The organism is Streptomyces sp. TG1A-60 (assembly GCF_037201975.1).
In the GTDB taxonomy this organism is placed as follows: domain Bacteria; phylum Actinomycetota; class Actinomycetes; order Streptomycetales; family Streptomycetaceae; genus Streptomyces.
Genome location: NZ_CP147520.1, coordinates 4,883,438 through 4,941,108 on the forward strand (window position 1 = coordinate 4,883,438; position 57,671 = coordinate 4,941,108).

Genomic DNA, 57,671 nt, shown 5'->3' on the forward strand with positions numbered 1-57,671 from the left:
CATGGACGGACCGAACATCATCGCCTTCAAGGACGGCCCGTACGACAAGGGCGCCCAGGTCGTCTCCGTCGACGGCAAGACGCTGAAGCAGACCACGCTGCTGGAGACCCCGTCCTCCGAATCGGTCCTCCGCGCGATCAGCGCCATGACGCCGACCATGAGCGAGATGCTCTACACCGACGGACGGTGGTTCATCGGCTCGGAACTCGTCAGCAAGCCGTACTCGGACGACGAGAAGGAGTACACGGCGCTCGGTTTCGGGACGAAGTAACCCCACGCGCCCCCTCGGCCTCCCGCGACGGCCCCGCCCCTGCTCAGGGGCGGGGCCGTGCACGTATCCCTCATCCCGCTCGAATGGGAGGGAATTTCGGTAATCCGGGGCACTTCTCACCGAGAGGGGGAGCGCAACGTCGAACAAGCGTGTAGCTTCCGGGGGCATGAGAGCGGTGGAGCAGACGGGGAAGTCGGGGGGCTTCTGTCCGTGAGGACCAGTGGGCGGCCATAGTTGGCAACCACTGGGGGACTGGGGGGTGGGGTGGCTCGATGGGAGTGCGGCTCATGGTGGTCGACGACCACCGACTGCTCGCCGAGGCGTTGGCCTCGGCGTTGAAGCTGCGGGGGCACCGGGTGCTCGCCGCGGCGGCGCCCGCGGCGGGCGCGGCGGAGCTGGTGATCACAAGGGCACCCGAGGTGTGCCTGCTCGGCACGGCGGCACCCGCCGAGCCGGGGATCTTCGACCCGGTGGTCAGGATCAAGCGGGAGCGTCCGCAGGTGGCGGTGGTGGTCCTCGGGCCGGTGCCCAGTCCGCGCGGCATCGCCGCCGCGTTCGCCGCGGGCGCCTCGGGCTATGTACGGCACGACGAGCGCATCGAGGGGGTCGAGCGGGCCATCATGAAGGCCCGCGCGGGGGAGGCGGCGGTGGCGCCCCAGCTGTTGCAGAGCGCCTTCGGCGAGTTGCTGAACCCCGCTGCCCAGCCGGACGACGAGGGTCAGCGGCTGCTCCAGATGCTGACCCCGCGAGAGGTCGAGGTGCTGGTGCGGGTCGCGGACGGCGAGGACACGAGACTGATCGCGGCCGGCATGGGCATCGCCCCGTCCACCGCCCGCACCCACGTCCAGCGGGTCCTGATGAAGCTGGGCGTCGGATCGCGACTGGAGGCGGCGGCGCTGGCGGCCCGCACGGGGTTGCTGGACCGGGCGGGGCCGGTGTCGCACGCTCCGCGAGAGGCGGGCCCGGAGCCGCGGTGACCCCCGGCCCGCCGGGCGGGCCGGCTGCGGCCGACAGGCTGACTGCGGCCCGGCGGTGGTTGTGGTGCTCGGCTGCGGTGCCCGGCTGTGGCTGGTCGCGCCAACGCCGAGCGCTCCGCTCGACACCGCACTCCGCCCCCTTCGGCGCTCAAGCCCACAGCGGCGACGCCGCCAGGAAACACGACATGGGCTGGCAACAGGGAAAGTGGTTGCCTGCCGCAGCGCTTGGGCCGGCCATGACGGGATGTCGGATCTCCTTGAGCGCGTGAATGCCGATCGAGCTGGACGAGCTGCGAGCGGCGGTGTTCCGCCAGCAACTGGACTGGAGCCCTGATGAGGACCTGGCCCATCAGCTCACCGAGCGCCGCATCGCCCGACTGCGCGGCGCCGAGACAGTACTCTTCCTTGCCACCCGTGCACCTGACGGGGAGATCGCGGCCTGGGCCGACCTCTACCTCGACCGGACCGCTGGGCTGGCCCCGTTGGAGGACCTGGTCACCGCCGCAGCACACAGTGAGCAGGGCCACGGCGACACCCTGCTCGCCACTGGCCTGGCGCTGGCCGCCGCTGCCGAGATCCCTCATCTACTCCTGATCGCGGACATGGACGACTGGCCGCGCGACTGGTACGCCCGCCGTGGCTTTACCGAGCTCGGCCGCAACTATTCCTTCCTCGGCGGTGGCTGAGGCGCTGTCACCCTTCGCACCGAACTGGAGGCTGGCCTCCCGCCCGCTGTAACTCAAGACCATCGTCATTTTCGGCCGAGGACGGCTAATGGGGGTGGGTGTATCACGGCAACTCCACCACGGGCGGGGAAAAAGTGCCGCCGACTTCGTCGATGTGCGATAACACTGGTCGGGCAGCACCGAAGACAGAACCGAAGACAGAACCGAAGCAACAGAGAAGGCAGACGTACCCCATCGTGAACAGATCCGGCATACGCCGCAGCCGTACCCGTGCCACCGCCCTCGCGGCGCTCGTCCTTCCCCTCGCCCTGATCACCGCCTGTGGTGGTTCGGGCAGTGAGGGCGACGCGGGTGAGGAGTCGGCCTCGGCCCAGGCCACGCAGAGCGCCGAGAGTGGCGGGGCCGCCAAGCCGCTCACGGCCGCCGAACTCGGCAAGGCCTCCCTCGCCGAGGGGGATGTGGAGGGCTACGGCATCAAGGAGCCGGGCGCGGGCGATGTGGCGGCCCAGGACGATGTGAGCGCCGACGACGAGGCATGCATGCCCGTCGCCCAGGCGGTGGCCGGGGTGACACCGGGTGAGCCGCCCGCGTCCACCAACCGGCAGGCGATCGCCGAACCCGACAAGAGCGCGGTCGCCGAGGACGCGGATCCGGAGGAGGTGTTGGAGGCGGCGTTCGACGTGTCCACCACCATGGTCGTGCTCGCCTCCTACAAGAGTCCCGAGGTGGCCGAGGCCGCGCTGAAGTCCGTCAGCGACGCGGTCACCACGTGCGCAGGCGGCTTCCAGGGCACCGCCTTGGGCGAGAAGCAGAAGGTCACCAAGGTCACCGAGGACACCGCGCCCGAGGCCGGCGACGAGGCGGTCGCGTTCAGTGCCATGGCCTCGGTGGACGGAGGCGAGGGCCCGATGAAGGTCGTCGTCTTCCGTACCGGCTCCACCCTCGCCCAGTTCACCTCGGTCAACCTCGCCTCCCTGACATCCGGCAAGGACTTCGACTTCCCGGCCGACCTCGTCACCGCCCAGGCCGACAAGCTGGCCTGACAACCGTAGGAGCATCCCGCGGCACAGCGCGGTACGGGGCCGGTGACCCGCGACGTCGTCGGGTCACCGGCCCCGTACCGGCACGAGCGACAGCCCCGCGCGTAGTCCGGGGTCTGGAGGAGTCCGGGAACGTAAGTGATGACGACCTCACGCAGGAACCCCGCGTGGTGCTCCGCCTCGGCCAAGTCCAGGTTCACCGGGGGCAGTACTCCTCTGCACTCCTCCCACCAGCCCCGCGTGCGGTCGGTCGCGATCGACGCGAGGGCCTCGATCAGTTCCCCGTCCGCGCAGGCGCAGTGAGCCGCCAGCCTCCGCAGCCGCTCCTCCCTGATCGCCGAACTCCCGGCTTCGATCTGGCTCATGTGCGCCGAACTCACTCCGAGGAGCCCCGCCACCTCCTTGGCGGACTCGCCCGCCGCTTCCCGCGGTCTGCGCAGCTCGGACCCCAGGCGCACCTGTCGTGCCGTGACCATGACGGCGTGGACGACGAAGAGGCCGCCGATGATGCGGCGGATGTCGAAGAGCTGGGCGGCCGTGGCGGACTTCAGCTCATCCGATGCCGAGGACGACGAAGCAGAGGGCGAGGATCGTGCGGTCGAGCCGGTCGAGCCGGTCGAGCCGGTCGACGGGGAGTCGTGGCTCGGCGGTGAGGTTCGCCATGCGCAGCCCACTCCAGTTGGTGTTCTGGTGGTCTTTGTTTGTTTGAGACGGTGACGTGCGTCTGAACCTGTGCTTTGATGTGTTCGGTTCTGTTTGATGCACTGATTGATCGTTTGTATCGATGGCTTGATCGCTGATTGCGGTACGGATGGGGAGTCCCGCGTGAAGAAGACCTCGACCCGGCTGGCCGACGGTCGTGAGCTGATCTACTACGACCTGCGCGACGACACCGTGCGCGATGCGGTGGACAAAAGGCCCCTGGAGCGCACCGTCACCACGTCGCAGGTGCGCCGGGACCCGCTGCTCGGTGACTCCGTCGCGATCGCCTCGCACCGTCAGGGACGCACCTACCATCCCCCGGCGAACGAATGTCCGCTCTGTCCCTCCGAGGGTGACCGGCTCAGCGAGATCCCCGACTCCTCGTACGACGCCGTCGTGTTCGAGAACCGCTTCCCGTCGCTGGCCGGTGACTCCGGCCGCTGCGAGGTCGTCTGCTTCACCTCGGACCACAACGCGTCCTTCGCCGACCTGACCGAGGAGCAGGCCCGGCTCGTCCTGGAGGCGTGGACCGACCGCACCGCGGAACTGTCCCATCTCCCCTCCGTCGAGCAGGTCTTCTGCTTCGAGAACCGCGGTGCCGAGATCGGTGTGACCCTGGGGCACCCGCACGGGCAGATCTACGCGTACCCCTTCACCACCCCCCGCACCGCCCTGATGCTGCGCTCCCTCGCGGCCCACAAGGACGCGACGGGCGGGGAGAACCTCTTCGACGCCGTCCTGGAGCGGGAGCTCGCCGACGAGCGGATCGTGCTCCGGACCGAGCACTGGGTCGCCTTCGTGCCGTACGCGGCGCACTGGCCGTACGAGATACACCTGTACCCCACGCGCCGCGTGCCCGACCTGCTCGCCCTCGACGAGGACGCGCGCGCAGAATTCCCCAAGGTGTATCTGGAACTCTTGAGGCGCTTCGACCGGATCTTCGGCGAGGGTGAGTCTCCGACGCCGTACATCGCGGGCTGGCACCAGGCGCCGTTCGGCACGCTGGAGGAGTTCGACGGCGTCAACCGCGACGACTTCGCGCTCCACCTCGAGCTTTTCACCATCCGCCGCACCTCCGGCAAGCTGAAGTTCCTCGCGGGTTCCGAGTCCGGCATGAACGTGTTCATCAACGACGTGCCGCCGGAGCGCGCGGCCGAGCGACTGCGAGAGGTAGCGAGTTCATGAGCGGCAAGTACCTGGTCACCGGTGGCGCGGGCTATGTCGGCAGCGTGGTCGCCCGGCATCTGCTGGAGGCGGGCCACGAGGTCGTCGTCCTCGACAACCTCTCCACGGGCTTCCGCGAGGGCGTGCCCACGGGCGCGTCCTTCATCGAGGGCGACATCCGCGACGCCGCCAAGTGGCTGGACGCCTCCTTCGACGCCGTTCTCCACTTCGCCGCGTTCTCGCAGGTCGGCGAGTCCGTCGTGAAGCCCGAGAAGTACTGGGACAACAACGTCGGCGGCACCATGGCGCTCCTCGGCGCGATGCGCGAGGCGGGCGTCCGCAAGCTGGTCTTCTCCTCCACGGCCGCCACGTACGGCGAACCGGAGTCCACCCCGATCGTGGAGTCCGCACCGACGAAGCCGACGAACCCGTACGGCGCCTCGAAGCTCGCGGTCGACCACATGATCGCGGGAGAGGCGGCGGCCCACGGTCTGGGCGCCGTCTCGCTGCGCTACTTCAACGTGGCCGGCGCGTACGGCCCATGCGGCGAGCGCCACGACCCCGAGTCGCACCTCATCCCGCTGGTCCTCCAGGTCGCGCAGGGCAGGCGGGAGGCGATCTCCGTCTTCGGCGACGACTACCCGACCCCGGACGGCACCTGCGTCCGCGACTACATCCACGTCGCCGACCTCGCCGACGCCCACCTGCTGGCGCTGGACGCCGCCGTGCCCGGCGAGCACCTCATCTGCAACCTCGGCAACGGCAACGGCTTCTCGGTGCGGGAAGTGATCGAAACCGTCCGCCGGGTCACGGGCCACCCCATCCCGGAGGTGGTCGCCCCCCGCCGCGCCGGCGACCCGGCGACCCTGGTGGCCTCGGCCGCCACGGCCCGCGAACGGCTCGGCTGGAACCCGTCCCGCGCCGACCTCGCGGGGATCGTCGCGGACGCGTGGGAGTTCGCGCGGGCGCACGCCGAGTAGGTCCCCTTCGCGCTGGTGGGCGCCAAGTAGTGTGCCGACTCAGCCAGTTCGTTGGTCGAGTCGGTTCGTCGGTTGAGTACGGAAAGGTCAGGGTCAGGGGATGAGCGAGGCTGTCGTCGTCGCCGAGCGGTTCGAGGAGCTGTACGGGGCGGAGCCGGAGGGAGTGTGGGCCGCGCCGGGCCGGGTGAACCTCATCGGCGAACACACCGACTACAACGACGGCTTCGTCATGCCCTTCGCCCTCCCGCACACCACGATCGCGGCGGTGTCCCGGCGCACGGACGGTGTCCTGCGCCTGCACTCCGACGACGTCGAGGGCGGCGTGGTCGAACTGTCTCTGGAAGGACTGATCCCCGAGGCCGACCGCGCCTGGACGGCGTACCCGTCCGGCGTCGTCTGGGCCCTGCGCGAGGCCGGCCACACGGCCGTCACCGGCGCGGACATCCACCTCACCTCGACGGTCCCCACCGGCGCCGGCCTCTCCTCCTCGGCGGCCCTGGAAGTGGTCGTGGCCCTCGCCCTCAACGACCTCTTCGACCTCGGCCTGAAGGGCTGGCAGCTGGCCCGCCTGTGCCAGCGCGCCGAGAACGTCTACGTCGGCGCCCCCACCGGGATCATGGACCAGACGGCCTCCGCCTGCTGCGAGAGCGGCCACGCCCTGTTCCTCGACACCCGGGACCTCTCCCAGCGCCAGATCCCCTTCGACCTGGCCGCCGAGGGCATGCAGCTCCTCGTCGTCGACACCCAGGTCAAGCACTCCCACAGCGAGGGCGAGTACGGCAAACGCCGCGCCGGCTGCGAGAAGGGCGCGGCCCTGCTGGGCGTCGACGCGCTGCGGGACGTCGCGTACGGCGAACTGGACGCGGCCCTGGGCCGCCTCGGCGACGAGGAGGAGGTCCGCCGCCTGGTCCGCCACGTGGTGACGGAGGACGAGCGCGTCGAGCGCGTGGTCTCCCTCCTGGAGTCGGGCGAGACCCGCGCGATCGGCCCGATCCTGACCGACGGACATGCGTCGTTGCGCGACGACTTCCGCATCTCCTGCCCGGAACTGGACCTGGTCGTCGACACGGCCCTGTCCTCCGGCGCCCTCGGCGCCCGCATGACCGGCGGCGGCTTCGGCGGCTCCGCGATCGTCCTCGTCGAGGCGACGGACGCGGACGCGGTCACCAAGGCGGTCGAGGAGGCCTTCGCCGCGGCCGACTTCGCCGCACCCCGGGTGTTCGTGGCGGTGCCCTCGGCGGGGGCGCGACGGGTTTCGTGACCTGGGATGGTTGCCTTGAAACTCATGACGTGAGGTGTGAGGTGTGAGGTGTGGGGCGGGGCCGGAGGGCCGCGCCCCATGACCATGAACACCGCCAACTCCCCGCACTTCAGCGCCATCTGAGTACGAGCACTCATGTGTTCGCGGTTCCCGCCCAACGACACTGTCACAAGGGGTAGTTAGAGTTGTCGGTGAGGTATTGGCGTTAGGGGGAGGGCAGCGATGTCGAACGGCGGCGGGTCAGAGGGATCCACGGGTGGCTCGTGGGTGTCCGGCCTCTTCGACTCCGCACAGGACGCGGTCACCGATCTGGTCACCGAACTGTCGTCGATCACGGCCTTCCAGAAGCGCGTCGACCAGCTGATCAGTGACCTCAAGGAGTCCGACGCCGGCCCCGGCAGGGTCGGCCAGGAACAGCTCGTACGCACCCGGTTCGGCGGAGGCAACGGCGAATGGGCGGAGGCTGCGGGCCTGTTCACCGCGTACGAGACGGTCATCACCGAACTGGAGAACCTCTCGAAGCTGTTGTCCGACTCGATGGAGGGCATGGGCATCGCCGTTCTCGCCGCCCACAAGGGTTACCAGAACATCGACCTCGACATCCGTGACCGTATGGCGGCGATCAGCGCGGAGACGACGGAGCACTACGGCGGGGCGTACGACCCGGGTCTGCCGAAGCGGGGCGCTGACGCCGGTCGTGACGCGACGCCGCCGGACCGGACCCAGGCATCGGCGGACGGCGGCGACTCGGGAGGCACGATCTGATGGCGGGCGGCACCTTCGACGGCATGAGCCACGAGCGCATGCTCCAGTGGCTCGACCAGGCCAACAGCGGCACGGTCCAGTCCGCCGCAGACCGGCTGGCAACCGCGGCAGAGGAGATCCACAAGATCGCCGACGAGCTCAAGGTCCGCCCCCAGTGGGTGGAGTGGAAGGGCGAGGGCGCCGACGCCTTCCGCGCCTGGACCGCCGACCTCGCCAACTCCACCTTGCGCTTGGGCGACTTCAGCGAGAGCTCCGCGAAGTGGCTGGCCCAGGCCTCCGATGCCATCGCCCGCGCCCAGGCGGCGATCCCGCGTACGGCGGAGGGGGCGCAGGCGAACCTGGACGCGGCGACGGTGGCGCACAACGACCCCGACGCGGGCACCATCTCCGCCAAGTCCGCAGCCGAACTCGCGGCGCTGGCGGCCGGCAAGGAGAAGGTGCGGCAGGAGGCTGCCGCGGAGATGGTGAAGCTGGGGCAGGCCTACGCGTTTTCGGCCATGCAGCTGAACGCGCTGGAGAGGCCCAAGTTCGCGCCGCCGCCGACGGCGATTGTGCCGGTCGATGGGACCGTTCAGAGCATTGACCTGGAACGTCCGGGCGCTTCCGAGCAGAGCGCCTCGTCGCCCGGTGGCGTTGCTGCGCTGGATTCGGCTCGGAGTAGGGACACTGGTTCCGACACCTCCGACGTGAGGCGATCGTTGGACACGCGGTCTTCAGAGCGCTCCGCGCCGTCGGTGGATGGGCCTCCGACCCGGATGGCTATTGATTCTGTGGAGACGCTGCCGCAGGACAAGCGGACAGCGACGGGTCCGCCAAGCGGTCCGCCCGGTGCCGGACGGTTGGAGGGGCTTGGAAGTCCTCCGCACTCGAGTTGGGTTCCCCCAGTGACGGGCAGGCAGGGTATGCCTGCTGCTGGCCCGCCGGCACAGGGGCGGTCGGCCGTGCCTGGCCGTATGCCTCAGTTCCCTGCCGGTCAGGCTGTCCAATCTCCGAATGCCGCGCGTGTGCCGGGCGGTAGTGACGGCATCATCGGCGGTCGTCCAGTCACCCCGCCCGTGGGCGGGCAGGCGGGAACCACCCATCGTGGAACAGTGGTGGGGGCACCACCCGGCTCGACAGGGCGTCCCCCGATGGGCCCCACCACCGGTACGGCGACTCCCACAGGACGAACGGCCGGTCAGCAGGGACCGACGCCCGGTCGTAGTCTCCCGTCGCCGAACGGTGGCGTCATCGGAGGCGCTCCGCAACAGACGAGCCGTACGGTGCGCAGCTCCGGCGGCTCGGGTGGGACGGCCGGAACCGGTACGACCTCCGGCGGTGGTACGACGCGTGGCGGCATCGTAGGCGGTGCACCCAGCGGGGTTCGCCCTGGCGAGAACAGAGGAACAGGCATTCCTCGCGTATCGGGGCCGAACTCCTCAACGAGCACGGGCAACAGGAACGTTCGGCCACGCCGCCCTGCCGGCGACGAGGAGACCCGACGGCATGGCAACAGCCGCACCGCACCACCGGCCGTCGACTGACGTGTATCCCGGAACGGAGACAGCGAACCTCATGCACACCACCAGCCCCCGACACGGATGTCACCGTGCCATGGCATCGGCGCTACTCGGCCTGCTGCTGGTGGGCTCTGCGGGGGCACCGGCCTATGCCGAGTCGATCCGCGAGCAGCAGTGGTTCCTCGACGCCATGAAGGCCGAGCAGATGTGGCAGACCAGCACCGGGAAGGGCGTCACGGTTGCTGTGCTCGACACAGGAGTCGATCCGGATAATCCTGACCTGAAAGGGAGGGTACTCGACGGCAAGGACTTTGCTCCCGAGAGTCGTGCAGGCGACGAGCATACGGACTATGAGGGCCATGGCACGGGGATGGCCGGACTCATCGCCGGCACAGGTGCGCATGGAGGTGGGAAAGGCGCGCTCGGGCTCGCCCCTGGGGTCGACATCCTCCCTGTCCGGATGCCTGATGACAGTGACGTCAGCCCATTTGAAGTGTCTGCGTACGTCAGCAAGGGCATTCGTTACGCGGCCGATTCCGGAGCCCAGGTCATCAACGTCTCGTTGAGCGGAGGCATCATCAGCCCAGAGTTGACCGAGGCGGTCAGGTACGCCCACGACAAGGGCTCACTCGTTTTCGCAGCGGCGGGCAATGATGCCGACAAGCAGCACCACTTCAACCCCCTGGCTGCCACGCCTGGTGTCGTAGCCGTGGCAGCAGTGGGCAAGAACCTCCGTCGGGCGTCCTGGTCCCAGTACGGCCCCGAGGTGGACATTTCTGCCCCCGGCGAAGACATGGTTCACGCTTGCGGCGGCAAAACAGGGCTCTGTAAGACCAGTGGCACCAGCGACGCCACCGCCCTCGCCTCCGCCAGCGCCGCCCTCATCTGGTCCAAGCACCCCACCTGGACCAACAACCAGGTTCTCCGAGTCATGCTCAACACCATCGGCGCCCCCACCGACGGCGCCAAGCGCAACGACTCCATCGGCTACGGCATCGTCCGCCCCCGCATCGCCCTGCAGAACCCCGGCGACCCGGGCCCCGCCGACGAATACCCCCTCCCGGACCTCGCGGCGGCGGCCTCCGCGGCGCCGTCTGCCCAACCGTCGGCGGCCGATGCCGCCGATACTCCGGCGGAGAGGGAAAGCGCCGACACGACAGCCTCCGCTGCCAAGGACGGCACCACCGTCTGGATCCTGCTGGGGACCGGCGCAGCCGCACTCCTCGGAGTCGCGATCGCTTCCTTCGTCGTCATCCGCAGGCGTCGGAGCGCGGCAGCAGCGGCTCAGCCGGTCCAACTCCCCTACGGGCCCGGGGCCGTCTGAGTTCTGGTGCTCGGACTCTGTGGCGCCGGTGGGGAGGGGACACGTGATGCGGAAACGCTACCGTGTTCCTCGATCACCGAGGCATTGCAGTCGTACATCCACATCAGTACGCCGGTGTGCGACGGGAAACGGGGAGGGGACCACGCATGGCGTGGGACGAGTGGGAGCAGTTGAAGGCGAACGCGCTGGCACGACAGCAGGACCGCATGCAGTTGAACAGCGCGGGTGGTGGCGGGTCGGCCGCTGCGGCTGACTTGAAGACGAACGCGTCGGGCAAGACGGCTGCGGTCAAGGCATTGCGGGAGGACATCCGGCCGGGTACGGACAAGGCCGGGGTTCATGCCGAGGAGAACTCGGCCGCTGTTGTGCGTGAGTTCGCGGGTTGGGACACCGGCTCCGGTCTGAAGGACGCGCACAGGGAGTGGGAGCTTCAGGTCGCGAACCTGAAGAACCGTCTTGAGACGGACCAGACAGCCTTGGAGCAGACCAAGAGGGGCTTCGAGTTCATCGATCTTGATGTCCGAAGCGGGATTGCCCGGCTCGACGCGGGGGCTGACCCGCGTCGAGACGCTTAGCGGCGGGGGAGACAAACCATGCTCACGTACCAGGACGTGGTGACGATCAGGATTGGGTTCCTGACCACGGCGGCCAAGGACTGGGACGACATGGCAGGCGGTTTCGAAGAACTGGAAAGCCTCTACGCGGCAAAGGTCGAAGGTGTCGCGACCGACGGTACCTGGGTCGGTGTCAGCGCGGGCGCTGCCTCGTCCCGGTTCTCGGCAACCCGCGAGCAGTTCGCCGCCGCCCAGGTGGAAGCCCGTGCCATCGCCTCGCTTCTGCGGGACGCCCACGCCCAGTTCGCCCGGCTGATCAGCCAGGTCGAGACGACCGTGGAAGAGGCGAAGCAGGCAGACATGTCTGTGAACAGCAAGGGCGTTGCCCTCTACGACCTCAGCAAGCTCGACTCCAAGCGGTCCGACCCGAGTTACTCCCAGGATGTGCTGAAGGTGAGGATGGCGGAGGCTACCTGGACAAAGGCGATCCAGGACGCGGTACAAGCCGTCGACGACGCCGACCAAGGCGTCAAACTCGCCCTCCATGAGGCAGCGGGCGTCAAGAGTTGGTTCGAGCGCGCCTTCGACCAGGCCACGGGCCAGGGCTACACGTTCAACGGCTCCGCCGTCGGCGACATCGAGGTCTACGAGGCCCGTGAAGCCCAGAAATACGCGGACCAGATCCTCGCGGGAGAGAAGCCCGATGACCTGGAGGAGTGGGAGCGTCTGATGCGCGACAACTCCGATGACAAGACCTTCAGCCAGACAGTGCTCAACCACGTGGGGCCTGAAGGAACGATCAAGATTACAAATCAGCTCAACACGTTGGCCTATGACTCTGACCAGCGAAACCAACAACGCTATCTGGGAGTGGAGAAGGGCCTCGCCGATGCGATGGCGACCGCCACGCAGGACCCCAAGTCGGAGTTCTACAAGAACTGGAACGACGGCCTCAAAGAGGCAGGTATGAAGCGCTACGACTGGCAGGGCGAGAAGGTTCGCGGCTATCAGTCACTCGTGACGCTCATGCAGCACGGAGAGGGATACTCCGACCGTTTCCTCCATGACATGGGGGACGACATGATCGCGGCCGAGCGCGCGGACCAGGGCAATGACAACTGGGATCTGCCGAAGCGGTTCGTCCAGGAGCGCGACGAATGGTTCGCCAACGATCCGCTGGATGGACTTCTCGGCATCATGAGCCGCGATCCCGAGGCGGCGGCGAACTACCTGGACCCGAAGAACGATCCGCACCCCGACGACGGCAAGACCGAGGACAACGACAGGCTGAAGTACCTGACGCGAGAACGGGACTGGGATGTCCAGGACAGCAACTGGCACAGAAACCCCCACGACCCTGACAGCATCTGGGGCGACCCCCTCCACCGCTCCGACACCGAGGACGCGCAGAACAGGGCCGGTTTCGGCGCGGCCTTGGTGGCGGCGACGACAGGCATCGACCCGAACAACTCGGGGGGTGGCTATGTTACTCATTCCGAGGTGAATGACAGGGTGTTCGAGGGTGCGCTGAAGCATCTCTCAGCCGAAGGAAACGATTTTCCGCCGAGCCTGCGCACGCCCATGGCTGTGGCCATGGGCAATTTCGGCGACGAAGTGCACCAGGCCACCAGCGCGCACAATGACGGCGAGAGCCCTCTGGATCGGGGGCAGGTACTTGAGGTCGCAAAGCAAATTTCCAGGGACCAGTTCTCCTACGCAACTCTTCAGGACGCTATCAACCGCGAGATCGTCTACGACATAAATACCGGAAGAAATGGTGACGAGGAACCTCTGATCAGGGGCGGGCGCACGATCGGTTTCCTCGAAGAGGCTCGCTACCAAGGGCTCAAAGTGGACTTTGATGACCAAAGAAGTGAAGCAACCTGGGATGCGAAGTGGGATTATCACACGTGGGGTGGAGTGGTCAATTTCATTCCACATGTGGGTGACGCGGCGCAGCGAGGCGTCGATGTCGTAACGGCCAAGTGGCTTGAGGAGGAGATGGCACGCATTGACAGTAACCAGACACGGGACAATCTGGCTACCGGTACAGACAAGGAAGGGCGTCTTGAGGCCCTAGCCGACCAGTGGAGACGTGAAAATCCAAGCGCGATCCGTCCGGACGACCGGTACGGAACAGTAGATATTGTTGATAATGCCGCCAATAATGGAAATGAAACGGCCAAGGATCTGGCAGGTAAGGGATCATGAAGTTCAAGCCTCTTGGTGTTCCGGCGGCGATTGGTGCTGTCCTTCTTGTCTGTGGGTGCTCTCCTGAAAAGGGAGGGCGCGATTACGTGATCCCTGCAAAAGTCTGCGACGTCGCGGTCGAGGCAGATATCGTTGAGTCCCTTCTGCCGGTAGGCGAGTCGCTTGAGGAGGAGCGGGAAGTCGTGGGGATTTCTCCTGGGGAGGGCGAGCAGTGCAGTCTCGATATTGACAAGAAGCTTGGCCTGACGATCAAGATTTCCCGTCAGGGTGCACGATGGCGCGATGCGCTTGAGGCTGCCGATAAGTACAGCAACCTGAAGCGCGTTTCGTTGGCTGGGGATGTGGAAAGCGCTGGCGTTGCGGATGATGGTGCTATTGTCTGGTTCCGATGCATTCCAAACAGTGGGCAGCCTTTCACGGAATCCCCTACGGGCGTGAATCATCAATCCCTGGTGATGGAGCTGTTCGTGGGGGATCGCGCGAAGGGACCTGACGACCCTGAACAGCAGCACAAGGACATCGAAAAGTTTGTGCGATATTACGTTCCCGGCGTGGAAAAACGCTGGTGCGATTCCTGAGCCCGGATCCACCGACCGATACCTGTGGATAACTTCTCCGGTAACGAGGAAGAGCCTTGTGACCTGCGATGATGGGAGTTCTTGAGGCTTCCAGCACGCACGATGACAAGGCTCTTCCGAGATGCAATCTTCCCATGCCGCCGTCCTTGTCTCCGCACACTTCGACGAGCCGAATCTGATCGCGGACGCGGGGCTGCTCCCGCTGGTCGCTCTCGCCGAGCGGGTCGGCCTGCCCGAGCTGGCCGACCAGGTGCGTATCGAGGCGGCCGACAACAGCGGCGGCGCCCATCCGGCGGCCAAGGTGATGTCGCTGCTCGGGGCGATGTGCGCCGGGGCCGACTCCATCGAGGGCGCCGACCGGCTGCGGCACGGCGCGATGGACCGCGCCTTCACCGGCATCCGGGCACCCTCCACGCTAGCGCGTCCGATCGCTGAGGTGAACGTGAGTACGTGTACTCATGTGGCAGCCGCTCCCCGACGACATCGTTGACCTCACAAACCGAGCAACACCATTGCTTGTCAAAGGAGTTCGGAAATGACTGCCTCGTCGCGTTCCCTGTCCCAGGTCCTCCGCCACCACCTGGTGAACCCCGCCGCCCTGGGCTACCTGGCCGTCGTGGCCGCGGTCGGTGTCTGGGTCGGGGTGGACGCACTCTTCGTCGAGCACGCGGACGCCAGCCTCGCGGGAGTCTGGCTCTTCCTCGTCACCGCCCCGACCTCGTTGCTGTTCTCCGCTCTTCCCGGCGCTCTGCCCTTCGTCGGGATCGTTGTCGGGGCCGTGACCCAGGCGTTCGTGCTCGGCGTCGCGTACCGCTGGTTTTTCAACCGGCCCACGTGGCGCGCCGGTCTCGGCAACGCCTGACACATCAACGATGTCTGACACACCGTCGACGTCTGGCACGTCATCGGTTTCTGACACGGACATGCGCGCAGCCGCCATCCGGCGAACCAGGGCGCCAGGATCGCCAACCTCTCCCTCGGCGGCGAGGACTCAGCCGAGTCCGACCCGCTGGAAGCCGCGGTCGACCGCATATCCGCAGAGAGCGGCATCCTCTTTGTCGTCGCTGCGGGCAACGAAGGCCCCTCCGCGACGACCATCGGCACTCCCGGCAGCGCGGCCTCCGCGCTCACCGTCGGCGCGGTCGACCAAACAAGGACCGGATCGCGGACTTCTCCAGTGTCGGTCACACGGCCGACGGCTCGCTGAAGCCGGACATCACCGCTCCGGGTGTGGGCATCGTCGCGGCGAAGGCGGCCAAGGGTTCCGACGGCACTCCGGCCGCCCCGGGCCATGTGTCGATGTCCGGTACGTCGATGGCGGCCCCGCATGTGGCCGGCGCGGCGGCGATGCTCGCGCAGGAGCACCCGGACTGGACCGGTGAGCGGATCAAGCAGGCGCTGACGGCCTCCGCCAAGCACGGCAGCGGCCTGTCCGACTCCCTGGCAACCGCGACCAGCGTTCCGGACTTCAGGGACCCCGACGGCAAGCACCTGCGCTTCGGGACTGACGCCTACAACGAGGCATTCAGGAACCGCTCGGGGACGCATTGCTGATCGCCCGGTCTCAGGGCAGGGGGGCGGGTTGTTCCGGGGAGCCCAGGCCGCACCACCATGGGTGAGGGCATACCCGGCATCCACGAGGCACTGGCGTACGCGAGCCCCGTCGAATCCCGAGCGTTCGGTCTGCTCTCGTTGCCCGGAGCGGACTTCGCCTCCGCAGGTATTGCACGCCGATACGTGCGCGACACGGCTGGGTGGTGGAATCTGGCGCCTGATGTCGTGGGCGACTTGGAAAACCGTCACGGGCGAGCTGGTGGCGGGCCTCGCCGCCGTGTACGAGGCCGTGGATACCCTCGCCAAAGCGCCGCGCCCCGTGAACTCCACTGCCTACGGCCCCGACGCCCGGCGCCTCCGCGTCGGCCGCTACCGCGTTCTTCTATCTGATTGACGACGACGTGATCCGTATTCTCGTCACGAAACCTGGGGCGCACTCCGTTAGAAGCGGCGGCGGCTGGGGCTTCGCCATCCACGGTGCACCCAGCCTCTTCGGCAACGTGTACCTCGTGATCCCCGGCGGATAGCCGGGGATCACTCACCGGCTTCCATCGCACCCCGAGTGTGCGTTGCGGTGCCCTTGGTGGGGGGGCATCGACGGGTGTCCTGGTCGTCGTCCGGTCCGCTCAGTGCCGCCGTGACGCCCGTGCCGCCCGGCAGGCGGGCCGGATGGGACAGCGACTTGAGCATCCGCTCGCCGTCGGCATGCGGAACGTGGCGCTCCGCCTGGCCCCGTCGCGGGCCACGGTCAACGCGATCCTCCGCCACGCGGCCTGGACACCGCCACAGTTCCGGCCCGGGCTCACCCGAGGCGTTTGGTCAGCGTGTACTCCGTGATCCCCGGCGGATAGTCGGGGATCACGGACACCACCTCGAAGCCGAGGCGCTGGTAGAAGCGGGGGGCCTGGAACTCCCAGGTTTCCAGGCGGGCGGAGCGGCAGCCGCGTTCGTGGGCGGCGGTGTGTTCGGCCTGGGACAGGAGATGCGAACCGAGGCCCGCCCCCCGGTGGCGATCGTCGACCCAGAGGTAGGTGATGTGGAGCCACGTCGCCCAGGTGTGGCCGACCAGGCCGCCGAGGAGGTCGCCCGCCTCGTCCAGAGCCCACACCTGGAGCGGAAGCTCCCGTGCACCAGGGGTTCCACGCAGGTCGCGGAGGACCGGCGAAGCCGCGGTGTTGCTGGCGCGCAGTCGGGAACGCAGCAATTGGCTTCGCTCCTTGTCGACTTCCGTCTCGATGCGAAACATGCGGCACACAATAAACGCGCTGGACAGTCAGTTCTGCAAATCACCTTCCGCTCCTGCCGTCCGGCCTTACTCTGATGAGCAGCGCCGGTGGGGGCCGGTGCCGATCAGGGGGCGAGACAAGTCGGGTACGACGCCCGGTGTGGGGTAGCGGTTCAGCACGGCGGCGGCCGTGTGGCTGCGACGCCCCGTCCCAGGTGTACACCGGGGCACGCTCCGGGCGCCGTACTCGCGCCGGTCGTCCCCCGACCAGTGGGGGTTTCAGTGGTTCGCATCCGAGTCCTGGTCGTCGACGACCACCGCATCTTCGCCGAGTCGCTCGCCGCGGCCCTGGCCGCCGAGCCGGACGTCGACGTGTCCGCGGCCGGCAGCGGCCCCGCCGCGCTGCGCTGTCTGGACCGCGCGGCGGGGGAGGGGCGCAAGTTCGACGTGCTTCTGGTCGACGCCGACCTGGGGGGCCACGCGCACGCCCCCGGCACGCGTCCGGCCGCCGTACCCGTGCCGGACGGCAGCGAGGACGGGCTCGTGGACGGCATCTCGCTGGTCGCGGGCGTGCGTTCGGGCCAGCCGAGCGTACGGACCGTCGTCCTCGCCGAGAAGGACGATCCGCGCCGGGCCGCGCTGGCCCTGCAGGCGGGGGCCTCCGGGTGGGTCGCCAAGGACTGCTCGCTGTCCCGGCTGCTCACCGTGATCCGGGGGGTGCTGCGCGACGAGACCCATCTGCCGCCCGCGCTGCTCACCGGCGTCCTGCGGGAGCTGACCGCCGCACGCAAGCACCGCACGGAGAGTGAGCTGCTCGTCGAGTCCCTCACCCCGCGTGAGCGCGAAGTGCTTCGGTGCATGGTGGCGGGCCTGGGGCGCAAGGCCGTGGCCGAGCGCCTCTTCCTGTCCCCGCACACCGTCCGCACCCATATGCAGAACGTCCTCGGCAAGCTCGGCGTCCACTCCACCCTCGCGGCTGTCGCCCTCGCGCGCCGGGCGGGGGTCGGGCCGGCCGACCTGGGGCCTGCCGGGCGGATCGTGCCGGAGGAAAGCAGCAGTGCCTGACCGCCCGCGCGTCTCCGGCAGGGCCGGCCCGACAGGATCTCAGCCGGGGATGTTGTCGAACGGGGCGGTCAACTGCCGTAGCAGGCCCGCCAGTTCGCCTCGCTGGGCGCGGGACAGTTCGGCCAGAATCGCCCGTTCCTGGTCGAGGAGCCCGGCGAGCGCCTGATCCGCCCGGTCCCGGCCCTCGACCGTCAGCCGAACCAGCACACCCCGGCGGTCACTGGGATCGGGCAGCCGCTCGACCAGGCCCTTCTTCGTCAGCCGGTCGATTCGGTTCGTCATCGTGCCCGAGGTCACCAGCGTCTGCGTGAGGAGCTGACCGGGGGAGAGCTGATACGGCGCGCCGGCGCGCCTCAGCGCGGTCAGCACGTCGAACTCCCATGGCTCCAGCTGGTGCTCGGCGAACGCCAGTCGGCGCGCACGGTCCAGGTGCCGGGCCAGTCTGCTCACCCGGCTGAGTACCTCCAGCGGCTCCACGTCGAGGTCGGGGCGCTCCCGGCGCCACGCTGCGACCAGTCGATCGACCTCGTCCTCCATGACGATCAGTGTAATCGTTGTGTCGACGTGAAGTCTCTTGACATCGAGATGATTAACTTCAACCATCTTGACTCCGAGATACCTTGGGCGCGAGGGTGGACCGCGCACGAGAGTGGACCGCGCACGAGACGTGCTCGCGTACGGACGGTGGAGCCGTCCGGACCCGGCGCGACGCCACGACGCCCGGCGCCGGAGGCCGTGCCCGCGCCGGAGCCCGTGCCCGGAGAGTTACGAGGAGGTAGTCCCCATGCCCGCCACCACCCCCACCTGGGACCCGCGGCAGTACCTGCGGCACGCCGGCCACCGCGCCCGCCCCTTCGTCGACCTGCTCGCCCACGTCCCCGACCCGCCCGCGATCCACCCCCGCGTCGCCGACCTCGGCTGCGGCCCCGGCAACGTCACCCGCCTCCTCGCCGACCGCTGGCCCGCCGCGCGCATCACCGGCTACGACAACTCACCCGAGATGCTCGACAGGGCCCACGTCGACCACGAGGGGCTCACCCCGGGCGGCGGTCGCATCGACTTCACCGCGGCCGACGTCCGTACGTGGGCGCCCCCGGAGCCGTACGACCTGATCGTCAGTAATGCCACCCTCCAGTGGGTACCCGGCCACCTCGCCCGCTTCCCCGTCTGGGTCGACGCCCTCGTCCCCGGCGGCACCTTCGCCTTCCAGGTCCCCGGCAACTTCGACTCCCCGAGCCACCGCCTCATGCGCGAACTCGCCCACTCCGCCCGCTGGAAGGACCGGCTCGCCGGGACCCTCAGGCACGACGACGCGGTCCACGGCCCCGCCGGCTACCTCGCCGCCCTCGCCGACCTCGGCTGCGAGACCGACGCCTGGGAGACGACCTACGTCCACCTCCTCCAGGGCGAGGACCCGGTCCTCGACTGGGTGAAGGGGACGGGGCTGCGACCGGTCCTCACCGAACTGGGCCCGGACGCCGAGCCGTTCGTCGCCGAGTACCGGACCGCCCTGCGCGAGGCCTATCCCGCCACCGCCCACGGCACACCGTTCCCGTTCCGCCGCGTCTTCGTCGTCGCCCGCAAGCCGGAGGCGGGCCGGTGATCGCCGCCGTCGACCACGTCCTGCTCGCCGCGCCACCGGGCGCGGAGGGCCTGCTGCGGGCGTACTACGTCGGCGTCCTCGGAATGACGGAGATCCCGAAGCCGCCCGCGCTCGCGGTGCGGGGAGGGTGCTGGTTCGGAGCGGGCGAGGTGATTCTGCACCTGGGGGTGGAGGCGGGCTTCCGACCGCCGAAGAAGGCCCACCCCGGGCTGCGGGTGTGTGACATCGACGCGTACGCGGCCCGGCTCGCCGCGCGCGGGGCGCCGGTCGCCTGGGACGACGATCTGCCGGGGTACCGGCGGTTCCACTCCGAGGACCCGGTGGGCAATCGACTGGAGTTCCTGGAGCCGGTCTGAGCGGTCGAGGGGCCGGGAGCGGGTGTCGAGGCAGCCGTCGCGGCCGGCGTCCATGTCGATGTTGTGCAGAATATTGACGCCGAACAGATGCACGCCTATTTTCGCGGTGTTCCTCCCTCGGTCCCCTTCGCTCCAGGGAGGCCCGCATGCCCCCGCCCAACTCCCTGACCTCGCCGAGTGGCCCGAACAGGCCCTGGGTGCAAGGCAGTTGCGCCGTGTCGCGTTCTCCGGGCCGCTCGGTACGGACGTCGAGTCCTACGACTTCCTCGTCTACGGCACGTCGCCGCGCTCGTCTTCGGCGAACTGTTCTTCCCCGACGCCGCCCCGGCCGTCGGCGCGGTCGCCGCGTTCGGCACCTTCGCCGCCGGGTATGTCGCCCGCCCCCTCGGCGGCATCGACTTCGGCCACTTCGGCGACCGGCTCGGCCGCAAGTCCATGCTGCTGCTCACCATGGGACTGTCCGGGACCGACGGCGCCCGAGCGTCCCGGAACGGGGGCCGCCCCGGCCGTTCGGGAGCGAGTTGGCCGGCCAGGCGCCCGCCGGAGTGGTCCCGCCGCGGGCCGAGCGGCCCACCCCCTGTCCGGGCCCTGACTGAGCGGGCTCGTGTGGCTGGCCGGGCCCCTGGACAGAGCGGTCCGCCCTGACCGGGCCCGGGGCGTCCGCCGTACTCTTACCGCTGTGGAGGACGAGATCCTGGACGCAGATGTCGTCGACGCGCCGCAGCCGCGGGCGCAGTCGCTTGTGCTCGCCTTCTTCGGCAATCACGTGCTGGACCGGGGCGAAGGCGGCCTCGGGGTGTACTCGGGGAGCATCATCGATGTGCTCGGCCGGGTCGGCACGGGAGAGCAGGCCGTACGGTCGACGCTGACGCGGATGGTGAACCGGGGACTGCTGCGACGGCAGCGGGAGGGCCGGAGGATGTTCTTCGGGCTCACCGCGCACGCCGAGGACATCCTGCGGGACGGCGGTCAGCGCATCTGGCGCGACGGCGCGGTGAACGAGGACTGGGACGGCACCTGGACCCTGCTCGGCTTCTCCTTCCCCGAGTCCTGGCAGCGGCAGCGGCACGATCTGCGCTCGCGCCTCACCTGGTCCGGATTCGGCGCCCTGTACAGCGGGCTGTGGATCGCGCCCGGACGGGTCGACGTACGGGAGATCGTCTCGGAGCTCGGGCTGGACACGCATGTGAAGGTGTTCCACGCGCGGGCCGACGAGTTCACCGATCTCGGGCTGATGATCCGCGAGAGCTGGGACCTGGAGGCCCTGGCCGCACGGTACGTCGCCTTCGACAAGCGCTGGACCGCCGCCGACCTCGCCGCCGCCGACCCCATCGCGACCCGCCTGGGGCTGGTCGCCGAGTGGCTGCGCATCATCCGCACCGACCCGCGGCTCCCCGTCCTGCATCTGCCGGCGCAATGGCCCGCACGGCAGGCCCAGGACACCTTCCGGCGCATCGCCGAACAGACCGCGGGCCCGGCCGGTCGCATGGCCGCGGAGGTACTGGAAACGACCCCGCTGCGGAGCGCGCCGGCCGAAAGGGCATAGCCGGAAGTGGATTTCGGTATTCCGAATTCCGGGCCCCGGCTCGGATCTGGCTGATAATCTTCTTGGGCTCTCCTTTAATCCGACTATATTCTCGTGTCACTTTTTGTTGTCTTGAGTGTTCATCACGAGGTAGCCGGGGGCGCGCCTTGACCAGGGGGGATTCGGGCCAGTGAGCTTCAGTTGACGTAGTCGGCGTGTTCGCGAGCCGTTTGGTGACGCGCATCATTATTCTGTCGGTCGCCGACCGGGATTTCTTTCACGACCACCACTTCCCGGCCGGTTGATTCCTGCTGCGTCAATTGATTCTTATTTACCGACCACGTATATCGCCGTGCCCGCGCACAGCCCCAGCCCTCCCGACCGGACCGCCAGGGGGCGCGGAGCAGGCCGCCGCCCGTGCCGGGCGGCTTCCAGGGGGAAGCACACGTGAAGATCGCGTTTCTGATCAACAACGCCTACGGCATCGGCGGCACCATCCGCTCGACGGCCAACCTGTCGGCCGCGTTCGCCGACCGCCACGACGTCGAGGTCGTCAGCATCCACCGCTTGCGCGACGAACCGGCCCTCCCGTTCGACCCGCGCGTGCGCCTGACCACGCTGATCGAGCTCCGGGACGGCAGCCCCGGCCACGAGGGCGACCATCCGCTCACCAAGCTGCCCGGCACGATGTTCCCGTACACGGGGGCCACCGGGAACCTGCCCTACACCGCGCTGCAGGACGAACGCATCGGCGCCTTCCTCGCCCGCACGGACGCCGACGTGGTCATCGCCACCCGCCCGGACCTCAACGGCTATCTCGCCCGCGACGGACGCCGCCGCTATCTGCGCGTCGGCCAGGAGCACCTCAGCCTGGACCAGTACCGGGACCCGCTGCGCGAGAACCAGAACAAGGCCATCGCCGGCCTCGACGCCTACGTCACCGTCTCCGAGGCCGACGCCACCCAGTACCGCGCCGCCCTGCCCGACGTCGCCACCACCATCGTCTGCGTCCCCAACGGCGTCCGGGCCCCCGCCGTCGTACGGTCCCGCCTGGACTCCCAGGTCATCGTCGCCGCCGGCCGACTCATCCCCATCAAGCGGTACGACCGGCTCGTGAACGCCTTCGCCAAGATCGCCGCCGAACACCCCGGCTGGACCCTGCGGATCTACGGACGCGGCCCGCAGAAGGAGAACCTGCGGGAGCAGATCGACCGGCTCGGACTGCACGAGCGTGCGTTCCTCATGGGAGCGGTCTCCCCCATCGAGACCGAATGGGCCAAGGGCGCCGTCGCCGCCGTCTCCTCCGACATGGAGGCCTTCGGCATGACCATCGTCGAGGCCATGCACTGCGGCGTCCCGGTCGTCGCCACCGACTGTCCCCACGGCCCCGGCGAGATCATCACCGACGGCGAGGACGGCCTGCTCGTCCCCCTCGGCGGAGACGTCGACGCCTACGCCGACACGCTGAAGCGCGCCGTCACCGACGAGGCGCTGCGCGAACGGCTCGGCGAAGCGGCCACGAAGAAGGCCGAGACGTACGAACCGTCCGTCATCGCCCGCCGCTACGAGTCCCTGTTCGAGGAGCTGTCCAGGACACGGCGCCGCAGGTGGGACGGCGCGGCCCGGCTGAGGCAGCTCGCCCGTGCGGTACGACCGCGTCCCGCGAAGGCCGCCGCCGCGCCCGGCGGGAGCGCTCCCACGACCGCCGAGCCCGGCGTGCCCGCCGCGCACGCCCGCGCGAGCGCCGACGGCGGCGTCACCGTCCTGCTCGACCCGGCGGAACTGCCCGCCGGGCCCCTCGACTTCGTCGCCCGCCTGCGTCGCGACCCCGGCAGGCGGCAGATCCGGGTGCCTGTACCGCTGCCGAACGCCGACTCTCCCGACACGGTCGCCCGGGCGACCCTCCACCGGGACGAACACACCCTCGCCGAAGGACGCTGGGACTGCTATGTCGCGCCGCGCGGCACGAACAAGCGGGTACGGCTGACCGCGCGGCTGGTGGAACAGGCCGCGCTCGTCGGGCGGGCGCCGAGCGTCGATCAGCGGGGGGTCGGTGCGTGGATCCCGTACCCGACCGTCGACGGGTTCCTCGCGCTGCGGACATGGCTGCGGCCCGCGCATGCCGAGATCGACACGATCGAGGTCGGGGAGAGGGCGATGACCGTGAACGCGACGCTGTTCGGGGCGGCCGGCGCGCCGCTGGGGGAAGGGGCGGTGGTGCGGGCTGTCTCCCGGGCCGGCGCGGCGTACGACTTCTCCGTGGCCGTGCGGGGGGCGGGGGACCGGGGCGTCCGGTTCACCGTTCCGTACGGGGAGGTCATGGCTCGGCGGAGTGTCGAGCATGACCTGTGGGACCTGCGGCTGGTGCCGGCGGACGGGGCGGAGGCCGTGCCGGTGGGGCGGATCGGGGGAGACGTGGTCGAGCGGCGGAAGACCGATCTCGTACCTGGGCAGGTGTTCGAGCACTTCGAGCGGGGGCGGACGCGGGTGAAGCCGTACTTCACGGTGAGCAATGAGCTGGCGCTCAGCGCGAAGGATGTGGAGAAGGCCGGCTGAGGGGCCGTTCGCCGTAGGGGGTGAGGCGCGTGAGGACCTGCGGGCTGGTTGTGGCCGGCCGCGCAGTTCCCCGCGCCCCTGAAGGCGTGCCCCGCCCCTGAGCGGGAGCGGGACACGCCTTCAGGGGCGCGGCACTAGCTCTTTCGGTGGCCGATCAGGCGGGGCTTCTGGTTGAGGCCGTCCAGGCCGTGCCAGGCGAGGTTGACCAGGTGGGCAGCCACCTCGGCCTTCTTCGGGCGGCGGACGTCGAGCCACCACTGACCCGTGAGGGCGACCATGCCGACGAGGGCCTGGGCGTACAGCGGGGCCAGTTTGGGGTCGAAGCCGCGGCTCTTGAACTCGCGGCCGAGGATGTCCTCCACCTGGGTGGCGATGTCGGAGATCAGCGACGCGAAGGAACCCGTGGACTGCGGGATCGGGGAGTCACGGACCAGGATGCGGAAGCCGTCCGTGTACTCCTCGATGAAGTCGAGGAGCGCGAAGGCGGCCTGCTCCAGCAGCTCACGGGGATGCCCCGCCGTCAGAGAGCTGGTCACCATGTCCAGCAGACGGCTCATCTCACGGTCCACCACCACCGCGTACAGCCCCTCCTTGCCGCCGAAATGCTCGTACACCACCGGCTTGGACACCCCGGCCTTCGCCGCGATCTCCTCCACCGACGTGGCATCGAAGCCCTTGGAGGCGAAGAGGGCGCGGCCGACCTCCAGCAACTGCGCCCGGCGCTCGGCGCCCGTCATCCGGGTACGGCGCACACGCCGCGGCTTGTCATTGCTCGGGGTGCTGCTGGAGTCGGTCGCCACGCCGTCAATCATGCCGCCTCCGCGGGCGCCTTCCGCTGCCGGGAGCCGTCCTCACCCCTGTTACGCCTGGAATCGATACGCGAGCGTGACGGCCAGCGGACGTCGTACGCCCAGCCGAACCGTTCGAACCACCGGATCAGCCGGGCGGAGGAGTCCAGTTGACCGCGTTCGACGCCGTGCCGGGCGGAGGTGGGGTCCGCGTGGTGGAGGTTGTGCCACGACTCGCCGCAGGAGAGGACCGCCAGCCACCACACGTTGCCCGAGCGGTCGCGGGACTTGAAGGGGCGCTTGCCGACCGCGTGGCAGATCGAGTTGATCGACCAGGTCACATGGTGCAGCAACGCCACCCGCACGAGCGAGCCCCAGAAGAGCGCCGTGAACGCGCCCCACCAGGACATCGTCACCAGGCCGCCGATCAGGGGAGGCAGCAGGAGCGAGACGCCCGTCCACAGGATGAACTGGCGGGAGATCGTCCGGAGCGTCCTGTCCTTGATCAGGTCCGGCGCGTACTTCTCCTGCGGGGTCTGCTCCTCGTCGAACATCCAGCCGATGTGCGCCCACCACAGGCCCTTCATCAGCGCGGGAACCGTCTCACCGAACCGCCACGGCGAGTGCGGGTCGCCCTCGGCGTCGGAGAACTTGTGGTGCTTGCGGTGGTCGGCCACCCAGCGGACCAGCGGGCCCTCGACGGCCATCGAACCCGCGATCGCCAGCGCGATCTTCAACGGGCGCCTGGCCTTGAAGGAGCCGTGCGTGAAGTGCCGGTGGAAACCGATCGTGATGCCGTGGCAGCCCAGGAAGTAGAAGAACACCAGCAGGCCGAGATCCAGCCAGCTCACCCCCCAGCCCCAGGCCAGCGGCACCGCCGCGAGCAGCGCGAGGAACGGGACGGTGATGAAGAGAAGCAGCGTGAGCTGCTCGATCGAACGCTTCTGCTCGCCGCCCAGCGTCGCCGACGGGGCTGAGGAATCGGGCGTCGCGGAGCCTGCGGAACGGGGCGCCTTCGGGGCGTCTTCGATCACATCGGGCCTTGTGGTCATGGGCGTCCCCTGTGGGGTCGAGGGTGGAGAGAGGTGGAGATGCCTGCGGCAACATCGTGCGCGGGTCGCCTGCCGGCTTTCCCTACGGTTCCGTAACCTACGGCATCGTAAGTATGACAGCGCGGCGCCCGGCGGCAAGAGCCCACCGGTCTGCGCGTCCGCGGAGTGAGCGGGACGGTGGACATGTGGCACTCAGTGCCGCCAAAGTGGCACCTGCCGCCGGGTACGCCCGGGTGGCCACCTATCCTGGAGTCGGTTCGGACAGCGCGGTCCGCTCTGAATCCTGCCCGGATGCCCAGCCCGTACAACCGCGCACGCAACCTCCTCGGGGTCGATGAGCCGCCGGGCACACATCCGAGTTCCCCTCCGGACGAGCTTCAACACTGCAAGGAGCCGCACCTGTGAGCAGTGCCGACGACCATGGCCAGACCGTCACCACGGTCAACGCCGAGCTGCGCGCCGACATCCGGCGCCTGGGCGATCTGCTGGGCGAGACCCTCGTGCGACAGGAGGGCCCCGAACTCCTGGAGCTGGTCGAGCGCGTCCGCCGCCTGACCCGCGAGGACGGCGAAGCCGCCGCCGACCTGCTGCGCGGCACCGAACTGGAGACCGCCGCCAAGCTCGTCCGCGCCTTCTCCACCTACTTCCACCTGGCCAACGTCACCGAGCAGGTCCACCGCGGCCGCGAACTGAGGGCACGGCGTGCCGCCGAGGGCGGCCTCCTCGCCCGTACGGCCGACCGCCTCAAGGACGCCGACCCCGAACACCTGCGCGAAACGGTCCGGAACCTCAACGTCCGCCCCGTCTTCACCGCCCACCCCACCGAGGCCGCACGCCGGTCGGTACTCAACAAACTCCGGCGCGTCGCCGCACTCCTCGAAACCCCCGTCATCGAGTCCGACCGCCGCCGCCACGACACCCGACTGGCCGAGAACATCGACCTCGTCTGGCAGACCGACGAACTCCGCGTCGTCCGCCCCGAACCCGCCGACGAGGCCCGCAACGCCATCTACTACCTGGACGAACTCCACGCGGGCGCCGTCGGCGACGTCCTGGAGGACCTCACCGCCGAACTGGAGCGCGTCGGCGTCACCCTCCCCGACGCCACCCGCCCCCTCACCTTCGGCACCTGGATCGGCGGCGACCGCGACGGCAACCCCAACGTCACCCCCCAAGTGACCTGGGACGTCCTCATCCTCCAGCACGAACACGGCATCAACGACGCCCTCGAACTCATCGACGAACTACGCGGCTTCCTCTCCAACTCCATCCGCTACACCGGCGCCACCGAAAACCTGCTCGCCTCGCTCCAGACCGACCTCGGAGCCCTCCCCGAGATCAGCCCCCGCTACAAGCGCCTCAACGCCGAGGAGCCCTACCGCCTCAAGGCCACCTGCATCCGGCAGAAGCTGGAGAACACCAAGCAGCGCCTCGCCAAGGGCATCCCCCACGAGCCCGGACGGGACTACCTCGGCACATCCGGACTCATCGACGACCTGACACTCATCCAGACCTCGCTGCGCGAGCACCGCGGCGGCCTCTTCGCCGAGGGCCGCATGAACCGCACGATCCGCACCCTCTCCGCCTTCGGCCTCCAACTCGCCACGATGGACGTCCGCGAACACGCCGACGCCCACCACCACGCCCTCGGCCAGCTCTTCGACCGCCTCGGCGAGGAATCCTGGCGCTACGAGGACATGCCCCGCGAGTACCGCCACAAGCTCCTCGCCCGCGAACTGCGATCCCGCCGCCCACTGGCCCCGACGCCCGCACCACTGGACGCCGCCGGCGCCAAGACCCTCGGCGTGTTCGAGACCGTAAAGAAGGCCCTCGCCGTCTTCGGCCCCGAGGTCATCGAGTCTTACATCATCTCCATGTGCCAGGGCGCCGACGACGTCTTCGCCGCCACCGTCCTCGCCCGCGAGGCCGGCCTCATCGACCTCCACGCCGGCTGGGCCAAGATCGGCATCGTCCCCCTGCTGGAGACCACCGACGAGCTCAAGGCCGCCGACACGATCCTGGAGGAGATGCTCGCCGACCCCTCCTACCGGCGGCTCGTCGCCCTCCGCGGCGACGTCCAGGAGGTCATGCTCGGCTACTCCGACTCCTCCAAGTTCGGCGGCATCACCACCTCGCAGTGGGAGATCCACCGCGCCCAGCGCCGCCTCCGTGACGTCGCCCACCGGTACGGCGTACGACTGCGGCTCTTCCACGGCCGCGGCGGCACCGTCGGCCGCGGCGGCGGCCCCTCCCACGACGCGATCCTCGCGCAGCCCTGGGGCACCCTGGAGGGCGAGATCAAGGTGACCGAACAGGGCGAGGTCATCTCCGACAAGTACCTCGTGCCCTCCCTGGCCAGGGAGAACCTGGAACTGACGGTCGCCGCCACCCTCCAGGCCTCCGCCCTCCACACCGCCCCCCGCCAGTCCGTCGAGGCCCTGGCCCGCTGGGACGCCGCCATGGACCTGGTCAGCGACGCGGCGGAGTCCGCCTACCGCCGACTCGTCGAGGACCCCGACCTCCCCGCCTACTTCTTCGCCTCCACCCCCGTCGACCAGCTCGCCGACCTGCACCTCGGGTCCAGGCCGTCCAGGAGGCCCGACAGCGGCGCCGGACTCGACGGCCTGCGCGCCATCCCATGGGTCTTCGGCTGGACCCAGTCACGGCAGATCGTGCCGGGCTGGTACGGCGTCGGCTCCGGCCTCAAGGCACTGCGCGACGCGGGCCTGGACACCGTGCTCGACGAGATGCACGAGCAGTGGCACTTCTTCCGCAACTTCCTCTCCAACGTCGAGATGACCCTCGCCAAGACCGACCTGCGGATCGCCCAGCACTACGTCGACACCCTCGTCCCCGACGAGCTCAAGCACGTCTTCGCCACCATCCGGGCCGAACACGAGCTCACCGTCCGCGAGGTCCTGCGCATCACCGGCGAGAAGAAGCTGCTCGACGCCAACCCCGTCCTCCAGCAGACCTTCTCCATCCGCGACGCCTACCTCGACCCCATCTCCTACCTCCAGGTCACCCTCCTCAAGCGCCAGCGCGACACCGCAGCCGCAGGCGACACCCCCGACCCGCTCCTCGCCCGAGCCCTGCTCCTCACCGTCAACGGCGTGGCCGCGGGCCTGCGCAACACCGGCTGACCCGCCACGTAAGGCAGTGCCCCCGTGGTCGTACGACCACGGGGGCACCACTGTGAAGACAAGCGAGGGGCGCGCCTCAGAGAGCCACCCACGCCGCCGTGACCAGCGCGATCCCCGCGCCGCCCAGCACCCAGGCCGACCGCACCATGCGCAGCCCGCCGGCCACGACCACCGAGGCCAGCAGCAGAGCACCGCCGAGAGGCACCCAGGCGTGCAACAGCCCCGCCGGGCCCGTCCGCACGACCTCACTGCTGCCCGGCTTCACCACGACGGTGTACGTCCGGCCGGACTCCACGGCCACGGACCGCTCGATGTCGACCCGCTCCCGGGTCCGCGACCCCGTCGACACCGGCTCGTACGGCCCCCAACAGGTCTCGCCCCCACACCGGGACACCGTCATCGTCCCCTGCTCGCGCCCCTTGCTCAGCATCACGTGCTGGGCGCAGCCCCAGGAACCCCACACCCCGGCGATCAGGATCACCACCGCGAGAGCACCCATCGCCGCCAGCCGCGCGTACCGCAGCCCGGCCGACGCACCGCCACCCGGACGCGGACGGCGCCGCGAGCGGGAAGCGGGGGCTCTGCTGGCAGGCATGGCCGGGATCATTGGCCATGGTGCCGCGGTCGGTCAACCCTCGCAGGCCAGCACAGGCAACAAACGAATCGTGACTTGTCCGGATCACCGCAGCCTTGTCGTGCCACCCGACAACCCCACCGACCGGCTCAGAAGCCACACGTACTCAGGAGTTGTACGTCCCCTGCGCCCGCTCCAACCCCTCGATCACCAGACACTCCACCGCGTCCGCCGCCCGGTCCACGAAGTAGTCCAACTCCTTGCGCTCCGCCGACGAGAAGTCCTTCAGCACGAAACCGGCGACCGGCATACGACCCGGCGGACGACCGATCCCGAACCGCACCCGGTGATAGTCGGACCCCATCGCCTTCGTCATCGACTTCAGCCCGTTGTGACCGTTGTCACCACCACCGAACTTCAACCGCAGCGTGCCGTAATCGATGTCCAACTCGTCATGGACCGCCACGACGTTCGCCACGGGCACCTTGTAGAAGTCCTTCAGCACGTTCACCGGCCCACCCGACAGATTCATGTACGACATCGGCTTCACCAGAACCACCCGCCGGTTCGCCGGCCCCGGCGGCCCGATCCGCCCCTCCACGACCTGCGCCTGCGCCTTACCGGCCCGCTTGAACCTCCCCCGATCCGCTCGGCCAGCAGATCGGCCACCATGAACCCCACGTTGTGCCGGTTCGCCGCGTACTCCGGCCCCGGATTACCGAGGCCGGCGATGAGCCAGGGGGCACCCGCATCGCTCGTCACGTGCATGTCTCCTTGATACGCGCCAGCCGCCGCCCCGACCGGGAGCAGCGGCTGACGAAACGACGAAGATGAGGATCAGGCCTCCGCGGCCTCTTCGCCCCCGGCCTCACCCTCCCGAGCCTCCTCCGCCTGCGCGGCCAGCACCTGCAGGACGACCGTGTCCCCGTCGACAGCCAGCGTGGTACCGCTCGGCAGCGGCACGTCCTTGGCCAGAACGGAGTCGCCGGCCGCCAGGCCCTCGACGGAGACCGTCACGGACTCGGGGATGTGCGTGGCCTCGGCCTCGACCGGCAGCGCGTTCAGCACGTGCTCCAGCAGGTTGCCGCCCGGCGCCAGCTCACCCTCGGTGTGGACGTAGATGTCGACGTTGACCTTCTCGCCCTTCGACACCAACAGCAGGTCCACGTGCTCCAGGAAACCCTTGATCGGGTCACGCTGCACCGACTTCGGGATCGCCAGCTCACTGGTCTTGCCGTCGATGTCCAGCGAGATCAGGACGTTCGGCGTACGCAGAGCCAGCAGCAGTTCATGACCCGGCAGCGTCAGGTGCAGCGGGTCGGCACCGTGACCGTACAGAACACCGGGCACCTTGGAATCACGACGGATACGACGGGCGGCACCCTTGCCGAACTCCGTACGCGTCGACGCGCTGAGCTTCACCTCGGACATGATCACTCCTCGTGGAAAACAGGAACGGACGTGGTCACCCGGCCACGAACGGCCTGCTACGAAGAGCGCGTCGATAACGGACAGCCACCCCGCGAAACGGGTACGGCCTCCCTCGCCGAGCAACTGCAGCAGTCTACTCGGCCAGCAAGGCCGCACCCAAAACGATCTCCGACGAGCCCTACTGCTCGTCGAACAAGCTCGTCACCGAACCGTCCTCGAACACCTCACGCACCGCACTCGCGATCGTCGGCGCGATCGACAGCACCGTGATCTTGTCCAACTCCAGCTCACCCGGCGTCGGCAACGAATCCGTGAACACGAACTCACTCACCTTCGAGTTCTTCAACCGGTCCGCCGCCGGACCCGACAGCACACCGTGCGTCGCCGTCACGATGACATCCTCCGCACCATGCGCGAACAACGCGTCAGCCGCCGCACAGATCGTCCCACCAGTGTCGATCATGTCGTCCACCAGGACACACACCCGACCCTCGACCTCACCCACCACCTCGTGGACGGTCACCTGGTTCGCCACATCCTTGTCACGCCGCTTGTGCACGATCGCCAACGGCGCACCCAGCCGGTCACACCAACGGTCCGCCACCCGCACCCGACCCGCGTCCGGCGACACCACCGTCAGCTTGCTCCGGTCCACCTTCGCACCCACATAGTCCGCCAACAGCGGCAACGCGAACAGATGATCCACCGGACCGTCGAAGAACCCCTGGATCTGATCCGTATGGAGATCCACGGCCAGAATCCGGTCCGCACCCGCCGTCTTCATCAGATCCGCGATCAGACGCGCCGAAATCGGTTCACGCCCACGGTGCTTCTTGTCCTGCCGCGCGTAACCGTAGAACGGCACGATGACGGTGATGGAGCGGGCCGACGCACGCTTCAACGCGTCGATCATGATCAACTGCTCCATGACCCACTTGTTGATCGGAGCCGTGTGGCTCTGGATCAAAAAGCAGTCCGCGCCACGCGCCGAGTCCTCATAACGGACATAGATCTCACCATTGGCGAAATCGAAGGCCTTCGTCGGGACGACCCCGACACCCAACTGCCGGGCGATCTCCTCGGCAAGCTCGGGGTGGGCGCGGCCGGAGAAGAACATCATCTTCTTCTCGCCGGTCGTCTTGATCCCGGTCACAGCACTGTCTCCTCAGAGGTGTCGCAGCCGGACATGCCGAAGCAGCTCAGCTGGGATGCGGGTGTGCACTTATCACGGTACGCCGTCCCGGACGCGCCCGTTTCCGGTCAGCTTTCGCTCTCCGCCTCCCGGGAAGCCACCTCGGCCGCCTTCGCCGCCGCGCTCCCCGGACGCTTACGAGCCACCCAACCGTCGATATTCCGCTGCTGGCCACGGGCCACGGCCAACGAACCGGGCGGCACGTCCTTCGTGATCACAGAACCGGCGGCGGTGTACGCACCGTCCCCGACCGTGACAGGCGCCACAAACATGTTGTCGCAACCGGTACGGCAGTGCGACCCGACGGTGGTGTGATGCTTGTCCTGCCCGTCGTAGTTCACGAACACACTGGCCGCCCCGATGTTCGAGTACGCACCGATCGTGGCGTCACCCACGTACGACAGGTGCGGCACCTTCGTCCCCTCACCGATGGAGGCGTTCTTCGTCTCGACGTACGTGCCCACCTTCGACTGCACCCCGAGACGCGTGCCGGGACGCAGATACGCGTACGGCCCGACGGTCGCCCGCGCCCCGACCTCGGCACCGTCCGCGACCGTGTTGTCGACCCGCGCGCCCGCCCCGACCCCCGTGTCCCTCAGCCGCGAGTTCGGCCCGACCTCCGCGCCCTCGGCGAGATGCGTGGCGCCCAGCAGCTGCGTGCCCGGGTGGATCAGGGCGTCCCGCTCGAACGTCACGGTGACGTCGACCCACGTGGTGGCCGGATCGATGACGGTCACCCCGGCGAGCATCGCGTCGGTGAGCAGCCGGTCGTTGAGGACCCGGCGGGCCTCGGAGAGCTGGACGCGGTTGTTGATACCCGCGATCTCACGGTGGTCGCCGGCCACGGAGGCCCCCACCCGGTGCCCGGCCTCCCGCAGGATCCCGAGCACGTCCGTCAGGTACTCCTCGCCCTGACTGTTGTCCGTACGCACCTTGCCGAGCGCGTCCGCGAGCAGCCGGCCGTCGAACGCGAAGACCCCGGAGTTGATCTCACGGACCGCGCGCTGCGACTCGGTGGCGTCCTTGTGCTCCACGATGGCGGTCACGGCACCGGAGGCACCGTCGCGGACGATACGGCCGTAACCGGTGGCGTCCGGGACCTCGGCGGTCAGCACGGTCACGGCGTTGCCGTCGGCGGAGTGGGTGGCGGCGAGGGCCTGGAGGGTCGCGCCGGTGAGCAGCGGGGTGTCGCCGCAGACGACGACCACGGTCCCGTCGACGACCCCGCCCAGCTCTTCGAGCCCCATCCGCACCGCGTGCCCGGTGCCGTTCTGCTCCGCCTGGACCGCCGTACGGACGCCGGGGTCGACCTCGGCGAGATGCGCGGTGACCTGCTCGCGGGCGTGCCCGACGACCACGACCAGGTTCTCCGGGTGCAACTCGCGCGCGGCGGCGAGTACATGGCCGACCAGCGAACGGCCACAGATGCTGTGCAGAACCTTCGGTGTGGCCGACTTCATACGGGTGCCCTCACCCGCTGCGAGTACGACGACGGCTGCCGGGCGGGTTGCGCTCACGGGGATGCCCTTCGGCTGTGGAGGGGTGGGGTGTGGACATCCGCAGGATACCGGGGCGTTGCGAGGGGGAAATGTGAGCGGGTCCTGACCCGTCTTGCCTGGGTCAGGACCCGAACTGAGCTTGGCTCCCCCGCCAGGACTCGAACCTGAAATACATCATCCAAAGTGACGTGTGTTGCCAATTACACCACGGGGGACCAAACCCGACTAGCCGGACATCTGGTCAAGCTGTCGAGTGGCTCCCAACACTATGCCGTACCAAGAGCCCTCGATGCGACGGTACAAGTCGGCACTCTTGAGGACTTTGATCACTAGGCAGCCCCGATGCGTATCGCCGATGTTCTTGCGCACCGTCTTGGGATTGTGCTTCGTGAGGGTCGTCTTGTTGAACGCGGACCGTCGGTGCTGACGAGTTCGGCCCAGTACCGTTCAGCGCCTTCCACGTCCGCATTCTCGTGGATCATCACGCTGTATCGCAGGCGCTCGCGTTCGATGCCCGGGAGGTCGAGCCAGGCGAGGAAACCTGGATCATGCTCGGGTCGCTGTTGATGAAGGTGACATTCTCGCGGCGGTCGTACGGCTTGTCTTTGGTGCCCTCGGCCCAATAGAGGCCCACCCCGGCCAGGAACAGTTCACGGGGCGAGAGGTCGCCGATCGCCTGCTTGGCGATTTCCTTGGTGTGCTGCCGTTCCTCGTCCCGGATGCGCAGCTTTGCTTCCCAGCCTCGCCTGGCGATGGCCGAAGCCTCCTCGGTGGAGCGCTTGCGCTCCGGCTTCGGCAGGTCCCGTACCCAGAGCGAGATCGAGCTCTTCGAGCAGCCCAGCTCGACCTGGATCTGGTCGTACGTCCAGCCCTGGAGGCGTAGCTCTCGCGCCCGCGCCTTGAGGTCGTCCTTGGCGTTGGGGCGCTTGGTCCACTGAGGAGCGGGCTCGCCCTCCAGGAGGCGGTTGAGGATGTCGTTGTTGTGGACGTGGAGTCGGTCGCGGATCTGGCGGCGGCTGAGGCCTGCTCGGCGCAGGGCCATCGCCTGTTCTCGTAGGCCCTCGAAGTCGGTGTGCCGGGTGTGTGCGTGTGCCATGGGCATACCGTCTGGGCGGAGTGGTGGGTTCCGGGGTCGAACGGTGGGCGATTCAGCAGTTCGAGGGATAGTGGTTGGTTTCGCTTCTGTTCGAGTGGGCGGTGTGGTGGAGGCCGGTACGGGAAACTCGCCGGAAAAGCGTGGGCGCTCGAACGTAGGCTTGGGATATGACCACGACGGGGGAAGAGCGCACCGGGGCCGGGACGGGGGAGAGGGCCGGTCCGTGGTGGTGGGAGCGGTGGCGGGGGGCGTTGCTCGACGGTGGGCTGGCGTCGGTGTCGGCGTTCGAGTGTGCGGTGGAGGGTGTGGCTTTCGCGGACAACGCAGGGTTGCCGACCGGTGTGGGGGTCGCGTTCGGGGTGCTCGCCGGTTCGGTGTTGGTTCTGCGGCGGATGTGGCCCGTCGCCGTCGTGTTGGTCTTCATCGCTGTCGCGCCTGCTCAGATGGGGTATCTGATGGGGCTCGTCGGGCTGTACACGTTGGCGGCGTCGGAGGCGCCGAGGCGGATCATCGGGGCGTTGTCGGGGATGGCGTTCGCCGGTGTGTTCATCGTGTGGTTCGTGGAGGCGACGCGGAGTGATCTGCGGGGGGACGGGGCGGTCGGGGGCGGGGACGCGTTCGCGCCGTTCCTGGCGTTGACGATGGCGATCGGGTTGACCGCGCCGCCGGTGCTGCTGGGGCTGTATGTGGGGGCGCGGCGGCGGTTGATGGAGAGTCTGCGGGAGCGGGCGGATTCGCTGGAGCGGGAGTTGCAGTTGCTCGCGGAGCGGGCGGAGGAGCGGGCGGAGTGGGCTCGGGGGGAGGAGCGGAGTCGTATCGCCCGGGAGATGCATGACGTGGTGGCGCATCGGGTGTCGTTGATGGTGGTGCATGCGGCGGCGTTGCAGGCGGTGGCGCGGAAGGATCCGGAGAAGGCCGTGAGGAACGCGGCGCTTGTGGGGGACATGGGGCGGCAGGCGTTGACCGAGTTGCGGGAGATGCTCGGGGTGTTGCGGTCGGGGGAGGGGTTGTCGTCGGTGCGGCGGGTGGAGCCGGTGCCGTTGGCGGTGGTGGGGGTGGCGGCTGCCGCGGCGGCTTCGCGGGTGGAGGGGGAGGTGGGGGACGGGCCCTGTCTGGCTGAGCTTGAGGTGTTGGTGGGGCAGTCGGCGGCTGCGGGGATGGTTGTGGATCTGTCGGTGGAGGGGGAGGTGCGGGTGTATGCGGCCGAGGTGGAGCAGACGGCGTACCGGGTGGTGCAGGAGGCGTTGACGAACGTTCACAAGCATGCGGCGGGGGCGAAGACGCGGGTGCGGTTGGCGCATCGGTCGGCGGAGATCGCGATGCAGGTGGAGAACGGGCCGCCGCCGGAGCCGGGGGCGGCGGGGGCCGCGCGGTTGCCGAGTGGGGGGAACGGGTTGTTGGGGATGAAGGAGCGGGTGGCTGAGCTGGGGGGTGTTTTCGTGTCGGGGCCTACTGAGGCCGGGGGGTTTCGGGTGTCTGCGGTGATCCCGGCGGGGTAGGGGGTGGGGCCGGCCTGGGTGGGTCGGGTGTCCGGCGCGGTGGTGGTGGCGGCTGGGTGGGGTGGGTTTCGTTCACCGGCGTCGGCGGGGTGTCGTTGCGCTTGCGGTGCCGCTCTGGCGGTATGGCTGCCCGCGGTGGTGTGTGGGGGTGGGCTCAGTGTGCTGTCAGGCGTGTGGGGGCGATGCCTGTCAGGAGGGTGGTGAGGGCTGTGTCGATGGTGGGGCCGAGGTACCAGTCGCCGGTGTGGTCGAGGGCGTAGGTGCGGCCTTCGGTGTCGATGGCGATGAGGGTGCGGGTGTGGGTCTCGTGGCCGAGGGGGGAGACCTCGGTGTCGAGGGCGCGGCCGAGGTCGCCGAGGGTGCGGGCCATGTGGAGGCCGTGCAGGGGGTCGAGGTGGAGGTCGGCGGGGGCGAGCTGGCGGCCGGGGCCCTGGGTGGTGAGGTGGAGGCCGCCGAATTCGGCCCAGGCTTCGACCGCCGCCGGGAAGACGGCGTGGCGGTGGCCGGCGGGGGAGGTGTGTTCGCGCAGGGTGTCGGCCCAGATCTCCGCCTGCTTTATGTCCCAGTGGCCCGGCTGCCACCCGGCGGTGCGCAGGGCGGCGTCGACGGGGACGGAGAAGCGCGTGGAGGAGGTGCGGTCGGTGTGCATCTGGCCTTTGTTCGTCGGTGGTTCGTCGGTGGTTCGTGGGGGCGTCGGGGGCGTCGGTCGTTCGGTGTGTGGCGCGGATCGGTCGGGGCGGTGGCGGGGACGTCGGCTGGAGCCTTGGCGTACCGGGTGGGCCGGTGGCGTCGGGGGCTGTTTCCCGTTGTCTGGTTTCTGACGCGGTCTTCGGGGGTGGGTTCCCGCTCAGTTCCTCTGGGTCGGGTCCACGATGCGGACGCCGAAGTGGGCGCTGAGGGCGGTGCAGGAGCGGCAGGGGGTGGCGAAGGCGCCGTGGAGGGGGTCGCCGTCCTCGCGGATGTGGCGGGTGGTGAGTTTGGCCTGCTTGAGGGCTTTGCGGGCCTCTCCGTTGGACATGGGTCTGCGGGCGGCGCGTTTGCTGCGGCCGGCGTCGGCGTTGGTGATGTGGCGGGAGATGAGGATGGCCTCGGCGCAGCGGCCGGTGAAGCGGTCGCGCCGGTCGGTGGCGAGGGAGTCGAGGAACTCCTGGACCAGGGGGTGCAGGGGCGGGGCCTGGTCGCCTCGGGCGGCGGTGCCGGTGAGGGTCTCGCCGCGTACGGAGAGGGCGGCGGCCACGGTGGGCAGGATGCCGTCGCGGCGGTGGCGGAGGGCGGGGGCGTGTGGCTGTTCCGCGGTGCTCCAGCCGATGCGGGGGTCGCCCGAAGGTCCCGCCTGCGTTGTGCTCATGATCGTCATCCCCTCCTATGACATCCCCCGCCAGCGGACACAGAGTGCCAAACGGTGTGGCGGGTGCGGAAGCTGGGGCAGTGCGACACGCCCGGGCTTCGGCGTTGCGTAAGGGTGGTGTGACGGCTGGTCACCGTGGCGGAGGCCCGGTGACCGGTGTCGCCGTACCGCTTAGGCTGTCGGCAGCCGCGATCCGTTCGGTCTTGCGATCGAGGGGGCAGAGCAGGTCATATCGGGGCCTGTTCCGCTGTCGGAGAGCGGTGGGACAGGGCAACACCGCAGCCAGTACAGGTCACACAGAACGCCGCAGGGGGCTACCGCCATGACGACAGGTCGGCTCGGGCAGCAAGCCGCGCCGCCGAACGCGGCCTACGCCGGGCAGGTCGTGCAGTTTCCGGACCCGGTCCGGGCCGCGCGTCATCCGAGGGGTGTCCGTGTTGACGCGCACGGCTTCCCGGACTTCTCGCCCTATGCGCGTGCCGCGGCGGAGATCGCCGATCCTCCGGAGGGGTTCGGGGTCGATGAGCTGCGGTTGACGGACTATGTGTCGGCGAACGCGGCGCTGGCGGCGACGGGGCACGAGCTGTGGGACACGATCCCGTCGGTGGCGACGCCGCACGGCTGGACGTGGCATCACGCGCCGGGTGGTCGGCGGCTGGAGTTGGTGCCGGTCGAGGTGAAGGCGTTGCTGCGGCATCACGGTGGTATCGCGACGGCGCGTGTGGACCACCACAAGCGGGGCACGCGGCCGTTGCAGGAGACCAGGCCGGCGCATTTCGGGCTGCCGAAGTCGTCTGCGGTGGCGGTGACCGAGTCGCAGGTGCAGGGGGTCGAGGAGGATCTCGGGTACCGGCTGCCGGGCGCGTACCGGTCGTTCCTGAAGGCGGCGGGGGGTTGTGCTCCGGTGGGGGCGGCTCTTGACGCGGAGTTGGGGCTGCTGCTCGACCAGCCGTTCTTCACGGTGCGGGACGAGGCCGCGGTCAATGACCTGGTGTATGTCAACAAGTGTCTGCGGGACCATCTCACCAAGGACTATCTGTGCGTCGCGTTCGCGCAGGGTGGGCTGCTCGCGGTGAAGGTGAGGGGTGAGCGGGCGGGGTCGGTGTGGTTCTGCGCGTACGACGACGCCCGTGACGTCGATCCGTCGTGGTCGCCGGCCGAGCGGGTGGAGCGGTTGCTGCTCCCCGCCGGTGAGGACTTCGACACGTTCCTGTCCCGGCTGGCGGGCAATCCGCCGGAATTGGAGACGGTGGCGAACCTGATGGTGGACGGTGGCTTCGCACGTGCCGTGCCGGTCGCCGAGGGCGCCGCGGCGTCTTCGGTGGGGGAGTGAGTTTTCGATGGTGACGTTCGCTCAGGCGCAGGAGCGCGCCGAGGAGTGGGTCAACGGGGACGTGCCCGGCTACCAGCACCGTGAGGTGCGGGTGCGGGAGTTCGAACTCGGGTTCGTGGTGTGGGCCGAGGACCGGGCGGACGGTCCACGGTCCGATGGTGGCGCGCAGCGGCTGGTCATCGCCCGGGACAGCGGGGAGGCCACGTTGTGGCCGTCGCTGCCGGTGGGTGAGGTGATCCGCCGTTACGAGGAGGAGTACGGCCGTCCGGACGACGCTCCGGTGGCGGCGCCGGCCCCTCCGGCCCGGGTGGATCTGAACCAGACGTCGTTCCTGCTGACTCCGCCGGAGTGGTTGCAGGACGCGGCGGACAGGATGGGGATTCCGGACCATCGGTCGGGAGCGGGAGCGGGAGCGGGAGCGGGGGGCGGTGCCGCCGCGAAGGCCGGGGCCGGGGCGTCGGATGGTGCCGGCTCGCGTCCGGCCGCCGCGGCGGACCCGGCGGGTGGCTCCGCTTCCCTCGGCGGCGCGGGCGGGGCGTCCGTGGGCGTCGGTGCGATGCCCGAGACGCTGCCGGGGCCGGTGGGGCGGACTCCGCCGCCCGCCGCGTCGCCCGCCACACCGGCCGACGCCACGCCGTGGCCGGCCGCCGCGTCGGCGGGCGACGAGGTGCGGGACGCGGTGCCGCCGCGGGACGCCGAGCCGCAGGACGCGGTGCCGGGTGTGCCCGCCGGGGCGACCCCGTGGGCCGGGACGGACACCAACGCCGAGGCCGGGGACGACCGTTCGGTGCCGCTGCCGGAGACCGTGTTCGCGCCGCAGCTGTCGGAGGTGAACGACGAGAACGACGCCCCGGCGCCCAGCGCGCTGCCGGACGCCAAGACCGCGCTGATGTCCGGGGGCAGCCGGCTGCCGCGTACGACGGTGGCGCCGGCGGTGGGCGGCCCCGGCTCGGGTGCGCCGGGCGGTCCGCAGGAGCACCACCAGCAGCAGCCGGCGGGTCCAGGGGCTCCGTCGCCGGGCGCGCCGTCCTACGGCCATCCGCAGGGGGTCGCGCCCGGCCCGCAGGGTCCCGGTACGCCGCCGCCCGGTCGTCCGCCGGCGCCCGACGCCGGTGACATCGCCGACGCCGCCACGAGCAAGGCGGCGCCGCCTCCGCGCCGGGGCGAAAGGCCGACCACGCCTCCGCCGCCGGCCCCGCCCGGTATCCCGGGCGCCCGTCCCGGCAGCACGCCTCCGCCGTCGTCCGGGCCCGGTGCGCCGGGCACCCCGGCGGGCGGGTACGTGCCGACGCAGCTGGTCTCCTCTCTCGGTCCGGACGGGCCCGAGGGGGGTCCCGGTGTTCCCGGTGCGCCGAATCCGCCCGGGGGTACGCCCGCGGGCGGTGTGCACCACGCGGCGACGATGCTGGCGGGGCCGGCGGTGGGCGGCCCTGGTGCGCCCCAGCCGCCGGGGCCCCCTGGCGCTCCGGGGCAGCCGGGCGCTCCTGGTGCGTCCGGTGCTCCCGGTGCGCCGAATCCGCCCGGGGGTACGCCCGCGGGCGGTGTGCACCACGCGGCGACGATGCTGGCCGGGCCGCCGGTCGGTGGTCCTGGTGCCCCGCAGCCGCCCGGTCCGCCCGGGATGCCGCCGGGGGCTCCGCAGCCCGTGCCGGGGCAGCCGGGGCAGCCGATGGGGGCCCCGTCGGCGTATGGCTATCCGCAGCAGCCCACCGGGCAGCCGACCGTCGGCCCCGGCTACCAGGCCGTACTGCGCTATCGGGCGCCGGACGGCTCCGAGCAGCAGGTGATCCGGCGGTCGGCGCCGGGTACGCCGCACCCGGAGTGGCAGATCTTCCACGAGCTGCGCGGGATGAACATTCCGCCGGAGGCCGTGCTGGAGCTGCACACGGAGCTGGAGTCGTGCGAGCTGCCGGGGGCGTACTGCGCGCGGATGATCCGTGAGCAGTGGCCGAACGCGCGCATCACGTCCATCGCGCCGTACGGCAAGGACCATGCGAGCCGGCAGCAGGGCATGGCCCAACTCATCGCGCACCAGGGCGAGTTGCACCAGGTTGCGGACGGTCCGGCACGGCTCGCGCCGGTGCGGGCGCCGGTGCAGCCGGTGCAGCCGGCGCCGCCGATCCCGCCGGAGGCGATCGGGCAGGAGCTGGCGGCGGTGTTCGGGCCGGGGATGTTCCGGTTCGACCAGCAGGCGGTGTCGCGGCAGGGTGTCCCGCCGATCGTGGCGCACACGCTGGTGGTGGCCGGGCTGCCGGTCGACATGGGCCCGTTCTTCTGGGCGCAGGCCCAGCCGGGCCGTCCGGTGCCGACGCTGGCGGAGCTGGCGCAGGAGCGGGGCGTGCAGCCGGCGGTCGACGCGGGCTCGTACCTCGTCATGGGCAGCGACTTCGGCAAGGCGCTGTGCGTGCAGTACGGCACGGCGAACATCGTGGCCGTGCCGGTGGAGGCAGGGCAGGGCGGTGTGCCGGTGCCGCCGCAGTTCGTGAACACCGGGCTGCCGGAGTTCGCGCGCTGCCTCGCCCTTCTCGGCCGGATGTGGCGGCTGCGGTTCGGGCTGAACCAGGAGCAGGCGGGCCGCTGGACCGTCGACTTCCAGGCGCAGCTCGCCGCCCTCGACCCGGCGGCGCTCGCCTCGCCGGAGAGCTGGTGGTCGGTGCTGCTGGAGCAGATGTGGGACGGCTTGCTGTGACGCGTCGGCACTAGTGCCACGGCACTGGACGACGCGAATTGCCGAGGGGCCTGACCGGTCGTACGACCGGTCAGGCCCCTCGGCAATTCGCGTTGCCCGCCGCCTCCCGTGACCCTCGCACGGAGTGTCGCGTTATGAACACTTCTGTCCGATACATCAGGATGTGCGCGAAATCATCATTTCGTGTGCGTCCGGCGGAGAGGGCCCAGCATGAGCAGCGCACCGACGGCACCCCATGACTTCGACTTCGGCGTCGTACGGCGTGGCTACCGCCCCGGCCAGGTCGACGCCTGCGCGGCGGCCCTCTTCCGGGACCGGGACGCCGCGTGGGAGCGGGCCGCCCGGCTGACCGTGTTGGCCCGGGACATGGGCGCGGAGCTGGCCCGGCTGCGCGAGACGGTCCAGGGGCTGGCCCCGCAGACGTACGAGGCGCTCGGCGGGCGCGCCCGGCAGCTGTTCGAACTCGTCGTGGAGGAGGCCACGGCCGTCCGTGAGAGCGGGCGCCATGAGGCCCGCCGGGTCGTGGAGGAGGCGGAGGAGGCGGGCTCGCGCCTGCGGGGCGCCGCGCGGGCGTACGCCGACGAGGTGCGCGGCGAGGCCGACGAGCGGGCCCGGCACCGGTTGCTGGCCGCCCAGGCCGAGGCCGACGACCTGCGGATCACGGCCCGGCGCGCGGTGAAGGAGGAACGGGGCGAGGCGCTGTCCGCGCTGCGCGAGGTGCGGCAGCGGACCGAGGGGATGCTTGCCGAACTCGACAAGGAGTACGACGAGCGGGTGGCCGACATCGAGCGCGACATCGCCGAACGCGAGGCCGCCTTCGGCACCCGGTACGCCGAACGGGCCGCCCGCGCCGAGGCGGAGGTCGCCGAGGCCGAGCGGGCCCTCGCGGAGGCGGAGGCGGCGGCGGCCGGGTTGCAGGACCGGGCCGAGGCCCGCGCCGCGGAGCTGATCGCCGAGGCGCGGGCGCGGGAGGAGAGGGTGGCGAGGGAGACCGAGAGGGTACTGCTGGAGCACGGGGAGAGGTGGGACGAGGTGCAGGCGCAGATGGACTGCGTGAAGGACAGGTTGTCGGCGCTCACCGACTAGTGCCGCGGCAGGCGACGTTCGCCCCCTCGCGACGCCCGGCACGCCCGCTCGCCGCACCGGCCGAAAGCCCGAGTACGCCCAGGCCCTTCGGGCGGATGACGCCTTCCGGCCGGCCCACCGAGAACACGCACCGGACGCCGCTCCTTCACGGGCAGATGTCGCCTGCCGCGGCACCAGGCTTCCGTCCGGCGCGCGCCGAGAACACGCACCGCTCCTTGACGGGCGGACGCCGCCCGCCGCGGCACCGGGCGCGGTGAGCACGCGCGGGCATGGCCCGCGCCGCGCGGGCCGACCGGAACAGCCCGGGGCCCTCAGTCCTTCAGGACCGGAAACCTCCGCGGCGCCACCACCAGCAGCACCACGAACGCCACCGTCGCCGCGCACCCCGCGCCCAGGTACACGGCGTGGACCGCGTCCGCGACGGCGCGGCGGACGGGCTCGGTGGTGGTGCCGGCGTCTAGGGAGTGGGTGACGGCATCCAGGCTTCCCGCGCCGCCGAGCCGGGATGCCAGCACCCCGTTGGCCACCGCGCCGAACATCGCCGCGCCCACCGTCTGCCCGGTCTGCCGGCAGAAGAGGATCGACGCGGTGGCCGTGCCGCGCTCCGCCCACTCCACGGTCGACTGGACGCCCACGATCAGCGGGAGTTGGAACAGGCCCAGCGCGGCGCCCAGGAGGAGCATCAGCAGCATCGGTTGCCAGGCCTCGCCCGGGTAGGGGAGGAGCGGGAAGGAGAAGAGGAGGGCCGCCGCCGCGGCGATGCCCAGCATCGCCGTGTTCCGGAAGCCGATGCGGCGGTAGACGTGCTGGCTGAGCGCCGCCGACACCGGCCAGCTCAGTGTCCAGACGGAGACGACGAAACCGGCGGCCACGGGCGCCAGGCCCAGCACCGACTGGGCGTAGGTCGCGAGGAAGACCGTGGGCGCCACCATCAGCAGGCCCAGCGCGCCCAGCGCCAGGTTCACCGCCGCGATCGTGCGGCGGCGCCACACCCAGCCGGGGATGACCGGCTCGGCGGCCCGGCGTTCGATCAGCACCAGCAGGGCGATCAGGGCGGCTCCCGCGCCCAGCAGCGACATGGACGGCCAGGAGAGCCAGTCCCAGACCACTCCGCCCTGCACCAGTGCCGTCAGCAGGGCCCCGCCGCAGGCGAAGACGGTCAGGGCGCCCGCCCAGTCCACCCGGGGCCGGCCCGTCGCCTCCCGCCGCGGCTCGTGCAGGTGACGGGCCAGCAGCCACAGTGCCGCCGCGCCGAGCGGGAGGTTGATGAGGAAGATCCAGCGCCAGTCCGCGTAGGTGGCCAGTACCCCGCCCACCCCGGGGCCCGCCACCGCCGACACCGCCCACACCGTGGACAGCCTGGCCTGGATCCTGGGGCGCTCGGCCAGGGGGTAGAGGTCGGCGGCGAGGGTCTGGACCGTGCCCTGGAGTGCGCCGCCGCCCAGGCCCTGGACGACGCGGAAGGCGATCAGCGAGGCCATGTTCCAGGCCAGCGCGCAGAGCAGGGAGCCCAGCAGGAACAGGGCCGCGCCCGCGATGAGGACCGGCTTGCGGCCGAAGGTGTCGGAGAGCTTGCCGTAGAGGGGGAGAGTGACGGTGACGGCCAGCAGGTAGCCCGAGAAGAGCCAGGAGAAGACGGAGAAGCCGCCGAGGTCGGCGACGATCTGCGGTACGGCGGTGGAGACGATCGTGGAGTCCAGCGCGGCCAGGCCCATGGCCAGCATGAGGGCGGCGGCGACGGCTCCTCGCCTGCCGGGTCCGGCGGGTTGTGCCGTGTCACGCAGCGCGGGTCGTGTGTCGCCCACCGGATTCCTTCCCCCTGCACCTATCTGCCGGGAACACCATGCCACTTGACCCTCACGCCACGGCAGGGTGCAGCCTGGGGGCACCCCGAGGAGGTGGCCGACCCTGAGGCGATCTCCACCCCTGGGCGGAGATCCCTTAGGGGTACCTCCGTACTAGGGCTCGGGGCGGGTTCGTACCGTCGGAGGACGAGACGGGGTGCCTGTCGTCCTTAACCTGGCTTTACGCCGCTGGGGGGCGGTGCACCGGACCCGCGGGGGGTGGGGTTTTCCCCAGCAGAGGACTGCGCTGAGCACCAGCGCGCCGGACACCCTCCGCAGACCAGACTCATCAGCACACCACCTGGTACGACTCGGCACCGCACGTCGTACGACTCACCTGCTGAACGACATAGGAGACATACCGTGACATCGGCTGTGACCATCACCAGGCACGGGGGTACTGGAGGGACTACGGCCGTTGCCGCGCGGGCGCGGCAGGTCGTGAAGGCCTACGGGTCCGGGGAGACCCGTGTCGTCGCCCTCGACGACGTCGACGTGGACATCGCGCGTGGCCGGTTCACCGCGATCATGGGCCCTTCGGGGTCCGGCAAGTCCACGTTGATGCACTGCCTCGCCGGGCTCGACACCGTGACGAGCGGTCAGATCTATCTGGACGACACCGAGATCACCGGGCTGAAGGACAAGAAGCTCACGCGGCTGCGCCGGGACCGGATCGGTTTCATCTTCCAGGCGTTCAACCTGCTGCCGACGCTGAACGCGATAGAGAACATCACGCTTCCCATGGACATCGCCGGGCGCAAGCCCGACCAGCAGTGGCTGGGCCGGGTCGTCGACACCGTCGGCCTGAGCGACCGGCTCAAGCACCGGCCCACCCAGCTCTCCGGCGGCCAGCAGCAGCGCGTCGCCGTGGCCCGTGCGCTGGCCGCCCGGCCGGAGATCATCTTCGGCGACGAGCCGACCGGCAACCTGGACTCCAGGGCCGGCGCCGAGGTCCTCGGCTTCCTGCGCACGTCCGTCGACGAGCTGGGCCAGACCATCGTGATGGTCACCCACGACCCGGTGGCCGCCTCGTACGCGGACCGCGTGCTGTACCTGGCCGACGGCCGCATCGTCGACGAGATGCTCAAGCCGACCGCCGACGCCGTGCTGGACCGTATGAAGGACTTCGACGCCCGGGGGCGCACGTCATGAGCGTCATGAAGACCTCCCTGCGCAACTTCTTCGCGCACAAGGGACGCATGGCGCTGTCGGCCATCGCGGTCATGCTGTCGGTCGCGTTCGTGACGGGGACCCTGGTCTTCACCGACACGATGGGCACCACGTTCGACAAGATGTTCGCGGCCACCTCCTCCGACGTCACGGTCAGCGCCAAGGGCGCCTCCGACAGCGGTGAGACGCAGGCCGACAACGGCAGGCCGCCGGTCCTGCCGGCGTCCCTCCTCGACAAGGTGGACGGCACGGACGGCGTGAAGTCGGCCGAGGGGACCGTCTTCTCCACATCGGTGACGGTCGTCGACGCCGACAAGGACAACCTCTCGCCCACCAGCGGCGCCCCCACCGTCGTCGGCAACTGGAACGCCAACGACGCACGCACCATGAAGATCGCCTCCGGGAACGCCCCGCGCGGGCCGGACCAGATCATGGTGGACGCGGACACCGCCGACAAGCACGACCTGAAGCTCGGCGACGAGATCGGCGTCATCACGGCCGTCGGCACGCACGAGGCGAAGATCTCCGGCGTCGCCGAGTTCCAGGTCACCAACCCGGGCGCCGCGATCTTCTACCTCGACACCGAGACCGCCCAGAAGGCCCTCGTCGGCGAGACGGGCGTGTACACCGACATCAACATCACCGCCGCCGCCGGCTTCACGGACGCGCAGGTGAAGAAGAACGTCGCAGCCGAGCTGGGCGGCGCCTACAAGGTGCAGACCGCCAAGGAGATCGCGGACGCCAACGCCAAGGACGTCGGCGAGTTCATGGGCGTGATGAAGTACGCGATGCTCGGCTTCGCCGGGATCGCCTTCCTCGTCGGCATCTTCCTGATCATCAACACCTTCTCGATGCTGGTCGCCCAGCGGACCCGCGAGATCGGCCTCATGCGTGCCATCGGTTCCAGCCGAGGCCAGGTCAACCGGTCGGTTCTCGTCGAGGCGCTGCTTCTCGGCGTCTTCGGCTCGGTCCTCGGCGTCGCCGGCGGCGTGGGCCTCGCCATCGGCCTGATGAAGCTGATGAGCGCCACGGGCATGAACCTGTCCACCGACGACCTCACCATCGCGTGGACCACCCCGGCGGTCGGCCTGCTCCTCGGCATCGTCGTCACCGTCCTCGCCGCCTACGTGCCCGCCCGGCGCGCCGGCAAGGTCTCCCCGATGGCCGCCCTGCGCGACGCCGGCGCCCCGCTGGACGCCAAGGCCGGAGTCGTCCGGACCGTGATCGGTCTGCTCCTCACCGGCGCCGGCGGCTCCTGCCTGTACCTGGCGTCCGCCGCCGACAAGGCGAGCGAGGGCTCCATGTGGCTGGGCGGCGGTGTCGTGCTGTCCCTCATCGGCTTCGTCGTCATCGGACCGCTGCTCGCCGGTGCCGTGGTGCGGGTGCTGGGCGCGGTCGTCCTGCGGGCCTTCGGCCCGGTCGGGCGGATGGCCGAGCGCAACGCGCTGCGCAACCCCCGCCGTACGGGGGCCACGGGTGCGGCCCTGATGATCGGCCTCGCCCTGGTCGCCTGTCTGTCGGTCGTCGGCTCGTCCATGGTCGCCTCGGCCACGGAACAGCTCGACAAGACCGTCGGCACGGACTTCATCATCCAGTCCGACACCGGTCAGCTGATCACCCCGCAGGCCGTCGAGGCCGCGAAGTCCGCCGAGGGCGTACGGAACGTCACCCAGTACAAGTGGACCAGGGCCGACTTCACCACCCCCGACGGCAAGACCCTCAAGGACACGGCGATCACCGCCGCGGACCCGAGCTACGCCACCGACCTCGCCACCGAGACCGTCGCCGGCACGCTCACGGACGCCTACAGGCCCGACTCGATGTCGGTCCACGAGAAGTTCGCCGAGGACCACGGCGTCGAACTCGGCTCCAAGATCGCCGTCGCCTTCAAGGACGGTTCCACGGCCGACCTGACCGTCCGCGCCATCACCAGCAGTGACGTCGTCATCGACGCCGGCGCCATGTACACATCCATCGACACGATGGCGACGTACGTTCCCGCCGACAAGATGCCCCTCGACCAGCTTCTCTTCGCCTCGGCGAAGGAGGGCCAGACCGCGGCGGCGTACAAGTCCCTCAAGGACGCGCTGCACGACTACCCGCAGTACGAGGTCCGCGACCAGACCGACTACAAGGAAGCGCTCAAGGGCCAGATCGACCAGCTTCTCAACATGATCTACGGCCTGCTCGCCCTCGCGATCATCGTCGCGATCCTGGGTGTCGTGAACACCCTGGCCCTGTCGGTGGTCGAGCGGACCCGTGAGATCGGCCTGATGCGCGCCATCGGCCTCTCCCGCCGCCAGCTGCGCCGCATGATCCGTCTGGAGTCGGTCGTCATCGCCCTGTTCGGTGCCCTGCTCGGCCTGGGCCTGGGGATGGGCTGGGGCGCCACCGCCCAGCAGCTCCTCGCCCTGGAGGGCCTGAACGTCCTCGACGTCCCCTGGCCGACGATCATCGGGGTCTTCATCGGCTCGGCCTTCGTGGGGCTGTTCGCGGCGCTGGTGCCGGCGTTCCGGGCGGGCCGGATGAACGTCCTGAACGCGATCGCGACGGAATAGCCACCGAGCACGGGGGACACGGGGGTACCGGGGAGAGCCCGGCGCCCGGAAGCATCGGCTTCCGGGCGCCGGGCTCCACCCGGGTGCCCCAGAGGTTGGGCGGGCCGTCTGCGAAGGGGCGAACCTGGAAGGGGCGCGGGCAACCGCCCGACGAGCCGCGACGCACCGGTACCCGACGAGCCGCGACGCACCGGTACATGTCCACACGCGCGGATCCCCCGGTCCACCGGCGGGGGTGAGTCCCCGCCGAGTCGCACCCGGCGGTTGTCCACAGCCCCCCGCACCACCCGCACCGCGCGTCGTACCCTGGACACCCCCGGCCCGTCACAGGAGTCCGGGCGTTCGTGTTGCCCCACCAGCTCAGTCACCCCGGACGGGAATCGCCCTTCATGAGCCTGCACGGTCTCCTCGACGCCGTAGTCAAGGACGCCCCCCTCGCGGAAGCGATCAGGGCGGCGGCCGACGGCCACCGCACCCACATCGACCTGGTGGGCCCCCCGGCCGCCCGCCCCTTCGCGGTGGCGGCGCTCGCCCGGGACGCCGGCCGCCCGGTACTCGCCGTGACGGCGACGGGCCGCGAGGCCGAGGACCTGGCGGCGGCGCTGCGCTCGCTCCTGCCCCCGGACGGCGTCGTGGAGTACCCGGCGTGGGAGACGCTCCCGCACGAACGCCTCAGCCCCCGCAGCGACACCGTCGGCCGCCGCCTCGCCGTGCTGCGCCGCCTGACCCACCCGAGCCCGGACGACCCGGAGACCGGCCCGGTGTCGGTCGTCGTCGCCCCCGTGCGTTCCGTCCTCCAGCCGCAGGTCAAGGGGCTCGGTGACCTGGAGCCCGTCGCGCTGCGCACGGGCGGCTCGGCCGATCTGAACCGCACGGTCGAGGCGCTGGCGGCAGCGGCGTACTCCCGGGTGGAACTGGTCGAGAAGCGCGGCGAGTTCGCCGTGCGCGGCGGCATCCTGGACGTCTTCCCGCCGACCGAGGAGCACCCCCTCCGGGTGGAGTTCTGGGGCGACGACGTCGAGGAGATCCGGTACTTCAAGGTGGCCGACCAGCGCTCCCTAGAAGTCGCCGAGCACGGCCTGTGGGCTCCGCCCTGCCGCGAACTGCTCCTGACCGACGACGTACGCGCCCGCGCGCGTGCCCTCGCCGAGCGCCACCCGGAGCTCGGTGAACTCCTCGACAAGATCGCCGAGGGCATCGCCGTCGAGGGCATGGAATCCCTCGCTCCGGTCCTCGTCGACGACATGGAGCTGCTGATCGACGTCCTGCCGAAGGGTGCCATGGCCGTCGTGTGCGACCCGGAGCGGGTGCGCACACGGGCGGCGGACCTGGTCGCCACGTCGCAGGAGTTCCTGCAGGCCTCCTGGGCGGCCACCGCCGGCGGCGGCGAGGCACCCATCGACGTCGGCGAGGCCTCCCTGCGGTCCCTCGCGGACGTCCGCGACCGGGCCCGTGAGCTGGACATGATGTGGTGGTCGGTGTCCCCGTTCGCGGCCGACGAGACGTGGACGTCCGGCGCTGACACGGCGGGCGACTCGGACACCCTCAAGCTCGGCATGCGCGCCCCCGAGACCTACCGCGGCGACACCGCGAAGGCCCTCGCGGACACCAAGGGCTGGCTCGCCGACGGCTGGCGCACGGTGTTCGTGACCGAGGCCCACGGGCCGGCCGCCCGCACGGTCGAGGTGCTCGGCGGCGAGGGCGTCGCGGCCCGCCTGGAGGCGGAGCTGGGGCAGATCTCCCCGTCGGTCGTGCATGTGGCGTGCGGCTCGATCGACTACGGCTTCGTCGCCCCGGCCCTGAAACTGGCGGTCCTCACCGAGACCGACCTCTCCGGCCAGAAGGCGGCCGGTAAGGACGGCGCCCGTATGCCGGCCCGCCGACGCAAGACCATCGACCCGCTCACCCTGGAACCGGGCGACTACATCGTCCACGAGCAGCACGGCGTCGGCCGCTACATCGAGATGGTGCAGCGGACCGTGCAGGGCGCGACCCGCGAGTACCTCGTCGTCGAGTACGCCCCGGCCAAGCGCGGCCAGCCCGGCGACCGGCTCTACATTCCCACCGACCAGCTGGAACAGATCACCAAGTACGTCGGCGGCGAGGCCCCCACGCTGCACCGCCTGGGCGGCGCCGACTGGACGAAGACCAAGGCGCGCGCGAAGAAGGCGGTCAAGGAGATCGCCGCCGACCTGATCAGGCTCTACAGCGCCCGGATGGCGGCGCCCGGTCACGCGTTCGGCGCGGACACGCCCTGGCAGCGGGAGCTGGAGGACGCCTTCCCGTACGCCGAGACGCCCGACCAGCTCACGACGATCGCCGAGGTCAAGGAGGACATGGAGAAGACGGTCCCGATGGACCGCCTGATCTGCGGCGACGTCGGCTACGGCAAGACGGAGATCGCGGTCCGCGCCGCCTTCAAGGCCGTCCAGGACGGCAAGCAGGTGGCCGTCCTCGTCCCGACCACCCTGCTGGTGCAGCAGCACTTCGGCACGTTCGGCGAGCGGTACTCGCAGTTCCCGGTGAACGTCCGGGCCCTGTCCCGCTTCCAGACGGACACCGAGGCCAAGGCCACCCTGGAGGGCCTGCGGGAGGGCTCGGTCGACATCGTCATCGGCACCCACCGGCTCTTCTCCTCCGAGACCAGGTTCAAGGACCTCGGCCTCGTCATCGTCGACGAGGAGCAGCGCTTCGGCGTCGAGCACAAGGAGCAGCTGAAGAAGCTCCGCGCGAACGTCGACGTGCTGACGATGTCGGCGACCCCGATCCCGAGGACGCTGGAGATGGCCGTCACGGGCATCCGGGAGATGTCGACGATCACCACCCCGCCGGAGGAGCGCCACCCGGTCCTCACCTTCGTCGGCCCGTACGAGCAGAAGCAGATCGGCGCGGCCATCCGCCGTGAACTGCTGCGCGAGGGCCAGGTGTTCTACATCCACAACCGGGTGGAATCCATCGACCGCGCCGCCGCGCGACTGCGCGAGATCGTTCCCGAGGCGCGCATCGCCACGGCCCACGGCCAGATGTCGGAACAGGCCCTGGAGCAGGTCGTCGTCGACTTCTGGGAGAGGAAGTTCGACGTCCTCGTCTCCACGACGATCGTGGAATCGGGCATCGACATCTCCAACGCGAACACGCTGATCGTGGAGCGGGAGACACCTTCGGCCTGTCGCAGCTGCACCAGCTGCGCGGCCGGGTCGGCCGAGGCCGGGAGCGGGGTTACGCGTACTTCCTGTACCCGCCGGAGAAGCCGTTGACGGAGACGGCCCACGAGCGGCTGGCGACGATCGCCCAGCACACGGAGATGGGCGCGGGCATGTACGTGGCGATGAAGGACCTGGAGATCCGGGGCGCGGGCAACCTGCTCGGCGGCGAGCAGTCCGGCCATATCGCGGGCGTCGGCTTCGACCTGTACGTCCGCATGGTCGGCGAGGCGGTCGCGGACTACCGCCGGCAGCTGGAGACCGGTGCGATCGAGGAGGAGCCGCCGCTCGAAGTCAAGATCGAGCTGCCGGTCGACGCGCACGTCCCGCTCGACTACGCGCCCGGGGAGCGGCTCCGCCTCCAGGCCTACCGGGCGATCGCCTCCGTCAACACCGAGGCTGACATCACCGCCGTACGCGAGGAACTCGTCGACCGCTACGGCAAGCTCCCCGAGCCGGTCGAGAACCTGCTCCTGGTCGCGGGGCTGCGCATGCTGGCCCGAGCCTGCGGTGTCGGCGAGGTCGTCCTCCAGGGCAACAACATCCGCTTCGCCCCGGTCGACCTGCGCGAGTCCCAGGAACTCCGTCTCAAGCGTCTGTACCCGGGCACGGTCATCAAGCCGGCGGCACATCAGGTGCTGGTCCCTCGCCCGAAGACGGCGAAGGTGGGCGGCAAGCCTCTGCTCGGGCGGGAGTTGCTGGGGTGGACCGGGGAGTTCCTGGCTTCGGTTCTGGGGTCGTAGGCCTCACGAGGTGCGCCGGCGTGCACCTGCTGCCTGTTCGGTGCCGGTCCCGCCGTACCCTACGGCGGTTACGGTGTTGAGCAGGGCAGACGGGGAACACGCACGCAGGACCGGATGCGAGCAAGGCAGGGAGAGGAGTGTCGCGTGGTGCGTCTGAGGGGTGGAGTCGCGGCTGTCGCTCTCGTGCTGGTCGCCGCCACCGGCTGCGAAGTGGACACGCGGGGTTCGGCCGGACCGGGGGAGAACCCCGGCGGGGGCGGCGACGCGCTGGCCGCCGCGGAGGCGCTGACCGTCAAGGGGCGGGCGCCCAGGACGGGTTACGACCGCGACGAGTTCGGCAGTCCCTGGGCCGACACAAACTCCAACAGCTGCGGCACCCGCGACGACATACTCAAACGCGACCTGGAAGGCCTGAAGTTCCGGGACGACGACTGCACGGTGGTCTCCGGCGTCCTCGACCCGGACCCGTACACCGGCGGGGAGGTGCCGTACGTACGGGGCCGCAGCCGGATCGACGTGGACCACATCGTGGCCCTCTCCGACGCCTGGCAGAAGGGCGCCCAGCAATGGGACGCCAGCAAGCGCATAGCCCTGGCCAACGACCCGATCAACCTCGTCGCGGTCGACTCGGGCACCAACCGCAGCAAGGGCGACGGCGACACGGCCACCTGGCTCCCGCCCAACAAGGCGTACCGCTGCACGTATGTGGCCGCCCAGGTCGCGGTGAAGACGAAGTACGGCCTGTGGGTCACCTCGGCCGAACAGTCCGCCATGAAGCGGGTGCTGACCACCTGCCCCGAGCAGAAGCTCCCCACCGGCGGCAACCCGACGAAGGCGCCGAACCGCTTCCACGCGGACTGAGCCTGCGAGCGTCCCGGGCGTACGTCCGGGGAGAGCGGTCGGGTGCGTCAGCCGCAGTCCTCGTCCAGGTCGATGACCTTGCCCTCGGGCGCCTCGGCCGGGACGGGCTTGTCGTAGTCGGTGAAGCGGAGGTCACCGGGCTCGCCGGCGGACTTGCTGACGACCCGCACCAGGTACGGCTTGCCCTCGGTGGCCCCCGTACAGGGCGCAACGGTCCTTGCCGTCCCGCTCGCTGAGGACGATCGCGGGGCTGCCGTCGACCTCGGCGGTCTTGCCGCGCGGGGCGTCGGGGTCGGCGTCCTCGAAGCCGACGCACACGGTGTCGAGGTCGCAGAAGCCCGTGGTCCTTCTGGAGTCCTCGGCGGTCGCGGACGTCTTGCTGCGTACCGGCGGAAGCGGCCCGCACGCGCGCGACCTCACCGGCCAGCAGCGCCGCTACGGCCAAAGGTTGAGCCGACGGGGTGAGGCGTCGGGTTGAGCCGTCGGGGTGAGGCGTCGGGTTGAGGCGTCGGGGTGAGGCGTCGGGGTGAGCCGTCGGACAGAGCCGTCACCCGGGTCCGGCACGGCGAACTCCCCCTACGGTCAGGCCCACCGGACGGAACCGCTCCGCGACGGGCGGCGTGACCAGCACTGCGGTACTACAACGGTTGTCCACAACCCTGGACCTCATGTCGTGGTCGACCGATACCCTCGGAACGACATCGCCCGTCCACTCCCACCAGGCCATCAGGAGCAGTCATGCACGGCCACGGCTACGCGCCGCAGCAGCCCCCCGGCCCCGAGCAGGGGGCGCCGGTCACGCTGCGTGTGATCTTCGTGGTGGTCTCGCTCATGAGCTGCGGCCTGCTCGCCTGGGCGTGCCTCCTGCGGCTCGCCTCGGTGACCCGCAGGCCCCGGGACTGGGTGCTGTTCGCCCTCGCGGTCGTCCATATCGTCGTGACCCTGTACATCATCGGCACCGACCCGGGCGAGAAGGGGGAGTTCACCACCTGGCGTGGCGACGTCGGCATGGGACTGCTCCTCGGCGGACTCGCGGCGATCATCGCCTACTACCTGTACGCGGACATCCGCCACTTCGCCCCGGCCCGGCCGGCCCCGCCCGCGCCGTACACCCAGACCACGGTGTACTCGCAAGCGAGCGGCTACGGCTACCCGCCGGCCCAGGCCCCCCGGCCCTACACCCCGGCCCCGCCCGCACCGCCCCTCCAGCCGCCGCCCGCACAGCAGCCGCCACCCCAGGCCGGGCCGGAGCCGCAGCGCCCCGGGCCCGCCCGAATAGACCAGGTGCGCGCCGAGCTGGACGAGCTCAGTGACTATCTCCGCAAGCACGAAGGAGACAGGTGACCCAGGGGACCGGATGCCTGATCACCGGCCGCTACGAACTGTCCACGCTCATCGGACAGGGCGGCATGGGCCAGGTGTGGACGGCGTACGACCAGCGACTCGACCGGCGTGTTGCGGTGAAACTGCTGCGCCCGGACAAGGTCGCCGGCCACGAGGCCGACGAACTGCGCCGCCGCTTCGTGCGCGAGTGCCGCGTCACGGCCCAGGTCGACCACCCCGGCCTGGTGACCGTGCACGACGCGGGCAGCGAGGGCGAGGAACTGTTCCTCGTCATGCAGTACGTCGACGGGGCCGACCTCGCCGACCACCTCGCCGAGCACGACCCGTACCCCTGGCAGTGGACCGTCTCGGTCGCCGCCCAGCTGTGCGCCGTGCTGTCCGCCGTGCACGCGGTGCCGATCATCCACCGCGACCTCAAGCCGCGGAACGTCATGGTCAGGCAGGACGGCACCGTCACCGTCCTCGACCTCGGCGTCGCCTCCGTCATGGACACCGACACCACCCGCCTGACCCACACCGGCTCACCCATCGGCAGCCCCGCCTACATGGCCCCCGAACAGGCCATGGGCGGCGCCGTCGGCCCATACACCGACCTGTACGCCCTCGGCGTGCTCATGCACGAACTGCTCAGCGGGAACGTGCCGTTCACCGGCTCCACCGCCCTCGGTGTCCTCCACCGCCATCTCTACGAGCCGCCGGTCCCCGTCCGCCGCCTCCGCCCCGAGGTGCCCGAGACCCTGGAGACCCTGGTCCTCCGGCTGCTCTCCAAGGACCCCCAGCACCGCCCGTCCTCCGCGCAGGAGACATACGAACAGCTCCTCCCGCTGCTCCCCGCGCGCGGTACGCCCACCGGCTCCCCGCTCGACCCCACCCGCCCCTTCCTGCGCCCGCACGCGCCCTGGCCGGACCGCGCCCGCATCCCCGCGCCGCAGCCCTCCGCCGCACCCGCCCCGGCGCCCGCGGCCGACAAGCCCGACGTGGCCGGTGCCGTCGACGAGGTCAAGCGGCTCCTCGGCGAGGGCCGCATCACCCAGGCCGTCGACATCCTCGGCGCGATCCTCCCGGCCGCCGCCGCCCAGCACGGCGAGCACTCACCCGTCGTCCGCACCCTGCGCAAGCAGTACGCGGCCACCCTCATGGACGACGGCCAGTACCGCCGCGCCCTGCCCGAGCTGCGCCGCCTCGCCGACGAGCGCGCCGCCGAGGCCGGCCAGGCCGACCCGCAGTCCCTGCGCTTCCGCTACGAGTCCGCCCAGTGCCTCGAACAACTCGGCGAACCGGCCGCGGCCCTCTCCGAGTACCGCTCCCTGCTGCCGTACTTCGAGAACCAGTACGTCGGCGGCGACCCCGAGCTCTCCCTCGACGTCCGCCGCCGCATCGGCCACCTCCTCCTCGCCCTCGGTGACCGGGGCGCCGCCCACGAGACCCTGGGCCGTCTGCTGCTCGACGTGGAACGCCTGCGCGGCCCCGGCCATCCGCTGGCGGGCGAGGTCCGGCGCACCCTGCAGTGGCTGGGGCAGGTACGCGGCTGACCCGCGCGGGCGGGGGCCGGGCGCGACGGTGCCGGAAATCGGCGTGAATCGTTGGTCGAATGGCTGGCCGAGAGCAGGGCCACTGCCTAACATCGATCACCGCAGGACCTTGTGCATCGCCGCACAATCCCCTCGGGAGGCCCACTTGCACCGCCGTAGTCGCACCGCGTTCCTCCTCTCCGCCGCGATCGCCGCGGCCCCGCTCCTCACCGCCTGCGGAAGCGGCGCGCATCCGGGCGCGGCGGCCGTCGTGGGCGGCGAGCGGATCACGGTCGCGCAACTGGAGAACCGGGTGAACGAGGTACGCGCCGCCCAGCGAGCCGCCACCCCGGACCGGACCCAGTACCAGCAGGTCGTCGCCCAGACCGGCGCCCTGACCCGCAACACCCTGAACGGCATGGTCCTGGAGAGGGTCCTCGACCAGGCACTCAAGGACGCCGGCGTGACCGTCACCCGCAAGGAGGTCCAGAAGTACCGTTCCGACCTGGAACACGAGGCCGGTGGCCCCGCGGCCCTGGAACAGGCCTACCTGCAGCGCTACAGCGTCGCCCCCGAGCAGCTCGACGAGAGCGTCCGCAGCGACGTCGAGGTCCAGAAACTCTCCGCCGCCCTCGGCGCCGACCTGAACACCCCGGAAGGCGGCACCGTCTTCTGGGAGGCACTCTCCAAGGCCTCCGGGAAACTCGACGTGGACCTCAACCCCCGCTACGGCAGCTGGGGCGTCGACGAGACCTCCGGCCGGGTGGGCCTCCTCGACACCAAGACGCCGTGGCTGCGGGAGGTCACCAGGACGGGAACGCAGGAGCCGGCGTAGCGACCGGACAGTGCGGGCCGTCCTCGCAGCCTGTGTACACCTTCGGGGACGGTCCGTGACGTGGGTTACGTTCGTGGGGTGAACGCACACCGCCCCGACGGCGCCCCCGCCACCACGGCCCCCGGCAGCCCGGCCCCCGGCCCCGGCCGTGTCGTCCTGCTCACCACCAGCCATCGCGTCGCGCCCGGCCTGCTCTCCTGGCCCGCCTGGCGGGCACTGCACGGGGCCGACCGCGTCCTCTGCGCGGACGGGGCGCACCCCCAGCTCCCCTACCTCCGCGAGGCCGGCATCACGGTCGAGCAGGCCACCCCGACGGCCGAGGACCTGGTCGACGCCTGTGCCGGTGACCGCACGGTGGTCGTGGTGGCGGGGGCCGAGGGCGAACCCCGCCTCACCGACGGCCTGGCCCGCCTCGCCGGCTCCGGCCGCGTCCAGATGCCGTCCCTGGAACTCCTCCCCGCCTCCTACGACCTCCCCGGCGCCCGCCTCCTCGACCTCGTCCAGGTCATGGACCGCATTCGCGCCGAGTGCCCCTGGTCCTCCCAGCAGACCCACAAGGGCCTCGCGAAGTACGGCATCGAGGAGTCGTACGAGCTGGTGGAGGCCATCGAGGAGGGCGACCGCGACGAACTGCGCGAAGAGCTCGGCGACGTCCTCCTCCAGGTCGTCTTCCACGCCCGTATCGCCGAGGACGACCCCGACACCCCCTTCTCCATCGACGACGTCGCCGCCGGCATCGTCACCAAACTCGTCCACCGCCACCCCCACGTCTTCGGCGACGCGACGGCCACGACCCCGGAGGAGGTCAAACAGCACTGGCTGCGCACCAAGGCGATCGAGAAGCGCCGGGAGTCGGTGACCGACGGCATACCCCTCGGCCAGCCGGGCCTCGCCCTCGCCTCGAAGCTGGCGTCCCGGGTGCGCACGGCGGGCCTGAAGGTCCCCGCCCCGACGGGCGAGGGCATCGGATACGAGC

45 protein-coding genes, 1 tRNA gene and 7 pseudogenes (2 of these 53 running past the window's edge) are annotated in these 57,671 nt (G+C 70.2%); 37 read left to right on the forward strand and 16 right to left on the reverse strand.

The window, feature by feature from the left end:
* The 4 genes from WBG99_RS21235 to WBG99_RS21250 all read left to right on the forward strand — a co-directional run.
* A protein-coding gene (locus WBG99_RS21235; protein ID WP_338897803.1) for a PQQ-binding-like beta-propeller repeat protein crosses the window boundary here: on the forward strand, nt 1-271 show its 3' end. 1,250 nt of this gene lie to the left of the window's left edge; 271 of the gene's 1,521 nt are visible here — the last part of the coding sequence; its start codon lies beyond the left edge, outside the window; the stop codon is at nt 269-271.
* A 272-nt stretch (nt 272-543) separates the two neighbouring features.
* Complete coding sequence (locus WBG99_RS21240; protein ID WP_338897804.1) at nt 544-1,248, forward strand: response regulator transcription factor; 705 nt, start codon at nt 544-546, stop codon at nt 1,246-1,248.
* Nucleotides 1,249-1,517: 269 nt separating this feature from the next.
* A complete protein-coding gene (locus WBG99_RS21245) occupies nt 1,518-1,934 on the forward strand; it encodes a hypothetical protein (RefSeq protein WP_338897805.1) in 417 nt (138 codons plus the stop codon).
* Between the two features lie 236 nt (nt 1,935-2,170).
* A complete protein-coding gene (locus tag WBG99_RS21250; RefSeq protein ID WP_338897806.1) occupies nt 2,171-2,977 on the forward strand; it encodes a hypothetical protein in 807 nt (268 codons plus the stop codon).
* Nucleotides 2,978-3,069: 92 nt separating this feature from the next.
* On the opposite strand, the pseudogene WBG99_RS21255 reads toward WBG99_RS21250, so the two are convergent.
* Nucleotides 3,070-3,450 (reverse strand): annotated as a pseudogene (locus tag WBG99_RS21255) (Scr1 family TA system antitoxin-like transcriptional regulator); the annotation flags it as partial.
* Nucleotides 3,451-3,799: 349 nt separating this feature from the next.
* On the opposite strand from WBG99_RS21255, the gene galT reads away from it, so the two are divergent.
* From galT to WBG99_RS21325, 14 genes and pseudogenes are all read left to right on the forward strand, one after another.
* Nucleotides 3,800-4,861 carry a galactose-1-phosphate uridylyltransferase gene (gene galT, locus WBG99_RS21260; protein ID WP_338897807.1) on the forward strand — a complete coding sequence of 354 codons (1,062 nt, stop codon included), beginning with the start codon at nt 3,800-3,802 and terminating at the stop codon, nt 4,859-4,861.
* Complete coding sequence (galE, locus tag WBG99_RS21265) at nt 4,858-5,820, forward strand: UDP-glucose 4-epimerase GalE (RefSeq protein ID WP_338897808.1); 963 nt, start codon at nt 4,858-4,860, stop codon at nt 5,818-5,820. The genes galT and galE overlap by 4 nt, the downstream gene beginning before the upstream one ends.
* A 100-nt stretch (nt 5,821-5,920) precedes the next feature.
* Entirely contained in the window at nt 5,921-7,081 is a 1,161-nt protein-coding gene (gene galK / locus WBG99_RS21270; protein WP_338897809.1) for a galactokinase, read from the forward strand.
* 267 nt (nt 7,082-7,348) lie between these two features.
* A complete protein-coding gene (locus WBG99_RS21275) occupies nt 7,349-7,846 on the forward strand; it encodes a hypothetical protein (protein WP_338897810.1) in 498 nt (165 codons plus the stop codon).
* On the forward strand, nt 7,846-9,369 hold the full coding sequence (locus WBG99_RS21280) for a translation initiation factor IF-2 (RefSeq protein WP_338897811.1): 1,524 nt from the start codon (nt 7,846-7,848) through the stop codon (nt 9,367-9,369). Before WBG99_RS21275 ends, WBG99_RS21280 begins: the two co-directional genes overlap by 1 nt.
* Before the next feature lie 70 nt (nt 9,370-9,439).
* Nucleotides 9,440-10,669 (forward strand): type VII secretion-associated serine protease mycosin, encoded by a 1,230-nt coding sequence (gene mycP, locus WBG99_RS21285; RefSeq protein WP_338897812.1) that lies wholly within the window; start codon nt 9,440-9,442, stop codon nt 10,667-10,669.
* A 146-nt stretch (nt 10,670-10,815) separates the two neighbouring features.
* Nucleotides 10,816-11,244 carry a hypothetical protein gene (locus WBG99_RS21290; protein WP_338897813.1) on the forward strand — a complete coding sequence of 143 codons (429 nt, stop codon included), beginning with the start codon at nt 10,816-10,818 and terminating at the stop codon, nt 11,242-11,244.
* An 18-nt stretch (nt 11,245-11,262) separates the two neighbouring features.
* Nucleotides 11,263-13,434, forward strand: a complete 2,172-nt coding sequence (locus tag WBG99_RS21295) for a DUF6571 family protein (protein WP_338897814.1) — start codon at nt 11,263-11,265, stop codon at nt 13,432-13,434.
* Nucleotides 13,431-14,012, forward strand: a complete 582-nt coding sequence (locus WBG99_RS21300; RefSeq protein ID WP_338897815.1) for a hypothetical protein — start codon at nt 13,431-13,433, stop codon at nt 14,010-14,012. The genes WBG99_RS21295 and WBG99_RS21300 overlap by 4 nt, the downstream gene beginning before the upstream one ends.
* 121 nt (nt 14,013-14,133) lie before the next feature.
* Complete coding sequence (locus tag WBG99_RS21305) at nt 14,134-14,502, forward strand: hypothetical protein (protein WP_338897816.1); 369 nt, start codon at nt 14,134-14,136, stop codon at nt 14,500-14,502.
* Between the two features lie 45 nt (nt 14,503-14,547).
* Nucleotides 14,548-14,874, forward strand: coding sequence for a hypothetical protein (locus WBG99_RS21310; protein ID WP_338897817.1), 327 nt, complete (start codon nt 14,548-14,550; stop codon nt 14,872-14,874).
* A gap of 87 nt (nt 14,875-14,961) precedes the next feature.
* Nucleotides 14,962-15,434: pseudogene (locus WBG99_RS21315) on the forward strand (S8 family serine peptidase); the annotation flags it as partial.
* 352 nt (nt 15,435-15,786) lie between these two features.
* Complete coding sequence (locus tag WBG99_RS21320; RefSeq protein WP_338897818.1) at nt 15,787-15,960, forward strand: hypothetical protein; 174 nt, start codon at nt 15,787-15,789, stop codon at nt 15,958-15,960.
* Nucleotides 15,961-16,208: 248 nt separating this feature from the next.
* A pseudogene (locus WBG99_RS21325) lies at nt 16,209-16,403 on the forward strand (hypothetical protein); the annotation flags it as partial.
* Here WBG99_RS21325 and WBG99_RS21330 read toward each other — a convergent pair.
* Nucleotides 16,369-16,812 (reverse strand): N-acetyltransferase, encoded by a 444-nt coding sequence (locus WBG99_RS21330; protein ID WP_338897819.1) that lies wholly within the window; start codon nt 16,810-16,812, stop codon nt 16,369-16,371. The pseudogene WBG99_RS21325 and the gene WBG99_RS21330 sit on opposite strands and share 35 nt — an antisense overlap.
* A 261-nt stretch (nt 16,813-17,073) precedes the next feature.
* On the opposite strand from WBG99_RS21330, the gene WBG99_RS21335 reads away from it, so the two are divergent.
* Nucleotides 17,074-17,856, forward strand: coding sequence for a response regulator transcription factor (locus tag WBG99_RS21335; protein WP_338897820.1), 783 nt, complete (start codon nt 17,074-17,076; stop codon nt 17,854-17,856).
* Nucleotides 17,857-17,895: 39 nt separating this feature from the next.
* On the opposite strand, the gene WBG99_RS21340 is transcribed toward WBG99_RS21335, so the two are convergent.
* Nucleotides 17,896-18,393 (reverse strand): MarR family transcriptional regulator, encoded by a 498-nt coding sequence (locus WBG99_RS21340; protein WP_338897821.1) that lies wholly within the window; start codon nt 18,391-18,393, stop codon nt 17,896-17,898.
* Nucleotides 18,394-18,640: 247 nt separating this feature from the next.
* Here WBG99_RS21340 and WBG99_RS21345 point away from each other — a divergent pair, with 247 nt between their 5' ends.
* The 5 genes and pseudogenes from WBG99_RS21345 (at nt 18,641) to WBG99_RS21365 (ending at nt 23,896) form a co-directional block, all read left to right on the forward strand.
* On the forward strand, nt 18,641-19,459 hold the full coding sequence (locus WBG99_RS21345) for a trans-aconitate 2-methyltransferase (protein WP_338897822.1): 819 nt from the start codon (nt 18,641-18,643) through the stop codon (nt 19,457-19,459).
* Nucleotides 19,456-19,815, forward strand: coding sequence for a glyoxalase (locus tag WBG99_RS21350; RefSeq protein WP_338897823.1), 360 nt, complete (start codon nt 19,456-19,458; stop codon nt 19,813-19,815). The genes WBG99_RS21345 and WBG99_RS21350 overlap by 4 nt, the downstream gene beginning before the upstream one ends.
* Before the next feature lie 208 nt (nt 19,816-20,023).
* Nucleotides 20,024-20,274, forward strand: a pseudogene (locus WBG99_RS21355) (MFS transporter); the annotation flags it as partial.
* A 220-nt stretch (nt 20,275-20,494) separates the two neighbouring features.
* The gene (locus WBG99_RS21360; RefSeq protein ID WP_338897824.1) at nt 20,495-21,361 is read left to right on the forward strand and encodes a PaaX family transcriptional regulator C-terminal domain-containing protein; all 867 of its coding nucleotides are present in this window, start codon (nt 20,495-20,497) and stop codon (nt 21,359-21,361) included.
* A gap of 426 nt (nt 21,362-21,787) precedes the next feature.
* The gene (locus WBG99_RS21365) at nt 21,788-23,896 is read left to right on the forward strand and encodes a glycosyltransferase family 4 protein (RefSeq protein WP_338897825.1); all 2,109 of its coding nucleotides are present in this window, start codon (nt 21,788-21,790) and stop codon (nt 23,894-23,896) included.
* Between the two features lie 134 nt (nt 23,897-24,030).
* On the opposite strand, the gene WBG99_RS21370 is transcribed toward WBG99_RS21365, so the two are convergent.
* Together WBG99_RS21370 and WBG99_RS21375 are read right to left on the reverse strand one after the other, a co-directional pair.
* Nucleotides 24,031-24,708, reverse strand: coding sequence for a TetR/AcrR family transcriptional regulator (locus WBG99_RS21370; RefSeq protein WP_338897826.1), 678 nt, complete (start codon nt 24,706-24,708; stop codon nt 24,031-24,033).
* Nucleotides 24,705-25,736: an acyl-CoA desaturase gene (locus WBG99_RS21375; protein ID WP_338897827.1), complete on the reverse strand. Its 1,032-nt coding sequence runs from the start codon at nt 25,734-25,736 to the stop codon at nt 24,705-24,707. Before WBG99_RS21375 ends, WBG99_RS21370 begins: the two co-directional genes overlap by 4 nt.
* A 401-nt stretch (nt 25,737-26,137) precedes the next feature.
* On the opposite strand from WBG99_RS21375, the gene ppc reads away from it, so the two are divergent.
* Complete coding sequence (gene ppc, locus WBG99_RS21380) at nt 26,138-28,879, forward strand: phosphoenolpyruvate carboxylase (protein ID WP_338897828.1); 2,742 nt, start codon at nt 26,138-26,140, stop codon at nt 28,877-28,879.
* Between the two features lie 76 nt (nt 28,880-28,955).
* On the opposite strand, the gene WBG99_RS21385 is transcribed toward ppc, so the two are convergent.
* From WBG99_RS21385 to WBG99_RS21415, 7 genes and pseudogenes are all read right to left on the reverse strand, one after another.
* Nucleotides 28,956-29,486: a hypothetical protein gene (locus WBG99_RS21385; protein ID WP_338897829.1), complete on the reverse strand. Its 531-nt coding sequence runs from the start codon at nt 29,484-29,486 to the stop codon at nt 28,956-28,958.
* Between the two features lie 133 nt (nt 29,487-29,619).
* Nucleotides 29,620-30,221, reverse strand: a pseudogene (gene pth / locus WBG99_RS21390) (aminoacyl-tRNA hydrolase).
* A gap of 69 nt (nt 30,222-30,290) precedes the next feature.
* Complete coding sequence (locus WBG99_RS21395) at nt 30,291-30,884, reverse strand: 50S ribosomal protein L25/general stress protein Ctc (RefSeq protein WP_338897830.1); 594 nt, start codon at nt 30,882-30,884, stop codon at nt 30,291-30,293.
* Between the two features lie 178 nt (nt 30,885-31,062).
* A complete protein-coding gene (locus WBG99_RS21400) occupies nt 31,063-32,037 on the reverse strand; it encodes a ribose-phosphate diphosphokinase (RefSeq protein WP_338897831.1) in 975 nt (324 codons plus the stop codon).
* A 107-nt stretch (nt 32,038-32,144) separates the two neighbouring features.
* On the reverse strand, nt 32,145-33,593 hold the full coding sequence (glmU, locus tag WBG99_RS21405) for a bifunctional UDP-N-acetylglucosamine diphosphorylase/glucosamine-1-phosphate N-acetyltransferase GlmU (RefSeq protein WP_338897832.1): 1,449 nt from the start codon (nt 33,591-33,593) through the stop codon (nt 32,145-32,147).
* Between the two features lie 122 nt (nt 33,594-33,715).
* Nucleotides 33,716-33,790, reverse strand: a tRNA-Gln gene (locus WBG99_RS21410).
* A gap of 10 nt (nt 33,791-33,800) precedes the next feature.
* Nucleotides 33,801-34,671: pseudogene (locus WBG99_RS21415) on the reverse strand (hypothetical protein).
* Nucleotides 34,672-34,838: 167 nt separating this feature from the next.
* Here WBG99_RS21415 and WBG99_RS21420 point away from each other — a divergent pair.
* Nucleotides 34,839-36,170, forward strand: coding sequence for a histidine kinase (locus WBG99_RS21420; RefSeq protein ID WP_338897833.1), 1,332 nt, complete (start codon nt 34,839-34,841; stop codon nt 36,168-36,170).
* A 154-nt stretch (nt 36,171-36,324) separates the two neighbouring features.
* Here WBG99_RS21420 and WBG99_RS21425 read toward each other — a convergent pair whose 3' ends face one another.
* Together WBG99_RS21425 and WBG99_RS21430 are read right to left on the reverse strand one after the other, a co-directional pair.
* On the reverse strand, nt 36,325-36,819 hold the full coding sequence (locus WBG99_RS21425) for an SUKH-3 domain-containing protein (RefSeq protein WP_338897834.1): 495 nt from the start codon (nt 36,817-36,819) through the stop codon (nt 36,325-36,327).
* A gap of 198 nt (nt 36,820-37,017) precedes the next feature.
* Nucleotides 37,018-37,527: a YwqJ-related putative deaminase gene (locus WBG99_RS21430; RefSeq protein ID WP_338897835.1), complete on the reverse strand. Its 510-nt coding sequence runs from the start codon at nt 37,525-37,527 to the stop codon at nt 37,018-37,020.
* A 313-nt stretch (nt 37,528-37,840) separates the two neighbouring features.
* On the opposite strand from WBG99_RS21430, the gene WBG99_RS21435 reads away from it, so the two are divergent.
* The 3 genes from WBG99_RS21435 (at nt 37,841) to WBG99_RS21445 (ending at nt 42,626) form a co-directional block, all read left to right on the forward strand.
* Nucleotides 37,841-38,851, forward strand: a complete 1,011-nt coding sequence (locus WBG99_RS21435; protein WP_338897836.1) for an SMI1/KNR4 family protein — start codon at nt 37,841-37,843, stop codon at nt 38,849-38,851.
* Between the two features lie 7 nt (nt 38,852-38,858).
* Nucleotides 38,859-41,540 carry an SUKH-4 family immunity protein gene (locus WBG99_RS21440; protein ID WP_338897837.1) on the forward strand — a complete coding sequence of 894 codons (2,682 nt, stop codon included), beginning with the start codon at nt 38,859-38,861 and terminating at the stop codon, nt 41,538-41,540.
* A 210-nt stretch (nt 41,541-41,750) separates the two neighbouring features.
* Nucleotides 41,751-42,626 (forward strand): cellulose-binding protein, encoded by an 876-nt coding sequence (locus WBG99_RS21445; RefSeq protein ID WP_338897838.1) that lies wholly within the window; start codon nt 41,751-41,753, stop codon nt 42,624-42,626.
* Between the two features lie 311 nt (nt 42,627-42,937).
* Here the strand turns inward: WBG99_RS21445 and WBG99_RS21450 are convergent, their stop codons facing one another.
* Nucleotides 42,938-44,431: an MFS transporter gene (locus tag WBG99_RS21450; RefSeq protein ID WP_338897839.1), complete on the reverse strand. Its 1,494-nt coding sequence runs from the start codon at nt 44,429-44,431 to the stop codon at nt 42,938-42,940.
* Between the two features lie 402 nt (nt 44,432-44,833).
* On the opposite strand from WBG99_RS21450, the gene WBG99_RS21455 reads away from it, so the two are divergent.
* The 4 genes and pseudogenes from WBG99_RS21455 (at nt 44,834) to WBG99_RS21470 (ending at nt 53,005) form a co-directional block, all read left to right on the forward strand.
* Entirely contained in the window at nt 44,834-45,622 is a 789-nt protein-coding gene (locus WBG99_RS21455) for an ABC transporter ATP-binding protein (RefSeq protein ID WP_338897840.1), read from the forward strand.
* Nucleotides 45,619-48,198: an FtsX-like permease family protein gene (locus WBG99_RS21460; RefSeq protein WP_338897841.1), complete on the forward strand. Its 2,580-nt coding sequence runs from the start codon at nt 45,619-45,621 to the stop codon at nt 48,196-48,198. The genes WBG99_RS21455 and WBG99_RS21460 overlap by 4 nt, the downstream gene beginning before the upstream one ends.
* Before the next feature lie 389 nt (nt 48,199-48,587).
* Nucleotides 48,588-52,144: pseudogene (mfd, locus tag WBG99_RS21465) on the forward strand (transcription-repair coupling factor).
* A 144-nt stretch (nt 52,145-52,288) separates the two neighbouring features.
* The gene (locus WBG99_RS21470; protein ID WP_338897842.1) at nt 52,289-53,005 is read left to right on the forward strand and encodes an HNH endonuclease family protein; all 717 of its coding nucleotides are present in this window, start codon (nt 52,289-52,291) and stop codon (nt 53,003-53,005) included.
* A gap of 47 nt (nt 53,006-53,052) precedes the next feature.
* Here the strand turns inward: WBG99_RS21470 and WBG99_RS21475 are convergent, their stop codons facing one another.
* Nucleotides 53,053-53,175, reverse strand: coding sequence for a hypothetical protein (locus WBG99_RS21475; protein WP_338897843.1), 123 nt, complete (start codon nt 53,173-53,175; stop codon nt 53,053-53,055).
* Between the two features lie 568 nt (nt 53,176-53,743).
* Between WBG99_RS21475 and WBG99_RS21480 the strand changes: the two genes are divergently transcribed.
* The 4 genes from WBG99_RS21480 to WBG99_RS21495 all read left to right on the forward strand — a co-directional run.
* Entirely contained in the window at nt 53,744-54,349 is a 606-nt protein-coding gene (locus tag WBG99_RS21480) for a hypothetical protein (RefSeq protein WP_338897844.1), read from the forward strand.
* A gap of 38 nt (nt 54,350-54,387) precedes the next feature.
* On the forward strand, nt 54,388-55,881 hold the full coding sequence (locus WBG99_RS21485) for a protein kinase (RefSeq protein ID WP_338900424.1): 1,494 nt from the start codon (nt 54,388-54,390) through the stop codon (nt 55,879-55,881).
* 145 nt (nt 55,882-56,026) lie between these two features.
* Nucleotides 56,027-56,695: a SurA N-terminal domain-containing protein gene (locus WBG99_RS21490; protein WP_338897845.1), complete on the forward strand. Its 669-nt coding sequence runs from the start codon at nt 56,027-56,029 to the stop codon at nt 56,693-56,695.
* Nucleotides 56,696-56,773: 78 nt separating this feature from the next.
* Nucleotides 56,774-57,671: the 5' portion of a nucleoside triphosphate pyrophosphohydrolase gene (locus tag WBG99_RS21495; RefSeq protein WP_338897846.1), read on the forward strand. 116 nt of this gene lie beyond the right edge of the window; 898 of the gene's 1,014 nt are visible here — the first part of the coding sequence; the start codon lies at nt 56,774-56,776; its stop codon lies beyond the right edge, outside the window.

Bases quoted from the DNA above. Each gene is read 5' to 3' on its own strand.
- WBG99_RS21395 (WP_338897830.1), bottom strand. From the start codon at position 30,884: ATGTCCGAGGTGAAGCTCAGCGCGTCGACGCGTACGGAGTTCGGCAAG.
- WBG99_RS21440 (WP_338897837.1), top strand. From the start codon at position 38,859: ATGGTGACGTTCGCTCAGGCGCAGGAGCGCGCCGAGGAGTGGGTCAAC.
- WBG99_RS21330 (WP_338897819.1), bottom strand. From the start codon at position 16,812: ATGTTTCGCATCGAGACGGAAGTCGACAAGGAGCGAAGCCAATTGCTG.
- WBG99_RS21445 (WP_338897838.1), top strand. From the start codon at position 41,751: ATGAGCAGCGCACCGACGGCACCCCATGACTTCGACTTCGGCGTCGTA.
- WBG99_RS21430 (WP_338897835.1), bottom strand. From the start codon at position 37,527: ATGACGATCATGAGCACAACGCAGGCGGGACCTTCGGGCGACCCCCGC.
- WBG99_RS21295 (WP_338897814.1), top strand. From the start codon at position 11,263: ATGCTCACGTACCAGGACGTGGTGACGATCAGGATTGGGTTCCTGACC.
- WBG99_RS21340 (WP_338897821.1), bottom strand. From the start codon at position 18,393: ATGGAGGACGAGGTCGATCGACTGGTCGCAGCGTGGCGCCGGGAGCGC.
- WBG99_RS21385 (WP_338897829.1), bottom strand. From the start codon at position 29,486: ATGATCCCGGCCATGCCTGCCAGCAGAGCCCCCGCTTCCCGCTCGCGG.
- WBG99_RS21290 (WP_338897813.1), top strand. From the start codon at position 10,816: ATGGCGTGGGACGAGTGGGAGCAGTTGAAGGCGAACGCGCTGGCACGA.
- WBG99_RS21305 (WP_338897816.1), top strand. From the start codon at position 14,134: ATGCAATCTTCCCATGCCGCCGTCCTTGTCTCCGCACACTTCGACGAG.
- mycP (WP_338897812.1), top strand. From the start codon at position 9,440: ATGGCATCGGCGCTACTCGGCCTGCTGCTGGTGGGCTCTGCGGGGGCA.
- WBG99_RS21480 (WP_338897844.1), top strand. From the start codon at position 53,744: ATGCACGGCCACGGCTACGCGCCGCAGCAGCCCCCCGGCCCCGAGCAG.
- WBG99_RS21310 (WP_338897817.1), top strand. From the start codon at position 14,548: ATGACTGCCTCGTCGCGTTCCCTGTCCCAGGTCCTCCGCCACCACCTG.
- WBG99_RS21425 (WP_338897834.1), bottom strand. From the start codon at position 36,819: ATGCACACCGACCGCACCTCCTCCACGCGCTTCTCCGTCCCCGTCGAC.
- WBG99_RS21280 (WP_338897811.1), top strand. From the start codon at position 7,846: ATGGCGGGCGGCACCTTCGACGGCATGAGCCACGAGCGCATGCTCCAG.
- WBG99_RS21435 (WP_338897836.1), top strand. From the start codon at position 37,841: ATGACGACAGGTCGGCTCGGGCAGCAAGCCGCGCCGCCGAACGCGGCC.
- galK (WP_338897809.1), top strand. From the start codon at position 5,921: ATGAGCGAGGCTGTCGTCGTCGCCGAGCGGTTCGAGGAGCTGTACGGG.
- WBG99_RS21345 (WP_338897822.1), top strand. From the start codon at position 18,641: ATGCCCGCCACCACCCCCACCTGGGACCCGCGGCAGTACCTGCGGCAC.
- WBG99_RS21300 (WP_338897815.1), top strand. From the start codon at position 13,431: ATGAAGTTCAAGCCTCTTGGTGTTCCGGCGGCGATTGGTGCTGTCCTT.
- WBG99_RS21370 (WP_338897826.1), bottom strand. From the start codon at position 24,708: ATGATTGACGGCGTGGCGACCGACTCCAGCAGCACCCCGAGCAATGAC.
- WBG99_RS21420 (WP_338897833.1), top strand. From the start codon at position 34,839: ATGACCACGACGGGGGAAGAGCGCACCGGGGCCGGGACGGGGGAGAGG.
- galE (WP_338897808.1), top strand. From the start codon at position 4,858: ATGAGCGGCAAGTACCTGGTCACCGGTGGCGCGGGCTATGTCGGCAGC.
- WBG99_RS21320 (WP_338897818.1), top strand. From the start codon at position 15,787: ATGTCGTGGGCGACTTGGAAAACCGTCACGGGCGAGCTGGTGGCGGGC.
- WBG99_RS21460 (WP_338897841.1), top strand. From the start codon at position 45,619: ATGAGCGTCATGAAGACCTCCCTGCGCAACTTCTTCGCGCACAAGGGA.
- WBG99_RS21245 (WP_338897805.1), top strand. From the start codon at position 1,518: ATGCCGATCGAGCTGGACGAGCTGCGAGCGGCGGTGTTCCGCCAGCAA.
- WBG99_RS21240 (WP_338897804.1), top strand. From the start codon at position 544: ATGGGAGTGCGGCTCATGGTGGTCGACGACCACCGACTGCTCGCCGAG.
- WBG99_RS21375 (WP_338897827.1), bottom strand. From the start codon at position 25,736: ATGACCACAAGGCCCGATGTGATCGAAGACGCCCCGAAGGCGCCCCGT.